The 57671-nt window shown below is 57.0% G+C and carries 46 protein-coding genes (1 of these 46 running past the window's edge); 21 read left to right on the top strand and 25 right to left on the bottom strand.

Annotated features, from left to right (window positions below; genetic code table 11):
* From BLP93_RS07835 to xerD, 4 genes are all read right to left on the bottom strand, one after another.
* A protein-coding gene (locus BLP93_RS07835) for an amino acid ABC transporter permease (RefSeq protein WP_092119626.1) crosses the window boundary here: on the bottom strand, window positions 1–716 show its 5' portion. The gene continues 112 nt to the left of window position 1, outside the view; only the first 716 of its 828 coding nucleotides appear in the window; its start codon is at window positions 714–716; the stop codon falls past the left edge of the window.
* A gap of 91 nt (window positions 717–807) precedes the next feature.
* Complete coding sequence (locus BLP93_RS07830) at window positions 808–1551, bottom strand: basic amino acid ABC transporter substrate-binding protein (protein ID WP_092119623.1); 744 nt, start codon at window positions 1549–1551, stop codon at window positions 808–810.
* 336 nt (window positions 1552–1887) lie between these two features.
* Window positions 1888–4581: a CBS domain-containing protein gene (locus BLP93_RS07825; protein WP_092119620.1), complete on the bottom strand. Its 2694-nt coding sequence runs from the start codon at window positions 4579–4581 to the stop codon at window positions 1888–1890.
* 81 nt (window positions 4582–4662) lie between these two features.
* Window positions 4663–5613, bottom strand: a complete 951-nt coding sequence (gene xerD, locus BLP93_RS07820) for a site-specific tyrosine recombinase XerD (RefSeq protein ID WP_244148685.1) — start codon at window positions 5611–5613, stop codon at window positions 4663–4665.
* A 219-nt stretch (window positions 5614–5832) separates the two neighbouring features.
* On the opposite strand from xerD, the gene BLP93_RS07815 reads away from it, so the two are divergent.
* From BLP93_RS07815 to BLP93_RS07805, 3 genes are all read left to right on the top strand, one after another.
* Window positions 5833–6999 carry an LL-diaminopimelate aminotransferase gene (locus BLP93_RS07815; protein WP_092119618.1) on the top strand — a complete coding sequence of 389 codons (1167 nt, stop codon included), beginning with the start codon at window positions 5833–5835 and terminating at the stop codon, window positions 6997–6999.
* Window positions 7000–7119: 120 nt separating this feature from the next.
* On the top strand, window positions 7120–7647 hold the full coding sequence (gene folK / locus BLP93_RS07810; RefSeq protein WP_244148684.1) for a 2-amino-4-hydroxy-6-hydroxymethyldihydropteridine diphosphokinase: 528 nt from the start codon (window positions 7120–7122) through the stop codon (window positions 7645–7647).
* Window positions 7648–7741: 94 nt separating this feature from the next.
* Window positions 7742–7999 carry a transcriptional regulator gene (locus tag BLP93_RS07805; protein ID WP_092119615.1) on the top strand — a complete coding sequence of 86 codons (258 nt, stop codon included), beginning with the start codon at window positions 7742–7744 and terminating at the stop codon, window positions 7997–7999.
* 315 nt (window positions 8000–8314) lie between these two features.
* Here BLP93_RS07805 and BLP93_RS07800 read toward each other — a convergent pair whose 3' ends face one another.
* A complete protein-coding gene (locus BLP93_RS07800) occupies window positions 8315–9208 on the bottom strand; it encodes a lysophospholipid acyltransferase family protein (RefSeq protein WP_092119612.1) in 894 nt (297 codons plus the stop codon).
* 445 nt (window positions 9209–9653) lie between these two features.
* On the opposite strand from BLP93_RS07800, the gene BLP93_RS07790 reads away from it, so the two are divergent.
* The 5 genes from BLP93_RS07790 (at window position 9654) to BLP93_RS07770 (ending at window position 15348) form a co-directional block, all read left to right on the top strand.
* A complete protein-coding gene (locus BLP93_RS07790; protein ID WP_092119606.1) occupies window positions 9654–11408 on the top strand; it encodes a hypothetical protein in 1755 nt (584 codons plus the stop codon).
* Window positions 11408–12484, top strand: a complete 1077-nt coding sequence (gene gcvT, locus BLP93_RS07785; RefSeq protein WP_092119603.1) for a glycine cleavage system aminomethyltransferase GcvT — start codon at window positions 11408–11410, stop codon at window positions 12482–12484. Before BLP93_RS07790 ends, gcvT begins: the two co-directional genes overlap by 1 nt.
* Before the next feature lie 15 nt (window positions 12485–12499).
* Entirely contained in the window at window positions 12500–13213 is a 714-nt protein-coding gene (locus BLP93_RS07780) for a 16S rRNA (uracil(1498)-N(3))-methyltransferase (RefSeq protein WP_244148683.1), read from the top strand.
* A 135-nt stretch (window positions 13214–13348) separates the two neighbouring features.
* The gene (locus BLP93_RS07775) at window positions 13349–14134 is read left to right on the top strand and encodes a hypothetical protein (protein WP_092119598.1); all 786 of its coding nucleotides are present in this window, start codon (window positions 13349–13351) and stop codon (window positions 14132–14134) included.
* Entirely contained in the window at window positions 14131–15348 is a 1218-nt protein-coding gene (locus tag BLP93_RS07770) for a replication-associated recombination protein A (RefSeq protein ID WP_092119595.1), read from the top strand. The genes BLP93_RS07775 and BLP93_RS07770 overlap by 4 nt, the downstream gene beginning before the upstream one ends.
* Window positions 15349–15390: 42 nt before the next feature.
* On the opposite strand, the gene BLP93_RS07765 is transcribed toward BLP93_RS07770, so the two are convergent.
* A complete protein-coding gene (locus BLP93_RS07765) occupies window positions 15391–16923 on the bottom strand; it encodes an SDR family oxidoreductase (RefSeq protein WP_092119593.1) in 1533 nt (510 codons plus the stop codon).
* A gap of 359 nt (window positions 16924–17282) precedes the next feature.
* Between BLP93_RS07765 and BLP93_RS07760 the strand changes: the two genes are divergently transcribed.
* Window positions 17283–18032 (top strand): MotA/TolQ/ExbB proton channel family protein, encoded by a 750-nt coding sequence (locus tag BLP93_RS07760; protein WP_092119590.1) that lies wholly within the window; start codon window positions 17283–17285, stop codon window positions 18030–18032.
* 161 nt (window positions 18033–18193) lie between these two features.
* Here the strand turns inward: BLP93_RS07760 and BLP93_RS07755 are convergent, their stop codons facing one another.
* The 5 genes from BLP93_RS07755 to BLP93_RS07740 all read right to left on the bottom strand — a co-directional run bounded on the left by BLP93_RS07755 (window position 18194) and on the right by BLP93_RS07740 (window position 23472).
* Complete coding sequence (locus tag BLP93_RS07755) at window positions 18194–18622, bottom strand: acyl-CoA thioesterase (RefSeq protein WP_092119587.1); 429 nt, start codon at window positions 18620–18622, stop codon at window positions 18194–18196.
* 259 nt (window positions 18623–18881) lie between these two features.
* Window positions 18882–19010 carry a hypothetical protein gene (locus tag BLP93_RS17545; protein WP_279615054.1) on the bottom strand — a complete coding sequence of 43 codons (129 nt, stop codon included), beginning with the start codon at window positions 19008–19010 and terminating at the stop codon, window positions 18882–18884.
* Window positions 19011–19016: 6 nt separating this feature from the next.
* On the bottom strand, window positions 19017–19958 hold the full coding sequence (locus tag BLP93_RS07750; protein ID WP_208596591.1) for a UDP-glucose 4-epimerase family protein: 942 nt from the start codon (window positions 19956–19958) through the stop codon (window positions 19017–19019).
* A gap of 23 nt (window positions 19959–19981) precedes the next feature.
* Entirely contained in the window at window positions 19982–21844 is a 1863-nt protein-coding gene (locus tag BLP93_RS07745) for a RiPP maturation radical SAM C-methyltransferase (RefSeq protein WP_092119581.1), read from the bottom strand.
* A gap of 71 nt (window positions 21845–21915) precedes the next feature.
* Entirely contained in the window at window positions 21916–23472 is a 1557-nt protein-coding gene (locus BLP93_RS07740; protein WP_092119578.1) for a leucyl aminopeptidase, read from the bottom strand.
* Between the two features lie 564 nt (window positions 23473–24036).
* Between BLP93_RS07740 and BLP93_RS07735 the strand changes: the two genes are divergently transcribed.
* From BLP93_RS07735 to BLP93_RS07720, 4 genes are all read left to right on the top strand, one after another.
* Window positions 24037–25041, top strand: a complete 1005-nt coding sequence (locus tag BLP93_RS07735; protein WP_092119575.1) for a hydrogenase small subunit — start codon at window positions 24037–24039, stop codon at window positions 25039–25041.
* A 2-nt stretch (window positions 25042–25043) separates the two neighbouring features.
* Complete coding sequence (locus tag BLP93_RS07730) at window positions 25044–26744, top strand: nickel-dependent hydrogenase large subunit (protein WP_092119573.1); 1701 nt, start codon at window positions 25044–25046, stop codon at window positions 26742–26744.
* A 176-nt stretch (window positions 26745–26920) separates the two neighbouring features.
* Window positions 26921–27454: a hypothetical protein gene (locus BLP93_RS07725; protein WP_139162950.1), complete on the top strand. Its 534-nt coding sequence runs from the start codon at window positions 26921–26923 to the stop codon at window positions 27452–27454.
* Between the two features lie 9 nt (window positions 27455–27463).
* Window positions 27464–27934: an HAD family hydrolase gene (locus tag BLP93_RS07720; RefSeq protein WP_092119567.1), complete on the top strand. Its 471-nt coding sequence runs from the start codon at window positions 27464–27466 to the stop codon at window positions 27932–27934.
* A gap of 55 nt (window positions 27935–27989) precedes the next feature.
* Here the strand turns inward: BLP93_RS07720 and BLP93_RS07715 are convergent, their stop codons facing one another.
* Entirely contained in the window at window positions 27990–29693 is a 1704-nt protein-coding gene (locus tag BLP93_RS07715) for a potassium channel family protein (protein WP_092119565.1), read from the bottom strand.
* 328 nt (window positions 29694–30021) lie between these two features.
* Between BLP93_RS07715 and ahbC the strand changes: the two genes are divergently transcribed.
* The 4 genes from ahbC to ahbA all read left to right on the top strand — a co-directional run bounded on the left by ahbC (window position 30022) and on the right by ahbA (window position 34034).
* A complete protein-coding gene (gene ahbC / locus BLP93_RS07710) occupies window positions 30022–31215 on the top strand; it encodes a 12,18-didecarboxysiroheme deacetylase (RefSeq protein WP_092119562.1) in 1194 nt (397 codons plus the stop codon).
* A 74-nt stretch (window positions 31216–31289) separates the two neighbouring features.
* Window positions 31290–32261 carry a porphobilinogen synthase gene (hemB, locus tag BLP93_RS07705; protein WP_092119559.1) on the top strand — a complete coding sequence of 324 codons (972 nt, stop codon included), beginning with the start codon at window positions 31290–31292 and terminating at the stop codon, window positions 32259–32261.
* Between the two features lie 69 nt (window positions 32262–32330).
* On the top strand, window positions 32331–33569 hold the full coding sequence (gene ahbD / locus BLP93_RS07700; RefSeq protein WP_092119556.1) for a heme b synthase: 1239 nt from the start codon (window positions 32331–32333) through the stop codon (window positions 33567–33569).
* Window positions 33570–33572: 3 nt separating this feature from the next.
* The gene (gene ahbA, locus BLP93_RS07695) at window positions 33573–34034 is read left to right on the top strand and encodes a siroheme decarboxylase subunit alpha (protein ID WP_092119553.1); all 462 of its coding nucleotides are present in this window, start codon (window positions 33573–33575) and stop codon (window positions 34032–34034) included.
* Between the two features lie 120 nt (window positions 34035–34154).
* On the opposite strand, the gene BLP93_RS07690 is transcribed toward ahbA, so the two are convergent.
* The 8 genes from BLP93_RS07690 to BLP93_RS07655 form a co-directional block, all read right to left on the bottom strand.
* Window positions 34155–34394: a hypothetical protein gene (locus BLP93_RS07690; protein ID WP_092119550.1), complete on the bottom strand. Its 240-nt coding sequence runs from the start codon at window positions 34392–34394 to the stop codon at window positions 34155–34157.
* Window positions 34395–34410: 16 nt separating this feature from the next.
* Complete coding sequence (locus BLP93_RS07685) at window positions 34411–35259, bottom strand: DUF3108 domain-containing protein (RefSeq protein WP_092119547.1); 849 nt, start codon at window positions 35257–35259, stop codon at window positions 34411–34413.
* Entirely contained in the window at window positions 35256–36458 is a 1203-nt protein-coding gene (locus tag BLP93_RS07680) for a DNA polymerase IV (protein WP_092119544.1), read from the bottom strand. Before BLP93_RS07680 ends, BLP93_RS07685 begins: the two co-directional genes overlap by 4 nt.
* 272 nt (window positions 36459–36730) lie before the next feature.
* On the bottom strand, window positions 36731–37165 hold the full coding sequence (locus BLP93_RS07675; protein WP_161946238.1) for an ATP-binding protein: 435 nt from the start codon (window positions 37163–37165) through the stop codon (window positions 36731–36733).
* Window positions 37152–37484 (bottom strand): STAS domain-containing protein, encoded by a 333-nt coding sequence (locus BLP93_RS07670; RefSeq protein ID WP_092119932.1) that lies wholly within the window; start codon window positions 37482–37484, stop codon window positions 37152–37154. Before BLP93_RS07670 ends, BLP93_RS07675 begins: the two co-directional genes overlap by 14 nt.
* A 64-nt stretch (window positions 37485–37548) precedes the next feature.
* Complete coding sequence (locus tag BLP93_RS07665; protein WP_092119539.1) at window positions 37549–38298, bottom strand: DUF4412 domain-containing protein; 750 nt, start codon at window positions 38296–38298, stop codon at window positions 37549–37551.
* 271 nt (window positions 38299–38569) lie between these two features.
* Window positions 38570–39802 carry an EAL and HDOD domain-containing protein gene (locus tag BLP93_RS07660; protein WP_161946237.1) on the bottom strand — a complete coding sequence of 411 codons (1233 nt, stop codon included), beginning with the start codon at window positions 39800–39802 and terminating at the stop codon, window positions 38570–38572.
* Between the two features lie 89 nt (window positions 39803–39891).
* Entirely contained in the window at window positions 39892–42462 is a 2571-nt protein-coding gene (locus BLP93_RS07655; protein WP_092119532.1) for a diguanylate cyclase, read from the bottom strand.
* 625 nt (window positions 42463–43087) lie between these two features.
* Here BLP93_RS07655 and glgX point away from each other — a divergent pair.
* Window positions 43088–45259 (top strand): glycogen debranching protein GlgX, encoded by a 2172-nt coding sequence (gene glgX / locus BLP93_RS07650; protein ID WP_092119529.1) that lies wholly within the window; start codon window positions 43088–43090, stop codon window positions 45257–45259.
* Between the two features lie 7 nt (window positions 45260–45266).
* A complete protein-coding gene (gene treY / locus BLP93_RS07645; protein WP_092119929.1) occupies window positions 45267–48176 on the top strand; it encodes a malto-oligosyltrehalose synthase in 2910 nt (969 codons plus the stop codon).
* 246 nt (window positions 48177–48422) lie between these two features.
* Here the strand turns inward: treY and BLP93_RS07640 are convergent, their stop codons facing one another.
* The 4 genes from BLP93_RS07640 to BLP93_RS07625 all read right to left on the bottom strand — a co-directional run bounded on the left by BLP93_RS07640 (window position 48423) and on the right by BLP93_RS07625 (window position 54512).
* Window positions 48423–49001: a cysteine hydrolase family protein gene (locus tag BLP93_RS07640; protein ID WP_279615053.1), complete on the bottom strand. Its 579-nt coding sequence runs from the start codon at window positions 48999–49001 to the stop codon at window positions 48423–48425.
* A 9-nt stretch (window positions 49002–49010) separates the two neighbouring features.
* Window positions 49011–49313, bottom strand: coding sequence for a Dabb family protein (locus tag BLP93_RS07635; RefSeq protein ID WP_092119526.1), 303 nt, complete (start codon window positions 49311–49313; stop codon window positions 49011–49013).
* 145 nt (window positions 49314–49458) lie between these two features.
* Window positions 49459–54051 carry a glutamate synthase-related protein gene (locus BLP93_RS07630; RefSeq protein ID WP_244148681.1) on the bottom strand — a complete coding sequence of 1531 codons (4593 nt, stop codon included), beginning with the start codon at window positions 54049–54051 and terminating at the stop codon, window positions 49459–49461.
* 62 nt (window positions 54052–54113) lie between these two features.
* Entirely contained in the window at window positions 54114–54512 is a 399-nt protein-coding gene (locus tag BLP93_RS07625; protein WP_092119520.1) for a hypothetical protein, read from the bottom strand.
* A 406-nt stretch (window positions 54513–54918) separates the two neighbouring features.
* Between BLP93_RS07625 and htpX the strand changes: the two genes are divergently transcribed.
* Together htpX and BLP93_RS07615 are read left to right on the top strand one after the other, a co-directional pair.
* Complete coding sequence (gene htpX / locus BLP93_RS07620) at window positions 54919–55809, top strand: protease HtpX (protein WP_092119517.1); 891 nt, start codon at window positions 54919–54921, stop codon at window positions 55807–55809.
* 217 nt (window positions 55810–56026) lie between these two features.
* On the top strand, window positions 56027–56890 hold the full coding sequence (locus tag BLP93_RS07615) for a ribonuclease H-like domain-containing protein (RefSeq protein ID WP_092119514.1): 864 nt from the start codon (window positions 56027–56029) through the stop codon (window positions 56888–56890).
* A gap of 455 nt (window positions 56891–57345) precedes the next feature.
* Here the strand turns inward: BLP93_RS07615 and BLP93_RS07610 are convergent.
* On the bottom strand, window positions 57346–57671 hold a 326-nt coding region (locus BLP93_RS07610), incomplete at its 5' end, for an ATP-binding protein (RefSeq protein ID WP_161946236.1).

The following is a 57671-nucleotide window of genomic DNA, read 5'->3' as shown; positions in this document are numbered from 1 at the left end:
TTGAAAGTCACGCTGGCGAATTCCCTTCCGCGTCGCAGGATGTCCGAAACAGCCAGAATGGAAACCAGGGAACTGTCCTTGAGCAACGCGATAAATTCGTTGCCCACCGGCGGGAGAATGGTCCGCCAAGCCTGGGGCAGAATGACGTAGAACATGGTCTGGGTGCGATTGAATCCCAGGGACCGGGCGGCTTCGCTCTGGCCATGGTCGATGGATTCAATCCCGGCCCGGAAAACTTCGCCCATGTATGCGCCGTAGCAGATCCCCATGGCAATGACCGCGGCCACCAGGGGCGGCATGTTCCTTAAAAAAATGAAGAGGAAGTTGGTTTCCGGCAGATTGGCGAAAACTTGTCCCAGTGCAAAATAAATGTAGAACAACTGGACCAGCAGCGGAATGCCCCGAACCACTTCCACATAGGTGGAGGCGATCAGGTTGATGGTCCTGTTCTTGGAAATGCGCCCCAGCCCCGTGAAAAGCCCGATCACGAGAGCGAGGAGTATGGAGAGGATGGTGACCTGAAAGGTGACGAGGATGCCGTCTGGAAGAAACTTGATGATCCTTAAATATGGATCGGGACGGGAAAGACACAAGTAAACGATGATGCTCAGCGCTCCGATGAGGGAAATCCACCATGCGTTGAAAAGGCCTTTGTCACGCTTGCGTGGAATGGCGGCCCCATCCCCAACCTCAATCACTACATTCTTGTCGGCCATCGTGCACCCTTGGATTATGGATGACAGACTCCGGCCTCTCGTCAGCCGGGGAAAGGCCGGGGTCTGTTACGTCGGTCAGTCGGGAACGAAGCTATTCCCCGCCGAACCATTTCTTGAAGATTTCATCGTATTCGCTGCTGGCCTTGACCTGGGCCAGGGCGTTGTTGATCAGCGTCAAGGCTTCCTCGTCGCCTTTCTTCACGGCAAAGCCGAGATATTCGGGTTCATCCGGCTCGATCAGGAAGGCCAACTTCAGACTCTTGGACAGCTCCGGATGGGTCAAGGCGTAATCAGCGGCGACCGCGTCGTCGGCAATGGCGGCGTCGATCCGGCCGTTGGCCAGGTCGATGACGGCCAGTCCGATTTCATCGTAGCTCTTGGCGTTGTTTCCGGCAATGCGCATGGCGGCAAAGTATCCGGTGGTGCCGATCTGGGCGCCCACGGTCTTACCGGCCAGATCTTCCTCCGATTTGATGGGAGAATCTTGCTGGACCACGACGCCTTGCTTGACCTCAAAATAGGGGTCGGAGAAGTCCATGGCTTTCCTGCGCTCTTCGGTGATGGACACGGAAGAGGAAATGGCATCGTACCGGCCCATGGCCAGACCGGCAAAAATCCCGTCCCAGGCGGTATTCTGGATCTTCACGTCAAATCCCCCCACCCGGGCCATGGCATTGACCAGGTCGGGACCAAAGCCGACGCACTCACCGGCCTCGCTCATCATTTCCATGGGGGGCCATGTGCAGTCGGAAGCAAACACAAGGGTCCGCTGGGCCCAGGCCGTGGAACTCATGGCCACGAGAATCAAGGCCGTCATCAACAGTCGTTTCACCATTCTTAAAAACCTCCGTTTGTTGCTGAATAAAAATCATTGAACAAGAAAACAACACCTTCCACACCATGTGCCTGTAAATTGTTGCCCTTTCCAGGTCAAGAACCTGGGCAAAAGGAACGCAAAAGGACATTTTGTTCTCGGTCTTATCTCTCGCAATCGAAATCGCAATCGATATCGAAATCGCAATCGATATCGGAATCGCAATCGAAATCCTAATAATTGTTCCTCATCACAGCATCACTATCACATGATAAGTCTCTCGATTTCGATTTCGATACCGATTGCAAGAGCATCAAGTCTGAGGTGATATCGTAAATGTTGTAAATCAAGAAAAAATTATCCCGACTTGGGCGACACCTCCTGAACCTGGTCAGCGGCTTCGCGGGCCTTGATCCGCGCCACCAGTTCGCCGGCCAGGATCAGTTGGCTGTTCCGGTCAACGGCTTTGCCGTCGATCATGGCCGCATGCAGAGTGCGCAGCACCTCGGAATAGACGGGACCGGGGGAAAGTCTCATGGCTTTAAGGTCCTTCCCGGTCACGGAAACCTTCTGGGTTTTGAGTTGCGTCAGGAACAGGGAAATGTGTCGCCGCATCTCCTCCTTCTGACTGCGGGCCATCAAATAAAGGATGGACTCCAGGGGTAGGGGATCGAGGATGAAAAACAATTCGCTCAGGGAGCCGGCCCGTCCCTGCCATTGATGCAGTTGTTGAATCGTCTCGGCCAGTCCTTCGCGCACGGCCAGGAAATAGCGTTCATCCTTATCCGAAAAGTTCAAGCGACGCATGAGGATTTGGAACTGGGCATCATCTAGGCTCGAAGCCAATCCCAGCATAAATACCTTCCATGACAGAACATTCGGCTCAAGATAAAGCAGGCGATACCAGTTCAGGACGCGTTCCACTTCGCTCAGGATGCTTTCCAGTTGATCGGATAGCTTCAGGAGGGGATGCAGAACCTGTAGGAGATTAAAGGAGTCCATGCGCCGAAAACAGGCAAGCACCTCCTTTTCCTCCATTATCAGATACAGTTCATGAAAAAGGCGTCCTCCGGACAGTTTCTGAAACAGGTTCAGATTCAGGGCGTTCTTGATCAATCGTTCGGTCTGGCGGTCCATACGGAAATTAAAGCGCTGTTCGAACCGGATGGCTCGCAGGATGCGGGTCGGATCCTCCACAAAGCTCAGGGAGTGCAGCACGCGGATGTTGCGCTCCTTGATGTCCTTCTGGGCGGAAAAGAAGTCCACCAGGTTCCCGAACTGGTCCGGGCTCAGGCGCACGGCCAGGGCGTTGATGCTGAAGTCGCGCCGGTACAGGTCCATCTTGATGGAGGAAAGCTCCACCGTGGGCAGGGCGGTGGGGTACTGGTAGTATTCCAGCCGGGCCGTGGCCACGTCCACCTTCTGGCCGTCCGGAAGGATGACCACGGCGGTCTGGAATTTTTTGTGCATCCGGATGCGCCCCCCCAGCTTGCGGCTGAGTACCTGGGCGAATTCGATGCCGTCGCCTTCCACCACCAGATCGATGTCCAGGTTCGGCCGGTCCAGCAGGATGTCCCGGACGAAACCGCCCACGGCGTAAACGCTGACCCCCATTTCTCGGCCCAGGGCCCCCGCCTGCTCCAGGAGGCGGAATATGTCCGCCGCCAGCCGCGACCTGAGCATGTTCTTGATGTTGCGCTCGTTTCTGCGTTCCGGGAGCAGAAATTCCGGTATCCGGGCCGATTCCTGGATGAAGATCGTGATCAGATCGGTGCGGGTGATCACCGCGATGACCTGTCCGTTTTGAGCCACCGGAACAAGGCGCTGCTTCAAGCCCAGGATGATCTCCATGACCGCGTAGAGATCGTCCTCCGGCGAAACCATGGCCACATCCCGCTGCATGTATTCTTCCACCACAAGCTGCCCCAATCCATGGCCGACGGCGCGGTCCGACAGTTGGTGCTCCAGAATGCCGACGCAGGCCCCGTCTTCGCGAACCACCGGAATGGCCTTCAATCCGTAGCGGGTCATGATCTCCGTGGCCTGGATCAGGGTCGTGCCTTCAGGAACGGTGACCGCGGGCTTGGACATGAAGTCGCGAACCAGGATTTGCGGATTGATATGCGAGTAGAGCAGGGCGAACAGCTCTTCCTTGATCTCGGACAGCGTGCGATCCTTGATGGTGGCCGAGGCGGCGTAGACGTGCCCGCCGCCGCCGAAAAAGCCGCAGATCCGTCCCGTGTCCACTTCCGGACGGCGGCTGCGGGCGATCAGATGCACCCGGTCGTTCATGCGGGCCAGAGCGAAAAGTACGCGGATGTTCTGCATGTCCACGAGCTTGTGCACGAGAACGGCAAAGTCGCCCACGTATTCATCGATGCTGACTTCGGTGATCACCACCTCAATGCCGTTGATGTCGTGAATGGTGGCCGACCCCAGCATGGTGTGCAGAAGATGGACTTGCTCAGCGCTCAGGTCCCGGGTGATGAGATCGGAAACCGTGTTCAGATCCATGCCCTGGGCCAGCAGCCAGGATGCGGCGTCAAAGTCGTGGGTGGTCGTCGAGGAAAAGGTGAAGGCGCCGGTATCCTCGTAGATGCCCAGCCCCATGATCGTCGCCTCGTCCGGGCTTACGGAAATGGAGCGGTCTCGGATTTCCCGAACCAGGATGGCCGTGGTCGAGCCCCAGGGCAGGACTACGTTTTTGTCAGCGGGCAAATCCTCATCCGAGTCGGGATGATGGTCGTAAGCATGAATGACGAGGCCGGGCTGATCCAGGACGGCGCGCACATGATCCAGGCGCGAACGCTGGCGCGTGTCCACCACCACCAGCAGTTCCACGGCGGAAGCGTCGATCTCCTTCATGGACTGGAAGTTGAAAAGGTAGGTCGCGCTCTGGATGAAGAAATTGCGAAGGTTCTTTTCCTGGCTGCCGGGAAAGACCAGCGCCGCGTCCGGATATAGTTTTCCCGCGGCCACCATGGCCGCTAACGCGTCGAAATCCGCGTTGTTGTGGGCCGTGATCAGGGTCTTAGGCGTGGATAAGGGCATTGGGGGTGCTGTTGCTGGAGGCTGAAAAGGCTTCATTGGTTGAGGAGTAAGGCGATTGGATGCCGCCGGTGTTGCATATGGTCACGAATGATCCTTTTCCGGCGGTTCATCGGCGTTTGCGCTTTCCTGGCCACCGCGAGGATGATGTTGAAAGTGCTGGCTTTTCAGGCGCGATGATTGGACATGGGTGTAGATCTCCGTGGCCAGGATGTCGGCGTGACCGAGCAGAATCTGCACGGTGCGCAAGTCAGCCCCGCCTTCCAGCAGATGCGTGGCAAATGAATGGCGCAGGGTATGCGGGGATATGGGCTGCCGGATGCCGGCTTTGCGCGCGTATGTCTTGATCAGTTTCCAGACGCCTTGCCTTGTCAGACCTTTGCCTGAACGGTTCAGAAAAAGGAAGTCCGATTTCGGAAGAAAGGCCGGACGCCAGGACTGGATGTAAATTTCGAGCAGGTTTCGAGCCGTATCGTGCATCGGCGTGACCCGTTCCTTGCGCCCCTTGCCGAAAACCCGCAGCAGGCCGGTCTGCAGATCCACGTCCAGAGGGCGCAGGGTGATCAGCTCGGAGACACGCAAGCCGGAAGCGTAGAGCAGCTCAAGCATGGTCCGATCCCGGAAGCCCAGCTTGTCGTGGACGTTGGGCCGGGCCAGCAATTCGGTTACTTCCTCTCGATTAAGCACGTCCGGAAGGTGTCGGGGCAGCTTGGGGTTTTCCAGCTTCTCCAGCGGATTGTCGTGCATCAACCGCTCTCGGACCAGGAAGGCGAACAGGCCGCGCAACGTGGCCAGATGCCTGGCCAGTGAACGGTTCTGCAAGCCGGACTGCCGGAGATGCAGCAGATAGAGCAGGGCGCTCTGAGAAGAGAATTCCTCCAAGGCGATGTTTTCGCGGATCAGGAACCGTTGCAACGACTCAAGATCCATGGTGTAGGCGGCCACGCTGTTTTCCGCAAGGCCTTTTTCCACGAGGATGTACTCCAGAAAGCGGTCCATCCAGGGGTGCAGGGCAAAGGCGTCAGGTCGCGACATGATTTTCGGATTCGGTCATGCAACTCGTCGTCCGCGATCCATCCGGCCGTGATTTCTCGGCCTTGGGACACAGGATTTGACTTACACGGCAAGTCTTTTTAATCAGCATGTTGGCGTTGAGCTGCATTGATTTGCTCACGGGGAAGATTTCATGTTCTCCTCAGCCCCAGTGGCAAGGAGTTCGTTTCATTACGTTTAGCATTCAAGGAGTCCACACACATGCCGAATTTCAAGCCGGCTCAGCGTTTAGCGCAATTGCCGCCCTATCTGTTCGCGGAAATCGATCGAGTCAAGAACGAAGTCAAGGCGAAGGGCGTCGATATTATTGATCTTGGAGTAGGGGACCCGGACCTGCCGACTCCGGACTTCATCATTGAGTCCATGAACAAGGCCATTACCAAGGGCGAAAATCATCGGTACCCTTCCTATTCCGGAATGAACACCTTCCGGGAATGCGTGGCGAAATGGTATGATACCCGATTCGGCGTTCGTCTCGATCCCAAGGCCCAGGTGCTCAGCCTGATCGGTTCAAAAGAGGGACTGGCCCATTTTCCCCTGGCTTATGTGGATCCCGGGGATCTGGTCATCACCAGCACCCCCAATTATCCGGTTTATCCCATCGCCACAATGTTCGCAGGCGGGGAGATCTATTTCGCGCCTTTGACCGAGGACAATGATTTTCTGCCCGATCTGGAGGCCATTTCTCCGGATATCTGGAAAAAGGCAAAGATCTTCTTCCTGAACTATCCGAACAATCCCACATCCGCCATGGCGCCTCGAAGCTTCTACGAGCAGTTGATCGCCAAGGCGAAGGAATACAACACCATCCTGGTGCATGATGCCGCCTACTCGGAAATGTACTACAATTCCGCCAACAAGCCGTTGAGCATCCTGGAAATTCCCGGAGCCATGGACGTGGCCATCGAGTTCCACTCCCTGTCCAAAACCTACAACATGACCGGATGGCGTGTCGGCATGGCCGTGGGCAACGCAGAGTTGGTCCAGGGTCTGGGAAAAATCAAGAGCAACATCGATTCCGGAATTTTTCAGGCTGTTCAGGAAGCCGGGATCACCGCCCTGGAAAAGGGCGAATCCTTTGCGCAGGAAATGCGGGACATCTACAAAGGCCGAAGGGATGTCGCCGTTGCGGAATTGTGCAAGATCGGCCTGGATTGCCGTTCGCCCGAAGCCACGTTCTACATCTGGACCAAGGTGCCCAAGGGCTTGGATTCCGCTGGCTTTGTCACCAAGGTGCTCCAGGAAACCGGAGTCGTGGTCACGCCGGGCAATGGGTTCGGCGCGCCTGGAGAAGGGTACTTCCGCATCGCCCTCACCGTGGGCGAGGATCGGTTGCGCGAGGCACTGGGCCGGATCGCCAAGCTGTAAGGACGGGGTAGAGGCCGAAACTTGCTCAATCACAGAAAGAAGGGGGGATGATTCCCTTCCTGTCGCCACATTCCGGGCAGGCATCACGCCTGCCCGTTTTTCATGAAAAAGGTTTTGCCCATGGCCGACGACCTTTGGATGCAGTCCCACCCCGGATACATCAGCCTCGGATCAAACCAAGGCGATCCGGAAGCCAATCTTCAACGGGCGCGAATTGCCTTGGCAAACCTGCCCGAGGTCCGGCTCGGACCATGTTCACCCATTTACAAAACCGAACCCCAGAATATCCGAGACCAGCCCTGGTTTGCCAATCAAATTTTACGGCTTGATTGCGGTCCGGCATGGACTGCTGTAGAATTGCTGGAGACGATGCTGGAAATCGAGAAACAGATGGGCAGGGTCCGGAAAAAGGACAAAGGTCCCAGAATTATTGATCTGGACCTGCTCCTTTTTGGAGATCAACGCCACAATTCACCGGTCCTGACCCTGCCGCATCCGCGGATCATGGAAAGAGCCTTCATTCTCGTCCCCCTCCAAGACATCGCACCGACCCTGACCTTCCCCAACGGCACTCCCATCCAAGCCGCCCTGAACGCCATTACGTTCCAGGTACGAGGAAACTTGATATATCAGTCATCGAATGACTGAGGGCGATCATGAAGAGGTTTTTCATCGATCATTATTACCAAATTACCAAAACCCGAATCGGAACTTGAACGATCACGGGGTATAAGGAGAGCGTATGCTCAAGTTTTTGATATTTATCGCAGCCATTTTCATCCTGTACAAGCTCCTTACCGGAGATCTCAAAAAAAAGAAGGAAGTCAAGGATAAAGAACACGAAAACCTGGCCGCGACCGGAGTGATGACCAAGGATCCCGTATGCGGCACCTATGTGCCGGTGGGCAGTGACATCCGGATCAAGGAAGGTGACAACGTCCATTGTTTTTGCAGTTATGAGTGCAGGGATTCCTATCTGAAGAAACTGGAAGCAAAATAACCGATCCCCGATCGCGTTTTGCAGTCCAGGCCATTGACGCACAGAGCCGGATGCAAAATGATCTGCACTCGACAGTGAACTCAAGTTTTCAAAAGCCGCCCGGAATGCAGGGCGGCTTTTTTTTTCGAAAGAGGAGCATTCATGCGTGAATGTTCCGGAATACGGGCTGTAGCGGTCCCGTGGATGCCATTTTTCTTGAATGAATAATTAATTAAGAGTATTATATATTAGCCTCATAATGTAAATTATGTAAACTTTTATCAAGAGGCGGTTTTTTACATGAAGATTCCTGCCCAAACTTCATCAGGCGACATACTACCCTGCCAATTCCTCCCCCGGTCGGGTTTTCCAGCGACGATGCATCCAGAACCATTGTTCAGGGTACTGGAGCACGACCCGCTCAACAGCCTTGGTATAAAATGATGCCAGCGTGTGTATCTTTTCGTGTCGATCTCCCGGAAGTTGTCCGGCATCCAGCGGTTCTTGGTAAATAAGCCGGTACCTGTCCGGATCTTCCCGTAATAAAAATACAGGCATTACCAATGCCTTACCACGCAATGCCAACAAGGCCGGACCGACGTTGACCGCGGCCATCCGACCCAGAAAAGGGAGGAAAACCGCTTCTTCGCGCCGGCAGTTATGGTCCACGAGAAAGGCGCTGGTTCCAGGCTTTCTGAGATTGCGCAAGACCTTTTGCACGGCCTGTTCATGCTCTACGATGTGAACGGTGGAATGGCCGCGCAATCGTTTGATCAAAGCGTACAAATCCCTGTCGTGCGTGGCTTTGACGACTACCTGGCAATGCTGTTGCGGCGCCAGGAGGTGCAACAGACCCGCGAGCATCTCCCACCCTCCCATATGAGCAGACGTTATCACGCATGCCCTGTCCCGCAAAAGGTTGAACGTGCGTTGCATGTGCGCCGGGTCATCCACAAGCAGCCGATCCCGGACAAACCTCCAGTCCACCTTCCGACTCAGAAATATTTCCAAAAATGAGCGTCCATTATGCTGGAAACTTGAGCGGGCCAAGGCAGTAGCCTGAGGGGCATCCAGGCCAAGCCGTTCGCTAATGGCGGCCACGGCCAGCTTCCGTCTCGACGGCACTACGTTCCAAATCAACTTTCCAATGCCGACCCCCAGGGTTTGAACACGAGGAAAATCCGCATTTTGACCTAAAGCAGCCAGGGTTTCATACAAAATTCTGCGCATATATATCAAAGCTCATGTAACACTTTAAATGCTACGGGTATCTGTGCATGCTCAATTACACTTGGCGTTGCCTCTTTCCCCTTGAACGCCGCCCCCAATGCGGCACGTCTTGCATGGTCGGCCAAAAGTTGGTTTGGCATGACCAACGAAGTATTGGGTACATCTCGAATCATCCAGGCAAATAACCCAATCATCTTCTGATCCGCGCCTTTGCTTGTAACCGCTAACAGCCTGTTGATAAAGTACTGTTTCGCAGGCTTTCCAACACCCTATTCAGAAGTTTTTCATGACGGACATGGGAACCCATGCATGACAGATGTTTTTAGCAACTCCAAGAAAAAAGGTGTTGTTTTTTCTTCGAAAATTAGATAGTTACAACGCAATTATCCGAGCGTGGAGCGACTGTAGTATGATCCGTACGACATGTAATGAATCCGACTGATCCATGAGCATTACCTGGGAACAAGCTTTTTCACAGGTCAAGGACATGATCTGGCAGGATCCCTGGGCTCTCAAGGAAATGCCGGAGCTGTCCTCGCTGCCTGAGCTGCGCCGGTTTTTGGACATGGTGCATATCAAGTACTGCCTGATCAAGCCCTACTTTGAAACGGCGAACTATCCGCTTGTCGAAGCGCGGGAACTTTTGCCCTCCTTCGACCTGGACATCTTCGAGTACCGGCACTTGCCCGGATTCAGCCTTGTGGCCCTGGCACGGCCCCTCTCCTACTTTCAGGAAATTTTCCAGTTCGACATCCTGCACTCGCCTTTCGAGTATCTGGATCAGGAAGATTCCTCCATTTGTCCACTGGAAACCCACATTCTGCACCAGAACCAGCTGGCCTTCCAGAATCGACTGCCCAGACAGATGCATGATGAGTTTCAGTATTACTTTTCCGAACGGGACCTGACCGCACTGGAGCATTATCCCCGCGTGCTCTCATTCCTGCTGCACATGGAACGCGGACACGTTTTTTCCACCATCCCCTCGGGGCCTTTTGTCTTTTCAGGAGTCAACGCCTCTTTTCCTTCTGATCTGGATACGGAACTCAAGCGCTTCGGCCTGCGGATCGGCATGTTCAAGGTGGGCAGCAACCGCTGTTATGAGTTGAACAGAAATTTTGTCTATCAATTCCTGATGGAACTTTACGGCTTTTCCATCGTTTCCGAGCGTCGAACCTCATCCGCCCTGTTCGCCCGCCGTCTGTACAAGCTGAGCGAGGAATTCCTGGTCCGCGTGCTGGGTCAATCGGATCGCACCATCACCACCTTGTACAAGAACTCCCATGCCAATCCTTATCCGCAAGTAGAGAAAATCGCCCTGGTGCGCATCGATTCGGACCAGCTCGACCTGATCGACCATCTCAGCCGTCTAGGCGCTTTCGTCGACTCGCAAAACAACGTCGTGGTCCTGCGGGTGACTTATCGCCAGCATCGCTACGACAAGAACAACGTCCGGCAGGACCGGGCGCTTTCGGTTCTTCGGCAGGAAATCATCCACCCCCTGACCGGCGAAGTCTGTTGTGAAGCCAATGTGATCAAGGATATTTCGAACATGCTTCTCAAGCTCAACGACATCGTCAAGGGGGAATACATCGGGTCGATTCGTTTCAAAAAATCGGAGGTTGTCAGCAACACCGACACTCATGAAAAACGACTCAAATTCCTTTATGCTTGGCTTTCCAAGCATCAACGCAGAATCATCGGCTACGGCGACGAATTCTATTCCGGCGTGGTCAAGGTTCTGGACGGGTACATCTTTCAGCCTGAACACCTGGACACGTTCAAAAGCCATCCAAGGCTGTACAACGATGTCTGGTCCAAATATTCCTATATTCGCCAAGCACGCAAGGTGCGGATACTCGAAGACCTGACCCGTCGCTCCCGCAAGGGAACGCCTCTTTCCTGGCTGGACATGCTCCAGCAAATGAATGAACTTCTCAATGACTTCAAGTTCGAGATTCATCCATATTTTGACGGCTTGATGGAACGGGTCATCGACCAATGCGAGAAGGTTCTGCGCAATTCCTATCTCAACAAACGATATGTCCAACTTGATGACGACCGGCCCGGCAGGTACGGACTAAAGGTAAAGACCCAGTACCGACGACTGGTGGGATTGGTGGACGAGCTGAAAGACATCCGCAAACAACGGCCGGAGTTCCGACAAGCGAATTCAGTCCAAAGTGAGAAAGACAAGTGATGCACCAAACACCGCTTCATGCATGGCACGTCGCGCACAAGGCGAGGATGGTCCCTTTTGCCGGATGGGAAATGCCCGTTCAGTACGAGGGCATTCTGATCGAGCACGAACAGACACGGACCAGGGCGTCGTTGTTCGACATCAGCCACATGGGGGAGTTCCTCGTTTCCGGCAAGAACACTCCTGAAGCCCTGGAGCGCGTCGTGACCCATAACCTGCAAACACTGAAACAGGGCAAATCCAGATACGGCTTCCTGCTCAATCATGCCGGCGGCGTCCTGGACGACCTGATCATCTACCGCCTGGATCAGGAAACATTCATGCTCGTGGTCAATGCGGCCCGAATCGACCATGATCGGGAATGGATCGCCGGCAGGTTGCCGGGCACCGTGGCTCTGGAGGACATTTCAGCAGGGACCGCGAAAATTGATCTGCAGGGTCCTCTTTCCGTGGACGTGCTGAGCGGCGTTCTTCCGGAAAACTGGCGGGACTTGGCCTACTTTTCGTTTCGCCGGACCACCTTCCGGAATGAACCGATCCTGGTCAGCCGAACAGGCTACACTGGTGAACTGGGTTACGAAATTTACCTGCCGCACACTTTGGCCCAGGCTTTTTGGGAAGCCTGCCTGCAAGACGACATGGTTCGTCCGGCCGGTCTGGGCGCCAGGGACACTTTGCGCCTGGAAATGGGGCTGCCCCTGTACGGCCAGGATCTGGACGAGAACCATACTCCGGCCGAGGCCGGCTACGAGGCCCTGCTCACCTCCCCTGCTCCCTACGTCGGCAAGGACCGTCAATCCGCGGTCCGAGAGCGACTGACTCCGCTTCTTGTTCCCGGTCGGCGCAGCGCGCGCCACGATGACGAAGTTTTTACAACGGACGGGCGCAAGGCAGGTCGAATCACCAGCGGCAGCTTTGCTCCGTCCCTCGGCCACGGCATTGCCCTGGCCTACATCGGCCAGGAGTTCGAGCGGGAGGAGCACTTCAGCGTTCGGACCGGCAAGACGGAGCTCAGCGCACGCCTGTCCGCCCTGCCCTTTTACAAGAACGGCACGGCCCGGATCAAACTCCAATAATCCGGCTTGACGTCATTGAAATCCCTATACCTGCCCCCGGATCAATGGCGGGAGCCCTTTGTTCTGGAAGGTTCCGAAGCCCACCACCTGCTCAAGGTGCTCCGCGCGCGCCCCGGCGACACGATCCGCGCGATTGATGGGTGCGGTCGTAGCGGCATCTTTGCGATTCAACGCCTGGAACGCAAAGCGGCCTATCTTGACCTGATCTCTGAGCAAACCAGGCCTCCCCGGGAACGGGAAATCATTCTGGCCCTGGGTTGGAACAAGACCGCACGGCGCGGCTGGCTTTTGGAAAAGGCGGTGGAACTTGAAGCGTCGGGAATTGTTTTCTGGCAGGCCGAGCGGAGCCAGGGGCGGGCGCCGGACATTCCCAAGGAATCCTGGTCAGCCCAGCTCGTGGCCGCGGCCAAGCAATGCGGCAACGCCCGTCTGCCCTTTCTGGGCATTGCATCCGGAGGGGCAACGGAACTGGTGCGGCAATTCGGATCAAGCCCGGGAAAACTGCTGCTTTGGGAACATGTCGCCAGGGAACGCCTTTTCAATCCCGGCCTGCTTCCGGCCACTGGACGGACCATCATCGTTCTCGGGCCGGAAGGCGGATTGACGGATGAAGAGGCCCATGTTTTCATCCAGGCCGGTTTTGATCCGCTTTCACTTGGGCGGTCCGTTTTGCGTTGGGAAACAGCCGCCCTGCTCTGCCTGGGGCTGTGCTACTGGGCGAATCAGTAGCGCGGATTTCTCGCTGGAGCTATGGGTTCTGAGCCTCATAACGCTCTGGAATGCACAGGTTCATGACTTGTTCACAACGCGGCGCTCAACGGAAAGCGGAACGTTCATGTCGTTTTCATATACAAAGGTAGAATCATGTATTGTCCAAAATGCAAATACACCAGCTTCGACCACCTCTCCACCTGCCCGAACTGCCGGTACGATTGGCAGCAGATCCGCTCGACATTGAACCTGACGTGGCTGCAGTCCTCCGGCTTTGAATGGTTTCCCGGTCCCGGGGACCCTTCTTCAGACAAACCTGTACCATCCGCCTCCCTCGACAGTCTTGAAGCGCCGACGGTTCCTCGGACAGACTCCCCAACCGAACTCAGACTTGACCTGCCCGAGCATCCGGACATGGTGGAACTGGAGTCGGACTTGTCCGCGGACGGCCTTCCCTATCTTGACCCTGAGTCCGTGCCGCAGACCGGTCCCCCCACGTCCGAAGCCGAATCGGACATCGCGAACGATGACTTGTACCTGCCCGTGGACCTGAATGCGGATGCAATATTTGCGGAGCATGCCGCTGAATTTTCAGAAGACAAGTCGGAGGAATCCGCTTCACGGGAATCAGTGGAAGCAGAGATGCCAATCTGGGAAATCGAGTTGCCCGAGGACATTCTCTCCGGTGATGTCACCTCAAACTCCAGTCGGCAGGATCCTCAAACCGATTCCACCGATACGTCCCCGGATACCTTAGAAGTTCTGAACCACGAAGACATCGTCTATGACTTTGACGAACTTGACGCCATTCTTCCGGACCTGGAGATTGAAGTCGATCAAGACTCGCCCCGCGACGACCATTCCAGGGACCAGGACGCTGATGACCCCAGTCGGGCAGCACCAGACTCTCCCGGCAGCAGCCCCGACAAACTGCCATGACGTATCGTCAGCCATTGGCCGCGGCCATTCGGCCCACCATTCTCGATGACTTTGTCGGTCAGGACCATCTTCGCGACCGACTGCAGGCCCTGTTTCAGGCCAAAAGAATGCCGAGCCTGCTGCTGTTCGGCCCCCCGGGCTGCGGCAAATCTACCTTGGCCCTGCTCTTGGCGACATCGCGCGACCAGGCGTATCTGCGCCTGAGCGCGCCGGAAGTAGGGCTGGCGAATCTGCGCAAAAAGCTGGAAAACGTGGAAATTCTAGTCCTGGATGAATTACACCGCTTCTCCAAGGCCCAGCAGGATTTCTTTTTGCCCATCCTGGAAAGCGGAGAAATCACCCTCTTGGCAACGACCACGGAAAATCCCTCTTTCAGCGTAACCAAGCAACTGCTTTCCCGGATGCACGTCCTGCGCCTGCGTCCACTCGGACGTCGGGAGTTGGCCGTGCTGGCCAAACGCGGAGCCCAAAGCCTTGGGGTCGACATTCCTGACGCCAGCCTGGAGATTCTGGCCGGTTTGTCCAACGGTGATGCCAGAACGCTGTTCAATCTGTTGGAGTTGACGGCGGAACTGCCGCCGGAAAAATGGCCGGCGGACAAGCTGCGTCAGGCCCTGCCGGAAGTGGTGATGCGCGGAGACCGGGACGGCGATTCCCATTATGAACTCGCCTCGGCACTGATCAAGTCCATCCGGGGCAGCGATCCGGATGCGGCATTGTACTACCTCGCCTGTCTTCTGGAAGGCGGCGAAGATCCCCGCTTCATTTGTCGCCGCCTGATTCTGTCCGCGTCCGAGGATGTCGGGCTGGCCGATCCCCAGGCCCTGTCCCTGACCGTCTCCTGCCAGCAGGCCGTGGAGTTCGTGGGCATGCCTGAAGGTTTCATTCCCCTGGCCGAGACCGTGGTCTATCTGGCCCTGGCTCCCAAGAGCAACGCCACCTACGCGGCCTATCTGGTCGCCCAGAAGGAAATCCGCACCCACGGCGCCCATCCCGTGCCCATGCACCTGCGCAACGCCTCCACGGCCTTGCAGAAGGAATGGGGGTACGGTCGCGGCTACAAGTATCCGCATGCCTATCCGGACGGATGGGTGGAACAGGACTATCTGCCTCCGGAAGTTCAGCTCCGATTCTACGAACCGAAACTCCAGGGCCAGGAGCCGCGCCTCAACGCCTGGCTGGCCAAATTCCGCAAAAAGCGCAAGCCTGGTTGAGGGAGAATGCCTTGCGGCATTTGCGGTACACCGCCATCATCACTATCTGGGCAAGGCGCAGCTTGTCGTGGGTTTCTCGTCCATGAGTTTTGCGGGGCCTGCCGGACGACCCGTTTGGTGAGCGATTTTACGAAGCATGCCTTTGAAGATAAGGACATGCAGAGGGTATGTTCCATACCAGTAGGCCAGTCCCCATAGCCCATGGGGCAAAAAACGCGAGCGCTGGATGAGTTCTGTCCGTTCTCCGGCAGTTCCTGCCGGACGCAGTTCAATGTCCAGAAGCGCTTCACCGGGAACTTTCATTTCCGCCAGCAGACGCAGCCGGCGTTCCGGCTCCAGTTGCAGCACCCGCCAGAAATCCAGGGCGTCGCCGACCCGGAGTTCAGTGGGATGGCGTCTGCCCCGGCGCAGCCCCACGCCGCCGACCATCCGGTCCATGAATCCGCGCAGGCGCCACAGGTAGTCGCCGTAATACCAGCCGGTCTCTCCACCCAGCGCGCAGACCACGGGCCAAACTTCTTCGGGACTGGCAGCGATATCGATGTGATAGGAAAGGCCGTGCAACGTTCCGCCGGCATACGGCGCGTCCCCGCAGTCCAGCCATTCCGGAGGCGGCTTAAATCCGGCGTCGCTCCAGCAGGTTTCCACGTCCAGCTGTTGCACCTTTTGCAAAGCGACGTTGATGGCCTGCCTGCATGTCAGAAGTTCCTGGGGAATGATCTCCCGGATGCGATTTTCGGAACAGACCACGCGGTTGCGCAGCCCCAGGACAAGGGGCTTGGCCAGGGCCGTGGGTATCGGCGTAACAAAGTTGATCCACAAGGATGAAAGGTACGGGGTCAGCCAGGGTACCGGAATCAGGATTCGTCTGGGCAGGCCGGCAACCTGGGCGTAGAGCTCGAACATCTGCTTGTAGGTCAGGATGTCCGGACCTCCGATGTCGTAGGTTTGTCCGGTCGTGCGTGGATGATCCAGGCAACCCGCGAGATATTCGATGACATTGGAGACCGCGATGGGCTGACATTCGGTATGCACCCAGCGCGGCGTGATCATCACCGGCAGACGTTCGGTCAGAAAGCGGAGAATCTCGAAGGATGCGCTACCCGCGCCGATGATCTGGGCCGCGCGGAAGAAGGTTACCGGAACCCGGCCCTGGCTGAGGACATTGGCCACTTCAAGCCGGGAACGCAGATGCTTGCTCAATTCCTTGTCGTCCTTGTCGCCCAGCCCGCCCAGATAGATGATCCGTTCCAGCCCCTGGCGTTCCGCGGCTCGCGCCATGTTCGCCGCGGCCGTCCTGTCCTTGTCGGCATAATCCAGGGTTCCCGGCTGCATGGAATGCACGAGATAATAGGCCGCTGTGCAATCCTGCATGGCCTGTTCCAGGGAAGCCTGATCCAGGACGTCGCTCTTGACCAGACGAACCAGCTCATGACCGGCCCAGGGTCGACAACTCAGCTTGTCCAGTGAACGAGCCGTGGCCGTGACGGCATGCCCCCGTTCCAGAAGATTCTTGATTAGTCGACCACCGATATACCCCGTTGCTCCGGTGACCAGTACACGCTGCTTCGTCATCACGACCTCCCTTGTTCAAGGGTAAAATTGTCGTACTACTCAGCTTGAGAACTGGAGCGTTACCATTCAAAAGCTTACGGCAAGATGTGGATTCCCGCCTTCGCCGGGATGACTTGTTTCTAAAGCCGTCTCCGGGTCAGTCATGCCCGCGAAGGCAGGTATCCAGTCCGCTTTTACTCGAATGAGCTGAGCAGTTACAAATTGTCACTATTTCAACGATCCGTCGTATTGAGCTGCAATCAATTCGTGATTGATTTCCATAAGCTTGACCGGTAAGTTCGCCGCAAAGTCCAGCGCGGACATGCACATGCTGACTCCACCTGATGGTACACCTTATCCCCTTTTGAGAGTCCCCACCAATGCCCGGCACGAATTACCTGCAGATATTTCTCAACGCATCACTCATTATTCAGGTAATGTACATCCTTCTGGCGGCCATGTCCGTGATCTGCTGGGGGTTGGCGTTTGCCAAATTGATGCAGTTCCGGCGGTTGCTCAAGATTGTTGCCGAAGATACGGAGTCACTGCAAGAGGCCAAGGAGCTCCAGACCGCATTTCTGAATCTGACCCCCACTCCCGGCGCCGTCACCCGAAAGGTCGCGCAAGCCGGGTATGACGAGTACCAGGAACTGCGGGGTCTGAGTCTGCCGCAAGGGGAACGGACGCAAATCATCCTGGACAACTTGCGGCACACGCTCCGGGATGAGGTGGGACGTCAGGCGGGAAAATCTTTCAGGCCTACCGCGTTTCTGGGCGTCTGCGCCAATGCGGCACCCTTGATGGGCCTGTTCGGGACGGTATGGGGCATATTCCACTCGTTCCAGGGCTTCGGAAACATGAGTCGCGCCGCCAACCTGATGGTCGTGGGGCAGGGGCTGGGCGAAGCTTTGGGTACGACAATTGTCGGCTTGCTGGTGGCCATTCCGGCGACCCTCTTCTACAACTACTTTCTGAGCCGTCTGGGAGAACTGCAACGCAACCTAACCTACTTTGCCCAACTGCTTCTGAAACTCATCAAAGCCGACCTCCATCAACAGCAGGTTCGAGAGCTCCAGGCACGGCGCACGGCGACCACACTCGTGAAAAGCCGCCCGGCTGGAGACTCCTAACCGCCTCCACTCTCACAGCCTGTATCCTCCCGAACATCAATACGTCATGCAAATTCAGACAAAGTTTTTCTGAAGATCTTTCCAATTACATCATGCCTGCGATGGCGGGCATCCAGGCAATGCTTGCCACATTTCTTTTGAATAGTTACCGCAAGCCAAGCCTACTGCCGTGCAATTGCTCCCAAAAAATGTTTTTTGAGGATGGCGTCCACTTCCTTGGGAATTTCGGGTTTGCCCTGCTGGTTCAGAGCGGTCGCGGTTATCTTGGCCTTGAGGATCAGCTTGTCGTCCGAGAGGCGATGTATCTCTTGGTAAAACACCATGCGCAGCCGTGTTTCCTTGATCAGGTTCAGGCCGACGACAAAGGCATCGCCGCTGGTCAGGGCGCTTTTATAGTCAATTTCCGCCCGAACCACGACAAAATAGATGCCCATCAAGGTGTAGCTTTTGAAGTCAATGCCCACCTTTTTCATGCACTCGTGCCGGGCGTGTTCCAGATAATTCTGGTACACGGCATTGTTCACGATCCCTTGCATGTCGCATTCGTAATCCCGCACGGCCATTTCCAGCGTGAAATCGTATGGTTTCATTATGTTTCCTTGTCAAATTGCAACTATTCAGCATGATTAAAAAACAACTTGGATACCGACTTTCGCCGGTAAGACTGAAAATGATCCTTAAGCTAAGTCATTCCGGCAAAGCCGGAATCCAGTGCTGACGATAGACCAGGATGTGCTGAATAGTTACGTTAGATTTCCGTTTATCTCGAGGAAAAAGTAATTGTTCCGTTATGCTGCCGAGGGTGGTCAGGCCTCCGGCCGGGATACTGGCGAATGATGCAGGGAGCGTTCACTGAAATCGTCCAGAATGCAGATCCGGATGCGTGAGGACGCCCAGACAGGCGGTCAACCCGGCACTGACGCCGAAAGCGATCAGCAGAAGCAGGGCAAGATGGAGATGTTCGGCGGCCGGGAACATGCTGGATTAGTTCGAACAGGAATCCATGTACCACCGAACCATGTCATTCAGTCCGTCGTGCAGGCTTTTGGAGGGGGACCAGCCCATTTCGCGCTGGATCTTGCCCGCATCCACCTCCAGGGAACCGGTCAGGCGGCGGAATTCCGATTTGCGTTTGATGACCTTGGCTGCCAGTTCCATCAAGGGCACCGGCACGGCGAACTGGCGAACCTGACGGCCCATGGCCTTGGCTAAAGTGCGGACAAGTTCCGGAGAAGAAATCGATTCCGAATCCGAAACGAGATAGGTTCCGGTTGCGGGATGGGCAACGCACAGGCATAGAGCGGAACATAAATTGTCCACCCCGATCAGGCTGCGCTTGTTCACCACCGCCCCCAGGGGAAATGGGCGATTCTGTTGAATGCCCTGCAGCAGGCGCAAGAGATTGCCCTTCACCCCGGGGCCGTGCACGAGAGGCGGACGCAACACCGTCGTTTCCAGCCCGGTCTCTGCGGCCACCTCGGCCAGGGCCTGTTCGGCCTCCCATTTGGTGATCCCATAGGGGTCCTCCGGGTTGGACGGATCGTCTTCGGTAAAGGGTCGGCCATGGGTTTCTTCGCCGTTGACCTTGACCGAACTGACGAAAACGAGGCGGCGAACTCCACGTTTCGCGGCCTGTCGGGCCAGGTTCTCCGTGCCTTCCAAGTTGACGCGGCGATAGGCGCTGAACGCCTGGGCCCGGTCCCCGGTCATGTGAGCCCGCCCCGCCAGGTGCACGACGATTTCCATCTCCGGCAAAGCCTCAGACCAATCGGTTTGTCCGTCGATCTCGCCCACCGCGACCTGATCGGTCCCGCCCTCGGCGCGAACGGCCTCCCGTACCACATGGCCCTGCGCACGCAGCGCGGGACAAAGAGCCCGTCCCACGAATCCGTTGGCGCCGGTAACAAGTATTTTAAAAGTATCCAAAGCAATCCTCAACGTGAATGATATTACGGCACTTCGAACAAAGGGCTTTCTGCCCCGCGTTCCAAAGGCACGGCCAGACTGAGAAATCGATCACCTTCCTCGAACATCAGGCGCTTGTCCAGCATCATGCGCAGAAAATTTTCCAGCTTGTCCGCCGGCAACCGGGGAAACCGGGCCTGGATTTGCTCCCGGGATCGACTGGTGCGGCAGAACAGATAGACCTGGCGCGAGGCCTGGGGCAGGCGGTGAACCGCGCTTGTGCCATGGGCCTTTCTCTGGGTGATGATCAGGAAGTCCCTGCCGTCCTGATATCCCAGAACCGGTTCCGGATCAGGTCCGCGCATCAGCATGTCGTACTCCCTGCTCCATTGCTGCACCCTGGCCGCCACGGGCGCCCACATCCTGCGCTGCGCTCCCCGACTTCCGGAGTAGCCCTGGATCATCAGCCGCATGCCCTCGATCACGGACGCCGGGAACAGGGCGCTCCAGCGCGGATCATTGCCCGTCAGCCGGATGCCGTATTGATCGGGCCGTTGAAACACCGGGCTCTCCAGGCCCAGCCAGAAGGAAACCGGCTTCAGGGGGCGAAAATGCGCGGCATATTCCAGATTGTCCAGGGTCTCCCGGATCTCCTCAGCGGTGCTGCCGGGAAAACTCATCAAAAGATTGCCGCCGTGATGCATGCCCAGAGCTTCGCAATGGCGCATCATCTCGATATTGTCCAGTGCGCTGGAGCCCTTGTTCATCCTGGCCAGCAGCCTGCTGCTCAGCGCCTCGACGCCCACCTGCAGCTCCCGCATCCCGACCCGGCGCATGGCCGCCAGCATGTTCGCGGGCGTATCCGCGCGGATCTCTCCGAACAGCCGGTACTGCTTTCCGCTGTCGGCCAGGGAGACGAACAGCTCCCCTGCTCCCTTGCGCGGCAGCAGATTGTCCATGAAGGAGAAGGCCAGCACCTTGTGCCGGTCGCTCAGGTGTTCGATCTCCGCGACGATTTTTCCCGCCGACTTGGCGCGATATCCCCGCCACTGCAGATTCAGGTTGCAGAAAGCGCAGCCCCGTGCCGACGAGTCATCAACGGTTTTTTGCCACCAGCAGCCCCTGGAGGCTTCCACCGGCAGCACGGGGAAGAAACGCTTCTCCCGCGCCAGGCTTTGGAGCAACGCGAAATATTCGTCGAAATCCGGCGCGGGCAGGCTGTCCAGATCCTGAATCTGACAAACCTGGTGATGTTCAAGGGGACTTTCGTCCGGTGCCGCACCGTTGCGGCACACGGCATCCGCCAAATCGGCCAGAGCCGTCTCGCCCTCTCCGCGGATCAAGTGATTGATTTCCGGAAACAGACCGGTCAGGGTTTCAAAAGATTCCCCGGAAAAGGTGGAGCCGCCCACCACCACGGTCAGGGCCGGAAAACGCGCCTTGATGCGACGGATCAGGTACAGGGAAGCGGTCAACTGACAAAGGGAGACGCTGAACCCGGCCAGACCATGGTCACCCCAGCAAATGCCGTCGATGAAGCGATCACAGGCATCTTCCAGAGCAGAGGTCAATAACGGCAGTCCAGCCTGGCGCACCACCCTACTCTGCCGGCTTTCCCGCGCGAAAAGCTGCTCGATGCGGGGAGCCTGCTCCGGAAACAGCAGCGCCGCGGCAACGCATTCCGCGATCCAGGTCCGCTCCGAAACGGCTTGATACAAAGGATAACCGATATGCGCCGCGGCCTGGAGATGAAAATGCTCGGCCCGAACGGGCAGGTCCGGAAAGCATTGCCGCAGATGGGCTTTGAGCGCCCCGAGCTGGATGGAAGGCCTGTTGTACAGCGCCCAGGGCGCGGAGACGAGAATCAGGGGCCGCATGACCGCGACCTTAGCTTTCACCTCCTTCATGTTGCAAGCATCTTGCGGTCCTCACCAAAAATTCTAGCGATGCAAGGCAAACGGAATTTCACCGGACAAAGTTAACTCCGCTCTCCATCGTCGATAAAATTCTCGGGCCACTCCTGAACCAGTTCCAGCAGCGTTCGCACGCCGAAGCCGGTGCCGCCGGAAATGCCCAAGTCTGTTTTCTTCTTTGAATAGGCCGGACCGGCAATGTCCACGTGAATCCAAGGCGTGTTCTTCGGAACGAAGCGCTGCAGGAACATGGCCGCATGGATGGCGCCGCCCTCCCGGCTGCCGACGTTCTTCAGATCCGCCACTTCACTCTTGAGTTCCTCCTGATATCCTTCCCATAACGGCATGGGCCAGCAGGGTTCGCCGACCCGCTCTCCGATTTCGCGGATCAGGGCGGAGAGAGACTTCTGGGGGGTGAATGCTCCGGCGATCTGCGGTCCCAGGGCCACGACCATGGCGCCGGTCAGAGTGGCCAAGTCCACAATGCCGTGCGGATCGTATTTTCCGGCATAGCTCAACACATCACACAGCAGCAGCCGCCCCTCGGCATCCGTGTTCACGATCTCCACGCTCTTGCCGGAAAAGGTCTTGACCACCTCTCCGGGTTTGATGGCCCGTGAACCAGTGAGGTTTTCCGTACATGGAATGATCCCCACCACGCGCCGCCGGGACTTCAATTGCCCGTAGGCCTCAAAAAAACCGATCACCGCGGCGGCCCCGGCCATATCGCCCTTCATCTCCTCCATGCCCTGGCTGGGTTTGAGGGAAATGCCGCCGGTGTCGAAAGTGATGCCCTTGCCGATGACCACCAGGGGCTTGTCCGCTTCCGCGGCTTCAGTCCGGCTTTGGCTTTCTGCTCCCTGGTCCGGATGCGTATCCAGGATGATCAACCGGGCTTGTTCCCGTCTGGCCTGAAAAACAGCCGCAAAAGCACCCATGCCCAGGGCCTCGATTTCATCCGCCTCGAGCACCTCGATCCCGAAATCATGGCGCTTTGCCGTTTCCCGGGCCGCTGTCGCCAGATACTCCGGCGTAGCCAGATTGGAAGGCATGTTCACTAGGTCGCGGGTCAGACGCAGCCCCATCCCGACAGCCCTGGCCTTGTCCATGGATCCGCGAAGATTCGCTTCTGATTCGGCCGCTGCAATGAGTCGAAATTCCGTGGGATTCTTTTTCGGGCCGTTGTCATTGGTCTTCAGCCTTTCGAATTTGTAGGCTGCCGTTTCGACGGCACATATCGCCTCTTCCACAGCCAGGGTCGCTTCCAGCCCTGTGTCGGCCAGAACGGCAACATCCAGGCCAAGACACTTTAATTCCAGATCCGCGGCGCAGCCCATGGCCGCGGCAACGGCCTGACGCAGTTCCCGAACCATGAATACATCACGCTTGCCCAATCCCACCAGAATCACCATCGGACTTTCGGTGCCCGTCGGAGAAAAAAAATAACGCACGGATTTCTTGCGCCCGGAAAAACCGATCAACAATGGATTCTCAGCCAGCCACGCGCCCTTTTCGCCCAACCAGGTCTTGAACGCGGGCATCATCTCGCCTTCCTTTTCAAAAGCAAAAAAAACAAGCGCCTCACAATTGTGGACGCCTTGTACGTGCAATGTAATTTCCATTTCGTCTCCTCGTCGTATTCGGTCAATATTGTAGTCAAACAAATAATATTCGCTGAAAGATATCCCAATAGCAATCCCCTGCCCCGAACACGGTTACGCCCCCCCAACTGCCCGGAACACTGCGGGGACCTCTGATTGGTGCGGTGTTCGGTCCGGTTCTACAGAAATCCTCTATCAAGGTCATGGGAATGCATTCATTTAATCTATTTGACATTTCAGCGTGAAATAAGTTTAACCAGAAACAATATTTACGCAGAAAATGGCACAAGTGGAGTATTACGCGAAATCATCTTGTCACTTGTTACAAATTTAACAAGTCCAAACTTATGGCCTCATATTTCAAATCATTGAAGTCCTCAAAAAGATAACCTTGCCATCAGGGCGGGACCACTCCCAACCTGGATCAATTGTTGGAAGGATGTCCCATCTCGAGTCGTACTGCTGGATCATTTAGGCGAATGCCTCGCAGTGTTCGTAAACTCATATATTTGCTCCAAGAGATCGTCATTTATCAATACAGGAATTGGAGTGAGACTCGATCAACTCTTTAGACGGAGGTAAATTATGAAAATCAGTGTCGGCTTGGCAAAGGAAGGAGCCGTTGAACGGCTCGAAAACCGCGGCGTGAATCGGCGAGATTTCATGAAGTTTTGCGCTACTGTCGCTGCGGTCATGGGCATGGAGGCCTCGTTTGCCAAGCAGGTGGCGGCGGCGCTCACCAATCCTCGCAGGCCATCCGTGGTCTACTTCCATTTTGCGGAATGCACCGGTTGCTCCATGGCCGTGGTTCGTACGGTCAACCCCTATATCGACGAACTGCTCCTGGACACCATCTCGATGGATTATCATGAAACATTGATGGCCGCGGCCGGCGACGCAGCGGAAGACGCCCTGCATCAGGCCGTAACCTCGCCCCATGGATTCATCGCCGTAGTCGAAGGCGCCATCCCCACCAAGGACAATGGAGTCTATGGCATGGTCGGCGGACATACCATGCTGGAGATGGCCGAGAAATATCTGCCCAAGGCCAAGGCCGTGATCGCCATCGGCGCATGCGCGAACTTCGGCGGCATCCAGGCGGCTCACCCCAATCCCACTGAGTCCATGGGCGTAAACGAACTGATGAAACACCTCAACCTGCCGGTGCAGGCAATCAACGTGGCCGGCTGTCCGCCCAACCCTTACAACTTCGTCGGCACTGTGGTCCATTTGCTGACCGAAGGCATGCCGGCGCTGGATTCCCTGAACCGTCCGCGAATGTTCTTCGGCGAATCCGTTCACGAACTGTGCGAACGTCTGGACCACTTCTACAACTACGAGTTCGCCATGTCCTTTGATTCCGAAGAGGCGCGAAACGGTTGGTGTCTGTACGAAGTAGGCTGCAAGGGTCCGGATACGTACAACAACTGCCCCAAGATCAAATTCAACGAGACGAACTGGCCCGTGGAAGCCGGTCACCCGTGCATCGGTTGCAGCGAGCCGAAGTTCTGGGATCAATTGAGCCCATTCTATGAGCCGACTTTTAGCTTCGTCTCTGATAATTCAAACAACAAAAGAGGGAGGTCATAAATATGTCAGGCTGTAAGCCACAAGCCGCGCCGGTTGTTGCGGCAACACCCCAAAGCACCTATTCCGGACCCATTGTCGTTGATCCCTTGACCCGAATCGAGGGACATTTGCGTCTGGAAGTGGAAGTCGACAACGGCAAGGTCGTGAATGCCCGTTCCAGCTCCCAGTTGTACCGCGGACTGGAAACCATCCTTAAAGGACGCGACCCTCGAGACGCGCAGCACTTCACGCAGCGCGCCTGCGGCGTCTGCACCTACACCCATGCCCTGGCATCCGTCCGCTGCCTGGATGATGCCGTGGGCGTGGAAATCCCGGACAATGCCAGGCTCATCCGGAATCTGGTGCTCGCATCCCAGTTCATGGTCGACCATCTCATCCATTTCTATGTCCTGCATGCCCTGGACTGGGTGGATGTGACCAGTGCCTTGCAAGCTGATCCGATCCAGGCCGCCAAGATCGCCAACAACATCTCCCCCCGCCCCACTTCCGCCGACGACCTCAAGGCCGTGCAGACCAGACTGGCGGCTTTCGTCGAACAGGGACAACTCGGAATCTTCACCAATGCCGACTTCCTGGGCGGCCACCCGGCCTACTATCTCCCGCCCGAGGTGAATCTCATCGGCACGGCCCATTATCTGGAAGCATTGGGTTTTCAGATCAAGGCTTCCCGCGCCATGGCCGTATTCGGCGGGAAGGTACCGCACACCCAGTTCACCATCAGCGGCGGCGTGACCTGTTACGATGCCCTGCGGCCGGAACGCCTTGAGGAATACCGCGGCCTGTACCGGGAGACCCGCCAGTTCATCGAACAGGTCTATATCCCGGACTTGTTGGCCATTGCCTCCTATTACAAGGACTGGGCCGGCATCGGCGGATGCACGAACTACCTGAGCTTTGGTGAGTTCCCGAAGAACGAACGGGATCTGGAAAGTCGTTGGCTGCCTCCGGGGGTGATCATGAACCGCGACCTGGCCAACGTTCAGAAGGTTGATCCGAACGCCATCTATGAACATGTGGCCGCCAGCTGGTACGAAGGCACGCAGGCACGCCATCCGTACGACGGCGTAACCGAACCCAAGTATACCAGTCTGGACGACAAGCAGCGCTATTCCTGGTCGAAAGCACCCCGTTACATGGACGAACCCATGGAAGTCGGCCCCCTGGCCTCCGTGCTTGTGGCTTACGCCAAGGGACATCCGGAGACAAAGGCCGCCGTGGACATGGTCCTCAACCATCTCGGCGTGGGCCCCGAGGCTCTGCATTCCACCCTGGGTCGGACCGCGGCCCGCGGCATCAAGGCTCTGACCGTTGCCCAGAAGAACGAAGACTGGCTGGATGAACTGGTGGAAAATGTGAAGAGCGGCAACACCAAGCTCGTCGTAGATCATGAAATGCCGGATGAAGCTGAAGGCGTCGGTTTTGCGGATGTTTCCCGCGGCGCCCTGAGCCACTGGATCAAGATCAAGGGCGGCAAGATCGAGAACTTCCAACTGGTGGTGCCATCCACCTGGAACCTGGGACCGCGTTGCGACAAGGGCAAGCTCGGACCGGTGGAAGAGGCGCTGATCGACACGCCCATCGCCGACCCGAAGCGCCCCGTGGAACTCTTGCGCACCGTGCACTCCTTCGATCCCTGCATCGCCTGCGGCGTGCACGTCATCGACTCCAGGACCAACCAGGTTCATGAGTTCAAGATCCTGTAGGCACTACCACGTCATGAGCCGTGTTCCGGAATTCGACCCGGCATATCACGTATGAAAGCGGAGGGATCTCATCGATCCCTCCGTCCTCTAATATCGCTTATCGTCTGGATGACCGACCTAGACATCGTTTATATTGATTGTGAACCATTTGTGTTCTTGTAGTGGAGGGTATGAGCATGGCGGCCATTGTGTACGATCCGGTACAGTTTCACAAGAAAATGAACAAAATGCGCAAGGCCGGAGGTAGGGCCGGCATTGCCGTGCGTCAGGCCGAGGCCGTCATCCAGGAATTGGCGGACAGCGATCAAATGGATCAGAGACTGTGCAGCAAACTGACCCAATACGGGGACGCCAGGATCCAAAACTGCTTCAAGTTCAATCTGGTCAGCGGATACCGGCTGGTGCTGACAAAAAAGGAAGGCTTGTTCGTCATCCTGTTTCTGGGTACGCACAACGAAACGGATCACTGGATCAGAAACAATGCCGGGATCCGGCCGGATCTCGCCGCGGGGGAGGTTGTTCCGGCCTTGGAGCCGGCCGCGGAACGGCTTTCGGAATCGTCAATATGCGAAAATCATGAGAAACCGGATTTCATGCATGACATCGACAAGCCGCTGCACGAATTTATCGACCAGAAAACTCTCCAGGAAATTTTTCGAGGCATTTGCAATCAGCCGAGAAAATCATTGAACCTTGAACAATGCCTTTAAGAAAACATCATGCTGAGCATAGACATCCCCGGCTGGAAAACACTCCACCTTGACCACCTGTTTCTGGACTACAACGGAACCCTGGCCCTGGACGGAAAAGTTCTGCCCGGAGTCCGGGAACGGTTGCAGGAACTGGCCGTATCCCTGGAAATCCATGTCCTCACGGCGGACACCTTCGGCAGCGTGCGGGAAGAGTTGGGGGAAACGCCTTGTGATTTGCTGATCATTCCGGACATGGATCAGGCCAAGGCAAAGGCGGATTATCTGGAATCGTTCAAACCGTCCGGCAGCGTGGCCGTGGGCAACGGGCGCAATGACGCCTTGATGCTGCAAAAGGCCGCCTTGGGCATCGCCCTGCTCCAGGACGAAGGATCGGCCACGCAGACCCTGAACGCGGCGGATGTTGTGTGCCGTTCCATCCTCGACGCCCTGGATCTTCTCCGCAAACCTCTCCGCCTGACGGCGACATTGCGCGACTAGAAGCGACTCCTGCACCGGGTTGGTACTGGTTGACGAGCCGGGGTTCGCATTGTGGTCAATCCTTTTTCTTGTTGTACAAATCCATGAAACAGAGTTCCGACTCCGCATCGCCGATCAATATCAGTTCGGAGTCTTTCGCGATGGAGCTGCCTGGAGCGGGATTGACGTCCAGCTTGCCCTGTCGGCCGATGGCGATCACGTTGCAGCCGGTTTCTTGACGGATCCGGCTTTGCTCCAGCGTCTTTCCGGTCAATTGCCTGGGAACCGGGGTCTTGAAGATGTTCAATCCCTCGGAAACCATCAATGTATTGTCCTGAAGCAGGTAGTTGGTGATGCTGGTTCTTCCGAGGGAGGCATAGGACATCACCAGGTCGGCGCCTGCACGGTGCAGTTTGGAAATGTTGCGATCCAGCGTGGCCCGGGTGATGATCTGGATATCCGGCCGCAGACGACGACAGTAGATGGTCAGATAAATGTTCATGTCGTCGTCGTGGGTGGTCACGATGACTGAGGGGGCCGTATCGATGCCCGCCTTGCGCAGGGTATCCAGGTCCGCCGCACTGCCATGGATGTACTCTTCCGAACCGCTTCGCACGGCGCGGATATTCTTCTCCACGATCCGGTAGTTCACGTCCCGCGATTTCAGAGTATCCGCGGCGGCCCGCCCGACCCTGCCTCCGCCGAGAATCAGCACCTGGGCCTCGCTTTTCCAGTTTCCTCCGAATATTTCGTCATACACGGCCAGCTGTTGTTCCGAACCGGCCAGCACAAGCACTGTGGAAGATGTAATCAGGGTATCCGGGGTCGGCACCTTGAAACGGCCGCGTTCCCATACTCCGGCAACGGTGATTCCGGTCAGTTCCCGCAGTCGGCTCTCCAGAATGGTTTTTCCTTCCAGGGAACTGCGCATGGCCGGAACTTCGGCAATCAGCAGTTCATCGAACCTGCCGATGATGTTCGCCTGCATGCTCACGCCAAGCACTCTGCGCGCCAGGGATTGACCAAGCATTTTGGTGAACTGATAGACTTGCGAACTGCCAGCCAGTTGCAGGATGTCCACGGAATCCTCGTCCGAGGCGTTGGTCACGATGGGAGTTTCACAGAACTCGCGCAGGGTGTAGACGATATTGGTGTTGATTTTGTCCTCGCTGTTGTTCACAACGACCAGAGCGGCCTTGTCAACCTGAATCCGTTTGTAGGTTTCGCCGTCGTCCAGGTCGCCGTGGACGACCTTGTAACCCTGATCTTGCAGAGCCATTGCAAGTGGTTGATCTCCGACGACCAGAAAAGAATCCCGCTGATGCTGCTTGAGCTTGTGCGGCAGGCTCAGGCAAACGGCATCCGTGCCGACGATGATCACGTGATCTTCCGTCTCCTTGGGCAGTGAACGAATTGTGCGCGATTTGGCGTAGGATTCCAGCCACGGCGCATAGAAAAACTGAATAAAGGTGAACGGAAGCATCACCAGAAGAAACACAACCCCGGAGAGCAGGACCGTCACCGAAAAGAGCATCCCCAGATCAGTATGAAAAACGATGTCCCCAAAGCCCAGCGTGGACATCGTTACCAGGGTCCAGTAGACGCCGGTCACCCAGGAGTAGTTTCGACCTTCATAATGCACCATGATCACATGAAAAAGGATCGTGTAGGTTGTCACCAGCAAAATGAGAACCAGCAGGAACTTTACCAGAACCCGCAAATCTCTTTTCGCCGGCTTCGTGTTCAGCAAGGTGAGCAGTTGAGAGGGGAGATATTTCATCCGGGGTAAACCATCCAGGGAGTATGTTTGGGGTTCGAGATGTTACAAATCAGAAAGCGACTATTTCACTCGAGGCCGACTTGGGTTTATTTTATGCAGCCTCACACTCATTCGGAGCATTGAACCGTTGCGCGGACTATCGCCGCAGTTGCATATAAAATATTCGATCTCATGTCCGGAATGCGACAGCGAAATTTCTCAACTCCCCCAAACCTTGTCAAGGCGACGACTCGAGCTTATCTCCAGCAAGATTTGAGCTTTGCCTTCCGGAAAAATTTGACATACATATACCTCCTTTTTGCACTCAATTTATGAACATGAGGAAAACATGATCGGCATATCCAAACTTTACTGCGGTACCATCGAACCCTCCGACGCCCTGCGCTACGGTCGGCATTCCGGCAAGCTGCCGTCGCATCTACTCCAGTTTTCCCAGGACAAGAAACCGGTCGTGGTCTGGAACATGACCAGGCGTTGCAACCTCAAGTGCGTGCACTGCTATGCCAAGGCGGTGGACCCGGACGGAGTGGATGAAATCTCCACGGCCCAGGCCAAGACCATGATTGACGACCTGGCGGCCTTTGGTTCGCCGGTCATGCTTTTCTCCGGCGGCGAACCTCTGGTCCGCAAGGATCTGGTCGAACTGGCCCATTATGCCGTATCCAAGGACATGCGCGCCGTCATCTCCACCAACGGCACCCTGATCACGAAGCAAAAGGCCCGCGAACTCAAGGAAGTCGGCCTTTCCTATGTTGGTATTTCGCTGGACGGCGGCGAAGCGGTGCACGACAGCTTTCGGGCCGTGCCGGGCTCCTTCAAGAAGGCCCTGGAAGGCATTGCCAACTGTCAGGCCGAGGGCCTCAAGGTCGGACTACGCTTCACCATCAACAAGCGCAACGTGGATGAAGTTCCGGTGCTGTTCGATCTGGTCCGCGACCTGGAAATTCCCCGGATCTGCTTCTACCATCTGGTCTATTCCGGACGCGGCTCGGACCTGATCAACGAGGACCTGGATCACGAGCAGACCCGCGCCGTGGTCAACCAGATCATTGACCAGACCAAAGCCATGTTCGACGCCGGCTTGCCCAAGGAAGTCCTCACCGTGGACAATCATGCCGACGGCCCCTTGATCTATCTGCGCCTGCTCCAGGAAGACCCCAAGCGGGCCGAAGAGGTCCGGGAACTGCTTTCCTTCAACGAAGGCAACAACTCCGGGCGAGGCATCGGCTGCATTTCCTGGGACGGTCAGGTTCATGCGGACCAGTTCTGGCGCAACCACACCTTCGGCAACGTCCTGGAGCGCCCCTTTTCGGAAATCTGGATGGACCCGAACATTGAACTCCTGGCCAAACTCAAGGACAAGAAGGCCCACGTCACCGGACGCTGCGGCGAATGTCGCTTCCTGAGCGTCTGCGGCGGCAACTTCCGCGCCCGCTCCGAAGCTTTCCACGGCGACATCTGGGCCCCGGACCCGGCCTGCTACCTCACGGACGAGGAAATCTCAGGCCCTGCGATCGCGTGAGCCGGAACCGCAAGAACGCAATCCTTGCTGTTTGTCCCGAGATGAAACCCACGATCCCAACAACCGAGCATACAATGACCTTCCACCGTGGACGCCGCCTGCGGCGCACCGCAACATTGCGCGGTCTTGTCCGAGAGACGGCCGTCTCCCGTCATGATCTGATCCAGCCGTATTTTGTCGTGGATATTGACGACTCGAATTTCGTCAAGCCCATCGGCGCAATGCCCGGACAGAACCAGCTTGGCCTGAACAAGCTGGTGGAGCGCGTCGGGCGGGCCGTGGACCTGGGGCTTGCGGCCTGCATACTTTTCGGCATCCCCAAGACCAAGGACGCTACGGGCTCTCAGGGGTGGGCGGAAAACGGCATTGTCCAGCGGGCCGTTTCCGCGCTGAAACGTTCCTATCCGGACCTGTGCGTGATCACGGATGTCTGCCTTTGCGAATACACCGACCACGGACACTGCGGCCTGATCTCCGGGGAAGAGGTGCTCAACGATCCGACTCTGGACCTGCTGGCCAAGGTCGCCTTGTCCCATGCCCGGGCCGGAGCGGACATCGTTGCCCCATCGGACATGATGGACGGCCGGGTGGGAGCCATTCGCGACGCTCTGGACGGCCAGGGATTCACGCATCTGCCGATCATGAGCTATGCCGTGAAATACGCATCCGGCTTCTACGGCCCCTTTCGGGAGGCCGCGGAGAGCCCGCCCCAGTTCGGCGACCGCAAGACCTACCAGATGGATCCGGCCAACCGCCGCGAAGCCTTCCGGGAAGCCCAGGCCGATCTTGACGAGGGGGCCGACATGCTGATGGTCAAGCCGGCTCTGCCCTACCTGGACATTCTCCGTGACCTGCGCGAAACCACCGACGTTCCGCTGGCCGCCTACCAGGTCAGCGGCGAGTACGCCATGATCAAGGCCGCGGCCCTGAACGGCTGGATCGATGAGAAGACCGTGGTCCTGGAAACCCTGACCGGCATCAAACGCGCCGGCGCGGATCTGATCCTGACCTACTTCACCGAGAACGTGCTGGAATGGCTGGAGTGAGCGGCATCCCGCGCCCGCCGGTCCTTCCCGCGCAGTTTCGTTAACCTTCATTTTTTCTACCCGTACATTATGCACCCAGAATCCAAAGCTCCCCAGTCCGGACCGCCACATCATCATGAACGATCACTGGACGGTTCTCAAACAACTCAGGGATCAGGCCATCCCACGGAACGCCCTTCAGGACATCCGGGCAACCTGCCCATTGGCCATCCCCATGGCCATCCCGGTGCGCCTAAGACCTTGGACGACGGCTCTCCCCTCTGCCGCCTGATTGCCTGGGAGGTGACACGCTCCTGCAACCTGGCCTGCAAGCATTGCCGGGCCGAGGCGCACATGGAGCCTTACCCGGGGGAGTTCTCCACCGAGGAAGCCAAGGCGCTGATCGATACCTTTCCCGAAGTGGGCGACCCGATCATTATTTTCACCGGCGGCGAGCCTCTACTGAGGAAGGATATTTTCGAGCTGGTGCGCTATGCCGACGCCAAGGGTCTGCGCTGCGTTATGGCGCCCAACGGAACCCTGGTCACCGCGGAAACGGCGCGCCTGATGAAGGATTCCGGCATCCAGCGGGCCAGCATCTCCCTGGACGGCCCGGACGCCGCCAGCCATGACGCATTCCGCGGCGTGGAAGGCGCATTCGACGCGGCCATGCGGGGCATCGAGCATTTGAAGTCCGTGGATCTGCCCTTCCAGATCAACACCACCGTGACCCGGAACAACCTGGGCCAGTTCAAGGAGATCTTCCACCTCGCCGAAAAGCTGGGTGCCGTTGCCTGGCACATCTTTTTGCTCGTTCCAACGGGCCGGGGCGCGAATCTGGGCCGGGAAGTGATCACCGGTGAGGAATACGAGGAGGTCCTGAACTGGTTTTACGATTTCCGCAAGACCACCAAGATGCAGCTCAAGGCCACCTGCGCCCCGCATTACCTGCGCATCCTGCGCCAACGGGCCAAGGAGGAAGGCATACCGGTGACCATGGACAATTTCGGCCTGGACGCGGTCAGCCGGGGCTGTCTCGGCGGAACGGGATTCTGCTTCATCTCCCATACCGGCCAGGTCCAGCCCTGCGGCTATCTGGAATTGGATTGCGGACAGGTACGGAACACGCCGTTTCCGGAAATCTGGAAGAAATCGAAGCAGTTTTTGGAATTTCGCGATCAGAAAAGCTATCAGGGCAAGTGCGGGGTCTGTGAATACCACAAGGTCTGCGCGGGCTGCCGGGCTCGGGCCATGACCATGAACGGTCACTATCTTGCCGAAGAACCCTTGTGCACCTACCAGCCCCAAAAATTAAGGAAAGCGGATTAAGCCATGGACGCCGTCGACAAGAAAATTCTGGACCTGATTCAGACCGATTTTCCCATTGATTCCCGCCCCTACGCCCGGATCGGCGAACGCTTCGGATTGACGGAGGCCGAGGCCTTGGCCAGGGTCCGGGCATTGAAAGGCAAGGGCATCATCCGCCGCATCGGAGCAAATTTCCAGTCCCGCAAGCTGGGCTGGACCAGCACCCTCTGCGCGGCCCGGGTTCCGGAGGACAAGCTGGATCTCTTCACCGCCGAGGTCAACCGCCATCCCGGCGTGACCCACAACTATCTGCGCCAGCACATGTACAACGTCTGGTTCACGATGATCGCGCCCAGCGTGGAAAAGGTCCGCGAGACCCTGGCAGAGATCACGGCCAAAACCGGGATCAAAATCCTGAATCTGCCGGCCGTGAAGACCTTCAAGATCAAGGTGGACTTTCCCATGTCCCGCAAGGACCAGGAATAGCACCTCGCTCAAGATTTAAAACCCGCCATGGGACCGCCGCACCCCGGTGCGGCACGAAACCAGGGCAAGAAGAAATTTACCGATCATAAAAAATCGGTTGACTGTTCCGGGAGTCCAGGATCACTTCCGCGGATTTACGGCGTTCCCATTCTCCGGCTGCTGGGCCAGACAGTCCAGGATCTCCACAGTTGCGTCCAGTAGCTCTGGAGGGATGTCATCGAAGTCTTCCGACCAATTCTCCTGGCTTTCCTTCGGCCGCAGCCCGTCCGTTCCCTCCTCGTCCGCCTGCCCTGCATGCAAAGTACGTCCTTTGTCAGGATCGACAGCGGGCCTGATCCCGGAATACCCTTTCAACGTCATATTCCATCTCTCCAAATCAAGTTTCAAGATCGAGTTCGGCCGTGAAGTAGCCGACGACAACCTTGCTGCGCACCCGCACCGGTAACCGTGATTCATCGGCAGTTACCCAGATTTGCAGCGCGGCATCCGGACTCTTCTGAAAAACTCCGCCCAGGTCCTTCAGGTCCGGCTCCACGATGAAACAATCAAAAACCCGCCCTTCGATGCTGATTTCCTCCCTGGCAACCACTTTCGCCACTCCATGAACCAGTTTCTTGCCGTCTGAAACCGGAACGCTCAGCTCCGCGCCCACATGCAACGGCCGCGAGCGGAAGACATAAAAAATCGACAGCGGATCAAATGTTCCATTCACCAGCTCAGCGCCATCCCTGGTCCGGCCGTTCTCGGTGACTTGAGCCACCCCACGGGTCCAGTTGAAGTGCACGTCCACATTGCGACGTCGCGACCGTTCTTCCTCGCGCTTGTTGAAATTAAGGGAGCGGCTCATGTCGATATCCGTGAAGGAGTCGATGTGGTTGCGGTAGCGGTAGAAATAGTCGGCAAACGAATTGGTTCTGGTGGTCATCACGAAATGATGCGCCAGTCGTCCGTCCAGCTCCACCATGGGATGCACTTCCAGGGTGGCATGGGCCGCCGGAATGACGCCCCAGCGTACGTTGTACCGCAGAACTTCTCCGGGCGAGAAAGAGAATTCAATATGCTCCTCGCCTTGCGCCGCGTCGGATTCCATCCGGAACAGGCCAAGTCCCGCCAGGCAGACCACAACGAACAGGACAAAGGACCAGAATGGTCGCATGGAAATCCGTCGCTGTATTACCGAAATTACCGTATTGCGCAACAAAGTGCTCTTGACGTGATTGATCATGACTTTCTCCGAAAATCAAAAATTCGCCCGCGAACCATGGCATTCTGCCCGAACTTGTCCCGTATGGCGTCCAAGGTCCGATCCAGGGTTTCGTCCACTCGGGCTTTTGGAGCCTGAAACAGAGGAAGCTGGCATGGACCGTTGGAAAAGTTGGAAACGCTTACCCCGATCAGACGGACCTTGCGTACCAATTCCTCGCTTTCCAGCAGGGATGCCGCGGTCTCGAAAATCACCCGTGTGGCATTGGTCGCCTCGCCAAGGGTTCTGGCGCGGGTGATCGACTTGAAATCATTGTACTTGAGCTTCAGGGTCACAGTCCGTCCCTTGTGGTTGTCTCGGCGCAAGCGCCGCCCTACGCGCTCGGCTTGGTCCAGAAGCCAGCGCTTTAGCTCCTCCCGGTCGTCGGTATCCTCGGCAAATGTGTTTTCTGCCCCCTCGCTCTTTGCCTCATACTCGCGGACCACTCTTCGAGGATCAATCCCCCGGGCACGGTCGAACAGCTGTTCGCCCCACTTCCCGAAGCGCTGTCGCCAAAACTCCTCGGAAAACCGTTGCGCATCCCCGGCTGTACGTATCCGGAAGACCGCAAGTTTCTCCACGGCCCGCGGCCCCACGCCGGGAATTTTGGAAATCGGCAGCTCACTCAGAAACGCCTGGACCTGATCCGGCCGGATGATGAACAACCCGTCCGGCTTGTCCTGGTCCGAGGCGATCTTGGCCAGGAACTTGACCGGAGCCATACCCACGGAACACCGCAACCCGGTGGCCTCCAACACCGCCAGCTTCAGAGCCGTTCCAAGCTGCTCGGGAGGACCGAAGATCCGCTCCTGACCACTGACATCCAAATAGGCCTCATCCACGGAAGCCTGTTCCACCAGCGGCGAAAACCGCTCCAGAACCGCCATCACATCACGGGACGCTTCGCCATAGCGCCGCATGCGGCCCGGCACGAAGACGCCGTGCGGACAGAGACGTTTGGCCTTGAACATGGGCATGGCGGAATGCACGCCGTAACGCCGGGCTTCGTAACTGCACGCCGAAACCACCCCCCGCTCAGAACCGCCGACAATCACGGGCTTTCCACGTAATTCCGGAAAATCCAGCTGTTCCACGGAAGCAAAAAATGCATCCATGTCCACGTGCAGGATCAAAGCGGAATGAGTGGGTAGAAAAATGTTAGAAGGAGTCTGCAAGGGCATTCAGGAATTCGCAACACGGATGGTGAATGAGCCACGTCTCTAAAACGCGTACTCCAATATAATAGGTCCTTCTCCTCGCCGCTGCAACCACATGTCTGAAGGCAGTCCAACCACTCATGTTACGCAACGCGTTCTCAAAAAAAGTCCAGCTCAGGCAGCCGGAACTTCCCCGAAAACGACAAATACCGATCCAATCTCATCAATGTTTGGCAAGCCAAAAAAGAAGGCGACCCTGGTGGGTCGCCTTCATCTCCTGGAATCAGGAACAGTGATTATGGATCAAAGACAAGCTCAAGAATATTTGAGTCCCCCTCTCGTTGATAATGCTGGGAACGACTCATTTTTTTCATCAGCAGAATACCCAGTCCGCCCTCTTCGCGGTCGTCAATATCCAGGGTCACATCCGGCGGAGGTGCGGAAAGCGGATCAAAAGGGCGTCCCTGGTCCGTGTAGCGCACCAGGAATCCCTGGCCGTCCTCCTGCTGACCGCAAGCCAATTCCACAAGCCCCTGGCGTTCAGGTGGGTAGGCGTTCTTGAATATGTTCAAGAGCACTTCTTCCTGAACCATGACGATCTTCAGGTAGGCGGAAGGAGGCAGTCCCGCCGATTCCGCACGCTCCTGGACAAACTCCTGGAAAGTATCCAGGGAGGAATATTCGGCCGGCAATGAGAGACGGTCAAATCCAGGAGGGTTATTTTGCCGCAAGCGCCGCCTCCACGGAATCATGCACCGGAAAGATGGAGGCGAAACCGGAGATATCAAATACTTCTTTGACCATGGCGCTCATCCCGCCAAAGGTCAACGAACCTCCCTGGGCCTTAAGCTTCTTGCCCACGCCCAGAATAATCCGCAACCCCGCGCTGCTGATGTACTCCAGACCGGAAAAATCAACGATCAAGTCAACATTTCCCTTTTCCACCCAGCGCATGCATTCCTGCTCAAAAGTCGGTGCGGTCACGGCGTCCATGCGTCCGGTGGCCTTGATGGTTACAACTTTTCCAACACTCTTGCTCTCAAAATCCATGAATCCTTTCCTCCCAAAGATGAATGTTTCTTCCGGCAGCAGGCCCAACGAAAGTCTGAAGCCCTTACATACCCATGAAATCCTGGCGGGTATACCCTTCCGGTATGTCGAAGCTTCCGGCAGGCGGCGTCATTTTTTTATGTTCCAGAAGTTCTTCCCTGGAAACGATGGTCGCGCCCATGACCGTAGCCTTGCTGACGGTCAGTACCGAAACCCCCTTAATTTTCTCCATTTCCTTGATCAGGTCGTCGAACCCCTGCTGCCCGGCCATCATGGCATGCCCGATCTTGTGATACACGCTCATGTCCACATCGATGTCCTCGGTGGCGCATATCTCGGAAACAGTATTGCCCATGGGCATCTTCATGTTTAATTCATAGACCCGGCAGTTCCAGTCATTGACGGTCTTCGTGGCGCCGGTATCCCTGACGCTGGCATTGATCTTCATCATGGCTCCCATCATTTCCGCCATCATCTGAGCCATCTGCTGATCGCCGCCCTGGTCGCCCATCATGCCCGTCATGGCCTGGGAGAGGTCCATAGGCACCTCGGCATAAGCCCTCTTATCATGATCCAGCATGTACATGACCTGCTTGTCCCCGCGCAGGATCACCGAAGAACTCGTGCCGGAATTCATCCGCGCCTTGTTGCCGCTCAGCCACGTCTCGACGATTTCCTCCGTGGCGGGCTGCTTCTGCCCCATGACCTCATAGGCCTCGTTCACGTGCCGGATCTTCAAGTAGTCGTCCGCCCATGACTGCGTCGCCACAGACAATAAAAACACCATCACGATCAAACACATTGCCTTTCGCATTGTCTACTCCATGTCTCGGGTTGTCCTGCCAAGTGATCATTTCCATATCATCCCCATTCATGAAAAACACACTACTTCTCTATGAAGCAGACTGGAAAATGTCCAGATGCCCGCACCAGATTCCCCAGACGACTCCCACAGAAGGACAAGCGAATCGAAAGCAAAGTTGAGCGTTTTGTGCCGTTTCGTAACCTCCAATCCGGCAAAAAAACAACACCCTTAATAATAAGAAAAGTTGCAGCATACTGTGATCTCAGACCTTCGTGTTCATTCAGGAAACGTCCAGAAACTGCTTGGCCCAAAGGGCGGATTCGTTCAGGATCTTGGCGGTCTGCTCGGTTCCGAGATTCATACCTTTCAGCAATGCCTCGGCCTTGTCCCAGTTGCCGCGTTCGCAGGCCTCTGCCAGATCCAGCCAGGCTTGCAGTTCCGCGTCCCGTCCCAGCAGTGCGGCTTTCAGGCAGGGGCCCAAGGACAGCCTTGCCAGTATATCATTCATGGGCAGACCAAGAATGACGTCCAGGAAGGAGAACAGGCCGAGAAGAAACATCCCCTCGCTGGAGAGCCGGGATGGTGTTCCGGCATCCTGTAAGGCTTCCAACAGCTTCGCTCGCTGCAAGGAAAGAAAGAGCAACTCCCCAGACAGGGGATTTGTCTTCATTTCGGCCATGATCAAGACCCGCAGCCAGGCGGTGACCTTGCGTTGCCCCAGGAGGTTCATGGCCTGGTTGATGGAGGTGATCTCGTTCGGCAGGCCGAACCCGGGAGAATTGATGTAGCGCAGCAGTCGGTAGCTCAAGGCCACATCGTGCTGGACGATTTTGGCGACCTGTATCAGTTCCAGATCCGGCGCGCTCAATTCCTTGAGCAACTGCAGCTTGGAAATCTGGTTGGCCGAAAGTTTCTTGCCGCTGACCAGTTCTGGACGACTGAAAAAATACCCTTGAAAAAGGTCGAAACCGAGCTCCCGACATTGATCATACATGGCCAGATCTTCGACTTTTTCGGCCAGCAGCCGGCAGTTTTCGATCCGTCGCAGGTTGCCGACAACAGCCTTTAATTGTTCGTAATTCAGGTAGAGTACGTCTACCTTGACCAGATCAGCCAACTGCAACAGGGCCTCGAAGCCGGATTGGCCGACAAAATCGTCCAGGGCCAGAACGTAGCCCTCGGCCTTGAGTTGGGCGCAGATCCTCAATATTTCCGGAGTCGGCTGGACCGTTTCCAGAATTTCCACGATAGCCACGTCGGACGGCAATGCACGCGGCGCACCCTGCACCAGCATCCTGCCCGGATAGTTGATCAGGACTTTCTGGGAAGGGGCAAGAAGATCCTCAACCAGACCGAATCCATCCGCGATCACGCGGGAGGTTGCTTCGTCGGCGTCGTCAATTCTGGCCGTGGAGCACTGGGCGCTATGCCGGAAAAGCAATTCATAGCCCCAGATGTCCATGTCCCGATCAAAAACCGGCTGCCGGGCAACATAAATGGGCTCAGGGATCATATCCTGCTCCACCGGGTTGCCTCGATAACTTCCAAGCTGCGTCCTTGGGGCATGTTCTTTGCCGTCTACTGGGCATTGTACATATTTTTTCATTTGTCGTGTTGTCCCAATGAATACACCTCAACCCTGTCCCGACCATTGTCCTTGGCCCGGTAGAGAGCGGCATCCGCTCTGGCCAACAAAGAGTCCGGGGTGGAATCCTCCGGTTGCATCACGCCAAGGCCGATGCTCACCGTGAAGGATGCGGTTCCGGCATGCGTCCAAACAACTGTTTCGCGGACCTTCCGCAGCAGACGCTCGGCAATCACCAGGGCGCTGGACACTTTCGTTTCCGGCAGGAGCACGGCGAACTCCTCCCCGCCCAGGCGTCCGGGCAGGTCCGTTTCGCGGACCGTTTCCTGAAGCAACATGGCAAAATATCGCAGTACTTCGTCACCCCCGGCATGGCCATGGGTATCATTGATTGTCTTGAAGTGATCCAGGTCCAGCATCAACAGGGAAGCATGCTTGCCGTATCGCCTGTAACGTCCCAGCTCTGTCTCCAGGGTCTGCATGAATGCACGTCGGTTGCACAAGCCGGTGAGTGAATCCGTGGTCGCCAACCGATTCAGCTTCTCCTCGTCGGCCTTACGCCGGGTGATGTCTCTGGCAACGGCGTAGATTGTGCCGTTTCGAGGGAAGGCTCTCCATTCGATCCAACTGTACGATCCGTCTTTCCGGCGATAGCGGTTCTCGAAATTAAGGACCTGTTCTTGGGCGTCCAATCGTGAAACGGCCGCCACTGTGTCCTCCATATCGTCCGGATGGACAAAATCGAAGAAATTTCGTCCTTCAAGCTCGGTGAGAGAATAGCCAAGAACTTTCTCCCATTCAGGATTCAAGCGGATAAACTCACCCTTCGTATTCGCAATGCACAGCAGGTCCAGACTGGTCGTGAAGTAGCGCTCGAGTTCCTCGCTTTTTTCCTTCAAGGCCTGCTCGGCAGCCTTGCGATCCGTGATGTCGGTGTGGGAGCCGGCCATGCGAAAGGGAAGATTCTTTTCATCCCGGAAGGCAGTACCACGAGACAAGATCCATCGATAGCCCCCTTCCCTGTGCAGCATGCGGAATTCTATTTCGAACATTTCCACCTCGCCTTTGAGATAACGTTTCAGGTAGTCATCAAGGCGCGGCACGTCCTCAGGATGGAGACGAGAATAAAACACATTGAATTCACTGCTCAATTCTTTGTCCTCGTATCCCAACTGCTCCTTCCAACGCGGCGAGAGAAACAACGAGTTATCGCGCAGGTTCCAATCCCAAATGCCGTCGTTGGAGCCAAGCACCGCCAGTTCGAACTGCTCACGGGTGCGGCGAAGCTCCTCCTCGGCCCGCTTGCGTTCGCGCAGTTCAAGCTCAAGCCCCTCCAATGTATTTGAAAGCTGGTGCGCCATCCGGTTGAAAGACCGGGTCAGTCCGCGAAACTCGATGACCGGAGAATAATCTTCGATCTTTTTTATACTTTCGCCGGCGGCTACCCTGTCCGCAGCCATGTTCAGCAGACTGACCGGCTTGACGATCCACTTGGTCAGGAAGACTCCTGCCGCAAGCACCAAAGCCAGGGCAAACGTCACATGAAGATGAATCATGCGACTGTCGGCCATGATCGCGGCCATGAAATCATCTTCCGGCACGACGACGAGGATCAGCCAATCAATACCCAGGTCGTCACGCAAAGGCGCAGTCTGTAGGAGCATTTGTCGGCCGTTCACGGTAAAGGTGAGACTGGTCTCCTTTTCAACTTCGGAAAAATTTCCAAACCGTGATGCCAGTGTTGCCGAGGCATTGCGAACCACCGGGTCGCTGCTTTCCGTCCCATGGACCCGGCTTCTTGCAGCCGGGTCGCCGCTGTCGATGATGAGGAGTTCCGTGGTGGATGTGGCGATCAGCAAACCGTCGCGATCCAGGATGAATGCCTGACCGGTCTCGCCGATGCGCATGCCCTGAAGAAAATGCGATATATTTGAGAGGAAAACGTCCACGGAAACAACTCCCAGCAGACCGCCCTGGCCGTCATATGCCGGAAGACTCGCGGCCAAGGCCAGCTCCTTGCCGGTGAACAGTATGTAGACATCGCTCCAAACCGGTCCGTTCCTTTCCAAGGCCCGGACATACCAGGGCCGGTTACGTGAGTCGAAGTTGGAAAGAACAGCCAGTTGCTCGGCGTGATTGCCTTGCGCGTCCACGAGGGTTTTACGAAAGGTACCCGCCGTAAATCCCTCGGTATCGATGAGGTACCGGAGATCCCCAGGCGATTCCCGGCCACTATTCACAAGTCCGCCGTGGATATTGCCGAAATAAACGCTCGAGACCGAGGGGAACATCCCAATCTGCTCCGCAAAACGCTTTCCGAGGGTGAGCTGGTCGTTGGCAGCGATCAGCTGACGTGTCAGAGCCTGGGCATTGGCCTGGTTGATCCGGTGAGGCAAATGCAGAAATTCCAACAGGTGTGTTTCAATACGATCCGTAATTTCCGTGCGCAGCTGCAGTGCAACGTTGCCGATGGACTGGCGACTGCTGGAATATGACAGATACCCTGCCAATGCGACGGATATCGTCACTATTGCATAAAGAGCGATCAGTGCGGATTTCAGTGAAATCCCTCGGGAAAACATATTCATGGGCGAGATGGTTCGGGAGTATCAACAATAAGAGCGACAGAACTCATTCATGTTCCATTTAGATGGTCGGCGTCAACAGGCTGTCCATCATGGCTTACGCCATCCTCTCCCCCTCTACGTGAGCGGTTCACTTTTCTAGGTACGCTCCTGTCAGCTATCCCCCTTTTTCTTCTTGGGAATAATAACAGGTTTCGTAATAATTCCAGTGAATGATATCCTGCAACTGCAAATCAAGAACGGACGTAAATCAAACGCGATGGTCGGGAACGACTGCCATGATTCCTTCTTGAACCGGGTTTGCCGGATTGCAAAAGTCCAGCTTTCTCAATAGGCTGATAAATTATTTTCAAATTGCTCAGCAGATTTTGCAGATGGCCTCACCGTCCGGGTATCCCCTTGCACGGCAAGCTTGTATTCAGGATCTAGAAATCAAATCCAGGCCTCTGGATTCCTTGCTCCACGGAAGGACTTGTGATGATGATTTCGAATGATTTCGTCCTGTCCGCAAATCCTGTCTTCACGCAGACGAGATCTGCACTTCATCCCGTGACACGATCCAGCTGAGTATTACAATATTTTACATTAACGAGCAGGCTTCCGTTCTCTCGCAAGCTAGGAGCAAAAGATGATAAAAGACGACTTGAGCAAAGACAGCGAGCCCTTGAAGAACGGTCCACGAGTTTGGCCCGGTTCTCCAATCCCTCTGGGAGCCACTTGGGATGGGTCGGGCGTCAATTTCGCCTTGTTTTCCGCCCATGCCGAGAAAGTCGAACTTTGTCTATTCGAGAACGACGGCATCACCGAAAACACCCGAATCTCCATGCCGGAATACACCGATGAGGTCTGGCATTGCTACCTGCCGGACGCTCGTCCCGGGCAACTCTATGGTTACCGCGTCCACGGTCCCTACAAGCCGCGGGAAGGTCACCGTTTCAATCCCAACAAACTCCTGCTGGATCCCTATGCCAAGATCCTGGTCGGCGGTCTGAAATGGCACGACGCCCTCTTCGGATATACCGTCGGCCATAAGGACGAAGATTTGTCCTTTGACAAACGTGATTCCGCACCGTTCATGCCCAAATGCCAGGTTGTGGATCCGGCGTTCACCTGGGGTAAGCCCATGGCATCCAGACACTGGCACGAAAGCGTGATCTACGAGATGCACGTGGCCGGTTACACCATGCTCCATCCCGATGTGCCGGAAGATTTCCGCGGGACCTTCGAGGGATTGGCCTCCCGGCCAGTCATTGACCATCTCACACAGCTCGGAATCACGGCCATCGAACTGTTGCCCATTCATGCCTTCCTGCAGGATCGGCACCTCATCGACCGGGGCTTGAGCAACTACTGGGGCTACAACTCCCTGGGATACTTCGCTCCCCACCCTAACTATCTCCGACCCAAACACGATCTGTCCTCCTTCAAAAGCTTCGTGCAGATAATGCATGACGCGGGCATCGAGGTCATTCTGGACGTGGTCTACAACCATACCGCCGAAGGAAATCATCTCGGCCCGACCTTATCCTTCAGGGGGATCGACAACTATTCCTACTACTACCTGATGAACGATGAACCACGGTTCTACAATGATTTCACGGGTACGGGGAACACGCTGGAACTGCGCCATCCCAAGGTGTTGTCCATGGTCATGGACTCGCTTCGCTATTGGGTTCAGATAATGGGGGTGGACGGATTCCGATTCGACCTGGCCACGACCCTGGCTCGGGTGGAAGGGCCGTACAACGAGCACTCCAGCTTTCTGGACGCCGTGGCCCAGGACCCGGTGCTGGGGCAGGTCAAGTTGATCGCCGAACCTTGGGATACGGGCCTTGGCGGCTATCAGGTGGGCAATTTTCCTCCTGGCTGGGCTGAATGGAATGATCAATACCGCGACACCATGCGCCGGTTCTGGAAGGGCGACGAAGGTCAGCTTCCCGCTTTTGCCGACCGGATTTCCGCTTCCGCGGACATATTCAAACGGCGTGGTCGACGCACCTGGGCCAGCGTGAATTTCATCACGGCCCACGACGGGTTCACCCTGCACGACTTGGTCAGCTACAATCACAAACACAACGAACAGAACGGGGAGAACAACCGGGACGGAACGGACAACAACAATTCCTGGAACTGCGGCATGGAGGGTGCGACAAGCGACCCGGAGATCCTGGCTCTGCGCCGCCGTCAAATGCGCAATTTTCTGGCCACGCTGATTCTTTCCCAGGGCATGCCCATGCTGACCGCGGGAGATGAATTTGCCCGAACTCAGCTTGGCAACAACAACGCCTACTGCCAGGACAATGAACTGTCCTGGATCGACTGGAACGGCATCGACGAGTCGGGAAGGATGCAGATCGCCTTTGTCAGCCGCCTGCTCAGCCTGCGCCATGAACACATCGTCTTTCACCGCAACCGGTTTTTCAAGGGGGAGATCATTCCCGGCACCGCGGTCAAGGACGTCATCTGGCTGCGTCCCGACGGCCGGGAGATGAGCACCGACGACTGGGGCAATCCTCATGCCCGGGCCTTGGCTTTGCGATTGAGCGGCGAAGCCGGTCTGGTGCACTTGAGCGAACGCGGTGAACAGGAACCGGACGACACCTTCCTGCTGCTGGTGAATGCCGACCATGAGCGCGAGATTTTCCAGCTTTCCACGGGAGATCCCGGTGTATGGGAACCCCTGGTGGATACCATGAACGAAGACGGCCGACCCGAAAACGGCCCCCACCTTCCGGGCGCCAGGATCAGCGTGGGCGGGCGCTCCCTGCAGTTGCTCCGACTGATGTTGGAAGATGCATGAAGCGGGCATGACCATGAACCCAATCTACCAACCCACCGCATTCTACCGTTTGCAGTTCCATGCCGGCTTCACCTTTGCCGACGCCCTGGCCATTGCCCCGTACCTGCGAGACATGGGCGTCAGCCATGTCTATACATCGCCCATTCTGGCAGCCAGACCGGGATCGACGCATGGCTACGACATCGTGGACCACCAGGCCCTGAACCCGGAGCTTGGCGGACGCGAGGGATTCGATGCCCTGAGCACAGCCCTGCGGGATGCCGGGATGGGGCTGGTCATGGACATTGTCCCGAACCATATGGGCATCGGGCGCAGCGACAACCTGTGGTGGCTGGACGTGCTGGAATGGGGACGCAGCAGCCGGTACGCCCACTTTTTCGATATTGAATGGTTTCCCGAAACACATGGGATCCACGACAAGGTCCTGCTTCCGATCCTTGGGGATCTCTACGGCGCCGTTCTGGAACGCGGGGAATTGCGCCTGCGTTTCGACGCCCCTGCCGGGTCCTACAGCGTCTGGTACTACGAGCATCGCTTTCCGATCTGTCCGTCCACCTACCACCGCATTTTAGCCCCTTGTCTGGAAACCGCCGCGGATGCGGCGAACAATCAAGATGTGCGGGCCGCCTTCACCGAGTCCAAACGCCTGCGCAGCAAGCCCCGCTCCAACACCCGGCGCAAGGCGCTGCGCACGCGCGGAACGACTTTCAAACAGACCCTGGCCGCACTGGCCCGCGATATCCCGGAACTGCACACGGCTCTTGAAGGAGCCGAAACGCTTTTCGCTCCGAACTCACCGGACGGACGCGGACTGGAACGGCTGCACAAGCTCCTGGAACGCCAGCACTACCGTCCGGCTTTCTGGCGCGTGGCCGGACGGGAAATCAACTACCGCCGTTTTTTTCAGATCAACGACCTCGCCGGACTGCGTGTTGAAGAACCGGAGGTTTTCGATGCCGCCCACGCCTTGATCCGGGATCTGGTGGCCGGGGGGCAGGTCCACGGGCTGCGCATCGATCATATCGACGGCCTCTACGATCCGTCCGGATACCTGGACCGGCTCCAGAAACTGCTCAAGCCGCATGCGGAAACATTGGGCTTCCCAGCGGGTCGTTTTCCGGTCTACGTGGAGAAAATTCTGGAGGAGCATGAAACCTTGCGCGCCCAGTGGCCGGTGCATGGCACCACGGGTTATGACGCCCTGAGCGAGATCCACTCCGTGCAACTGGATCCCGAAGGCACGGCTCAGCTGAAAACCATCTACGAAGCCCGGGAAGGCGCGGGCGCCGCGGACGGGCATGGTGAAGGGGCACGGGCCAAGCGTCAGATTATGGACCAGGAGTTGGCCTCGGAACTGGAGGTTCTGGCCACGGAAACGACCCGGCTGCTCAAGCGCGACCTTGCCTCCAGGGATTTTTCCCGCGGAGAAATCCGACAGGCTCTGCGCGAAATAGTCTCCCGCTTTCCAATCTACCGCACCTATGTCGGTTCCAGAGGCCCCTCCCCCGAAGACGCCCGGGACCTGGACTGGGCCCTGGGTCTGGCCCGGCGCGCCCGTGCCGTGAGCCATCCCCTGCTGTTCGACGTGCTGGAAGCCCTGCTCAAAACGAACTGGAAACCGCGCGCCGACGGCCGGCCCAATGCGGAATGTCTCCGTCTGGCCCGCAAATTCCAGCAATTCACCGGTCCGGCCATGGCCAAGGGCATGGAAGACACGACGTTCTACCGGGTCCTCCCCCTGGTCTCCATGAACGAAGTGGGGATGGGGCCGAACCGACGAATCAGCTCCGTGGGCGATTTTCACCAGCAGATGATTCGTCGTGCCGCGAAATGGCCCAAGTCCATGGTCACCACCGCCACCCATGACACCAAACGCAGCGAGGACGTCCGGGCGCGGATCGCGGTTCTGTCCGAAATGCCCGCTGCGTGGGCCGAACATGTGGACCGCTGGCAAATCCTGAACCGCCGAGCCCGACAGGAATCCGGAGGAGCGACGCAGCCCGCCGGCCGGGATGAATACCTGTTCTACCAGACTCTGGTCGGAGTATGGCCGCTGAACCGCACGGGAACCGAACTTCCGGCCCCCGAAATCCTCTCCGCCCTGCGCGAACGCTTGCAGGCCTACATGATCAAGGCTGCCCGGGAAGCCAAGACGTATACATCCTGGATCGATCAGGACGAAAGCTATGAAAACGCCCTGAACGGATTCGTGGCCCAGGTGCTGGACAGTCCGGCGTCCGCGCCGTTTCTGCGGGATGTCCATGAGTTCGCCCAGACTTTGGACGTACCCGGAGCGTGCAATGCTCTGACCCAGATGATCCTGCGCCTGACCATGCCGGGAGTTCCGGACAATTATCAAGGCACTGAACTCTGGGATGATTCCCTGGTGGATCCGGACAATCGACGTCCGGTGGATTACCGGACCAGGCTGGAAAATCTCGCCGAATTCAGAGCGGAGCAAGAAACCGAAGACCTTCTAAAATTCGTCGCTGCCCTTGGCGCATCCTGGCAAGACGGTCGACTGAAACATTATCTGCTCCGGCAACTGCTCCACCTGCGCCGCTCCCACCCCGACCTGTTCTTACGCGGAAAGTATATTCCCATTGAGGTCTCCGGTCCTCATGAACGCCATGTTCTGGCTTTTGCCCGAGTCCATGAGCGTCAGGCCCTGATCGTCGCCCTGCCCCGCCTGTCCGCAGGACTTTGCGCTCCAGGAGCCGGTTTTCCCACGGGCGGGATATGGGCGGAAACAGCTCTCCGACCCGTCAGCGCCCTGCCAAAAAAAGGCAAAGGCCTGCTTTGGCGCAATGTGTTCACCATGCATGCGGGCAAACCGATGGAAGCCACCCCTACCTGCGCGGAAATCTTCGCCCACCTCCCGTTCGCCGTGCTGATCTCCGAACCGACCCGTAAATAAACCCATCCATCAGCGAATTCAGACACATCGCAATCGAAATCCAAATCGAAATCCAAATCGAATCGCCATCGCAATCGTATAACTGACAAGTCAGCACATTCCGTGCACGACCTCACATTTGAACCTGGATTCCCGCCTTCGCGGGAATAACTTGTTGCAATCAGCGTCGCTGCCCGGAGAAAGAGACGGGATCGATTTCGATTGCGATTTCGATGGCGATTTTGATTTCGATATGCGGATAGTTGATTATTGGAAACGAGGCAGCAGGTTTTGCAGTGGGATGCAGATCATGCCCATGTTCCGCATGTCTTCGACGTTGTTTTTCGCTATCTGCTTGGTTTGGGCTGAACAGGCGTCCGTGATCACCACCACCCGGTAATCCCGGGCCAGGGCGTCCACGGCCGTGGCCCGGATACAGTTCGGGTATTGTGTTCCGGCAATGACCAGGGTCGTGATCCGCAACCTGCGCAGCAGCAGATCCAGTTCCGTGCCCAGAAACGCGCTGAACCGCTGCTTGGTCAGGACATAGTCTCCCGGTTCCGGCGTCAATTCCTCGACAATGCGCGCGCCCGGCGTGCCCGCGACACAGATCCCGCCGGATTCACGAAACAGTTCGCGGCGCGTGTATTCCACGTCTGAACCGTCGGCGCGGTGTTCGCGGACCGCATGCACCACGGGCCACGAATGGCGGCGGGCATGATCAAGGAGCCCGCGGATCGAGGGTATTGTCTCCCTGGCCCCTGCCACCGTGGCCGGGGCCCCGGGGAGAACAAAGTCGTTTTGCATGTCCACCACGATCAGGGCGGGATTGATGAGGGTCTGCACGATGCGCCCCTAGATTTCGTAATCCACCACGCCACGATTCGAAACCACTTTCTTCACGAATTCCACGCAACGCAAGTGCTCAGGGTGTTTTTGATAGCCCTCCAGGGCCTCGCGGGACTCCAGCTCGGAGTAGAGCACCACATGCCATTCCGGCGAAGCCTGAAAAACATCCAGCCCCACCTCCAGGTGCTTCAGCCCCGGAATCTTCCCGTTGAGCCCCTCGAGCATCTGCTTGATTTTCTTCCCGTTCTCCACAGCCACGGCCCCCTCGGCCTCATCCTTCAGCGTCCACATGACAATGTGTTTGATCATTTCATCACTCCAGGTCTGAGGTTGGTGTTCAGCAATTTACTTGCGCACAGTTCGATTCCTTGATTCTAAACAGCATCAACAGATACCAAAATTTACGCAAGTGGCACCTGCTTGTATCGATAATGAATATCATTCATGTCCATTCCTACTCAGCCTTGGTCGGCTTTTTTTCAACAGGAATGATGGACACGAAGCGAGTTTCGGCTTCAGCCATCAGTCGTTCAACCTCCAGGGCTTCTTCTTCCTGAAAAGTTGATCGCAATTCAGTCACATACCTGCCCAGCAATTCTCGGATGTCCCCCAGGGCTTTTTCATCCGCGGGACGGACCGTCACGTCAGCTCCGCGGGCCATTCGGCGATATAGCGACGTCTCTTCGAAACCGAACTCCGGGTACAGGCATTGATAGATCACGCCGCCGGTCATCCCCGAACAGATCCATGGCCCCGGATCGCCCAGGACCACTACCCGCCCCCCGGTCATGTACTCGAAGGCAAAGCCTTTCAGGTGAGCCCGGACAGCCAGATTGCCCTCTTCGTCGCGAACTCGCGCGGTGATTCGCGCCCCGAACACGGCGTCCGCCCCGGACATCCGGATGCAGGCCCGGGAGTCGGCATAGTTCTGGACCATGAGCATCCCGCCAATGGCCCCGTAGGCAAAGCTCTTGCCCGTGGAGCCGTCCACGCGACGACCCAGCAGGTTGGCGCCCTTGAACACCCCGCACGCGCCGCCGAAGCTTCCCTTGGCCGTGCCGTCCTGGGCTCCGCCGTCCACCATCACCTCGATGCCCGGGATGTTGAAGGCACACAGGCCGTTGCCCGGCACCGAGGAGTCCAGCCGCAGCCGGGCTTTGCGCTCGCCGGCATCGCCGAATTGCCGGACAACGGCACCGGCAAGATAGGTGCCCATGGCCCGGTCCACGCTGCGCACGTACTGATCCGTATACCGCACCTCGCGGGTCTGTTCCTCGTCAAATTCGGACAGAGAGATATGCGCAACGAGCTTAGTCAGATAGTTCAGGGGCTTGCGGACGATCCGCAACGCGCCTGCCGGACCGCACGATCCGTCCATGGCCGGTTTGGCCAGGATATCATCCAGGGCCACGGCCTCCTTGTGGGAGATCTGGGTCAGCAGGTCCGTCCGCCCGACCACGTCCCGCAGGCGGGCTACGCCGAGATCCGCCAGGATCGCGCGCATCTCCTCGCCGATGCAGGCCAGCAGCCGGACCAGGTTGTCCGTCTCCGCGGCCACGTCCATGGGCGAGAAGCCCTTGACGCCCCTGGCCAGGGCATCCTCCCTGGTCCGCAACTGGGTGGAAATGCCGCGAGGGCAGGCGTCCAGGTGGCAGCGCCGGCAGCTGATGCAGCCAACGCCCATCAAGGCCACCGTGCCCAAGCCCACCCGTTCCGCACCGAGGAATATCATTTTCAAGGCATCTGCTCCGCTGCGCAGCCCGCCGTCGGCCCACAGTTCGACATTACTGCGCAAGCCCGACTCCACCAGGGCCCGGTGCGCGTAGGCAACGCCGATCTCCGCGGGCAAGCCGACATATTTCTTGCTGTGCTCCCGGGCCGCCCCCGTACCTCCGTCGAAACCGGAAACGGCGACAATGTCCGCCCCGGCCTTTGCGACGCCCACGGCAATGGTGCCGACACCGCTGGTCACCGGAATCTTTACGGAAATCCGGGCTGTAGGGTTGGCCGTTTTCAGTTCGGTGATGATCTGCTCCAGGTCCTCGATGGAATAGATGTCGTGATGGTTGGAAGGCGAAATCAGAGGAATCCCAGGCTTGCAGTGCCTGGCCTCCGCCACCATGGCCGTCACCTTCTGCCCGGGCAGATGCCCTCCCTCGCCGGGCTTGGCGCCCTGTCCGACCTTGATTTCCAAAAAATCAGCGGAATTCAGGAAAGCCATGTGCACGCCGAACCGCCCCGATGCGATCTGCTGACCGCGGTTATGGCGGTACTTGCCGAGCATGTCCGGAATTTCTCCGCCTTCGCCGTTCATACAGATGATGTTCAGGATTTTCGCCGCCTCGGCATAAGCCCGGAAGGAGCTTTCGCCCTGAGAACCGAAGCTCATGGCCGGAATGAACAACGGCATGGCGTGATTGCCGATACTGATGTCCACCTCCCGCATGACAAGGGGATGCGCGTGCTCCGCGGGACGGACAAAACCCAGGACATGGCGCAAGGCCACGGGATTCTCCCGTTCTAGAGCGGTCAGTTCCTGGGCCATCTCCCGGAAGCCGACCACGCCGGTGGCGGTCCGGCGCAAGATCTTTCCGACCATGGCATTTCTGGGCGGAGTGCTCCAGAGCGGAGCCGGCACCTGATCCGTGGCCTTGGCCAGACGGATGTGAGCCGTCTCCGCCATGCGGGCCATGGACAGACCCGTATCCGCGGAACGGCAGAAGTTTTGACACTTGAACAGCGCGGCCAGATCGTCGGCCAACCCGATGGAGGAGAAAATCCTGCCGTAACCGCACAGTTCATGGATGCCCATGGTGGACATCACCTTTTCCATGCCTTTTTGGAGGACGTCCATGGTGGTTCGGATCACCGTTTCGGCCGGACGGGATTCGGTGGCGTGCAGCCTGGCCATGCGCCAGATCAGGTAGGGATTGATCGCATCCGCGCCCAGGCCGATCAGGAACATAACATCGTGCAGATTGCGCACCGCGGCGCTGCGCACGATGAGTGAGCAACGCCGCCGCAGGCGATGCTCCTCCAGGAAGTTGCCCATCACGGCCAGGGCCAGACCCGGATCGAGAAAGACCCGACCATCGGAAAAACTCCGCGAATCATCCAGGATCAGCAGGACTGCCCCGTTGTTGATGGCCGTGTGGGCCTCGTCGCATAGATCGTCAAGACGCGATGGGAGGTCGCCCCGCGGATCAAAGGTGGCGTCCAGGATGGCCACCCGCCCGGGATCACGGCCTTGGGCCGTAAAAAACGAGAGCACCGCATCCATGGTTTGCGTGCCGAATTCCGCGGCCAGTGTCGAAAGAGCCGAGCCGCAAACCTGACTGTCCAGACATCCGCCAAGCAACAGCGGTGTCCGCAGTTCCAGCCCTACGGCGCCGGAACGCTCCCGGCTGCCCATTTCCGGACGATCACCAAGGATGCAGCGGGTTGTGAAGTGGTCCGCTTCCCGCTCCCGGTCGATGGCCGGATTGGTAACCACGGCCACGTTTTCCTTGAAATACTCGGATATGTTCGGCAGGCCCTCACCGCTGAGGCAGGCCAGCGGACCCTGGTAGCCCATGGAACCGATGACCGCTCCGCCGATGGTTGCGGTCTTCTTGCGCATATCCACGTCGTACTTGTGCCAGCCAAAGGCCGCCAGAACATTATCCCGGGTCATTTCCGTAGGCGTCATGCGCGGCAGACCATCGTCAAACAGATCCTCCAAGCGGACCAACTCTCCCTTCTGCTCAGGTATATCGCGGTAGTACGCCCGCACACGCTCCTGAAGCGCGCTTCGGCCCTGCATCAAGCGAACCAGGCGACGCTGATAGGCCCGGTAGTTGAAGACCACGGCCCTGCGTCCTGAAACGGACAGGATCGCCATTTTTTCGCCCGGAGCCAGGGGGATGGGATCTGAAGCCGTATCCTCCAGATCCACGACGCCCTTTTCCGATGACAGATAATAGTTGTAGTCGCTTTCTCCGAACCAAAGCGGACGCAATCCCAGAGCGTCCACGCTGCCGATGCAGACGTCGCCATGCCGGGCGACAATGGCGGCCGGTCCCTGGGCCGAAGGCGGAAACAGCCAGCGGTAGGTTTCATAAACCTTGCGCAAGTCTTCGGGATACTGCTCCACCTCGCTGTGCACCGCCGGGAACAGCATGGCAAAGGCTTCGATAAGTTCGAACCCAAAGCGATGGATCAGGCCTTCGATGCACCGGTTCAGATCCTGGGAATCGCTGCCGCCAAGTACCGGATCGATCCCCAGGTTTCGGGACGCGCCTCGCAGTCGTTCGATGGTGTTGATTTCACCGTTGTGGGCCAGAATGGAGAAAGGTTGCGTCCGTTCCACCGTGGGCAGGGTGTTGGTGGAATACCTGCTGTGTCCCAGACAAATTTTGGAGCGGGTAGCTGGATCGCGCAGCTCCGGATAGACTCTCTGCAGCAGATCCGGACCACCCCGAACCTTGTAGACCACAGTGTCCTGAGACAATGAGGCCACATGCAGGTCAGGCTCCATGGCTTCCAGCTCCTGCACGACTTTGAACAGAAGTTGGCCGGTGGTGATGCGCACTTCCTGTTTCACAAGACCGGCCACCTGCCAGAACAGCGGCGTTTCGGCCCTGGCCATGGGACCCAGTTCCGCGTCGTTGGTTTTACCTCGCAACTCCAAAAGCAGATCCAGACCGCGCAAGGCAAAGATATGGCGGATCTTATCGCATATTTCTTCTGCTCGCTCGCGGATTCGGTGCGGCAAGAGGAAATGGCCGACGAAAAAACCGCTGGATTCGGCCAGGTGCGGCGACAATCCGGCTTCGTGCAGCCTGTGGCTCCAAAGCTCACGCGGAATGTCGGTCATGATTCCGCAACCGTCCCCTTCGTCATTAATGTCGCCGGAACGATGCGCCATTTTTTTCAAGGCCTCGATGGTTCGGACCACGTTGGCGTGGGTCATCCGGCCGCGTTTGTCAACGAAAGCGATAATGGCGCACGCATCGCGCTCTTCACAAAGAGCCGCGTCAGGTCTTGAAAGTTGGACGGGATGGGACACGGAACCTCCGTTATTGGTCATGGTTGCGATCTGGTGAAGAAGGGAACAGTCGGCACAACTTCCTACGGACAGTTGAAAACGCAAACCTGTTCCGCATGCACTCTGCCGCCGCAGTTCTGATAGCAGTGTCGATATCTTTCTGAACAATGATCATGATCCGCGCTGCAAAAAGCCAGTTGTGAACATTCAGAGGAGTTGGGCTCTCGACCCTGCCGGCGGATGTTTTCCTTGCAGCGTTCCTCATCGAGCCTGGCGCGATTTATACAATTTTCTTCTTTCATCTGCTCAAGCTGCTCGCACTGCATATTGATATTCTCACATTGAAACACACAGGTTTGCCCTTGAGGATTACCGGGCGGAACATAAGAATATCGAGTATCATAGATCGGTCCGCACCCTCCGGTCGTGACGGTCAAAAATGCTGATGCGACCAGAATCAAAGTCATTCGCTTCAAGGACATGCCAAGTTCTCCTGTTATGATGTTGCTGGACAATCGACTACCGGACAAAAACAGAGGTATTCTGCTGTTGCTGATCTGTTCGCGAACCTCTTTCCGATGCCCAACGGTTCATATCTGCTCCATGCGTGAGCTGCAATATCGGGCCAACTTTTTTTAGGTGGCAGTGCCGAAAACCTGGAGAACGGATATCAGACGGGAAGGAACGGAGCATGGCTAACCCAGAACAAGTGGGATCAAGCATCGCATGTACCGCTGGTCCAGGGTTCACTCATCCCGGCCTCATCCCCCGTCATGCAGCCTGAAACGTACAATCTTGCCTCATGATCAAAGATTGTTTATATGATTCGATTGAGTCGTTCGGCCTTTTGCATATCACAGCTTTCTTTTTCTGGAGGGATATCGAAACATGAAAAGAATTGCACTTTTTCTGATTACAAACATTGCCGTCATTCTTGTCCTCAGTGTCGTTTTGTCTCTGTTGGGATTCACCGGCATTCTCGACGAAACCGGCGTCGGCCTTGATTACGGCAGCCTGTTGCTGTTTGCCGCTGTATTCGGTTTTGGAGGTTCATTCATCTCCCTGGCCATGTCCAAGTGGATGGCGAAACGGATGACCGGAGCCCAGGTCATCACCACGCCGCGCAACCAGGCTGAAGCATGGCTGGTGGAAACCGTGAAGTCCCAGGCCGCCCGGGCCGGCATCGGCATGCCTGAAGTCGCCATATTCGATCAGGACACTCCCAACGCCTTTGCCACCGGCATGACCAAGAACAGCTCACTGGTCGCGGTCAGCACGGGCTTGATGCGGACCATGAACAAGGACGAGGTCGAGGCTGTCCTGGCTCATGAAGTCAGCCACATCGCCAATGGCGACATGGTCACCCTGACCCTGATCCAGGGCGTGGTCAACACCTTCGTCATCTTCATTTCCCGCGTCGTGGGCTACTTTGTGGACCGCGTGATTCTCAAGAACGAGGAAGGGTTGGGAATCGGCTTTTTCGTCACCAGCATCGTGGCCCAAATCGTTTTCGGCATCCTGGCCAGCACCATTGTGTTCTGGTTCAGCCGGCAACGTGAATTCCGGGCGGACGCCGGCGGCGCCAAGCTGGCCGGACGTGAAAAGATGATCTCGGCTTTGGAAAAGCTGCGCAAGAGCATGACGGAACCTTTGCCGGAACAGATGAGCTCCTTCGGAATCAGCGGCAAGACCGGCGACCACGGTTTGAAAATGCTGTTCATGACCCACCCGCCCCTGGAACACCGCATTGCCGCTTTGCAGGGCAAAAGCATCCAATAGTTCCGGCGGTTCAGCAAAGTGACCAAGTCCGCCATTCGGCTGTCCGAATGGCGGTTTTTTTTTTTGCACCCTCGTCGCAAAATCAAGACAAACGGGTCCACGGCTGAACAGTACATTGGCAAAAAAAGTTGCGGCAGCGGCGATTACGGAATAACAAGCCGGTACGCGAGGCAGGCCCCCGTCCCCATAAACTTCATCCCCGTCCAGGACTCAGGTAATGCTCATCAATACATTCTGCCACATCCCGCGCATCGGTAATATCAAGGAGCGAAAAATCTGGGAGGCCGGAATTCCGACCTGGAAGGATGCCCTGAGCAACGGTCAAAAATATCCGAAACTGCTCTCCAAGACTGCCCTGCAAACATTGGAAGAATCCACCGAACGCTTACATTACGGCGAGGCGGACTGGTTCGCCCAATGCCTGCCCAAAACGGAAACTTGGCGGCTTTGCTCCCACTTCGGCGACAAGGCGGCCTTCGTAGATATCGAAACCACAAATGATGACGGAGAGATCCGGATCACGACCATCGCCCTCTATGACGGCAAGCGGCTGCGCACCTATGTCCAGGGCCGCAATCTGGAGTCATTCTGCGATGATATCCAGGAATATTCCCTGCTGGTCACCTTCAATGGACGGTGCTTCGATGGTCCGATTATCGAACGCGAACTCCAGGCGCAACTGCCCAAAGCCCATGTGGATCTTCGCTTTGTATTGCGTTCCGTCGGGATAACCGGGGGGCTGAAGGCCTGTGAACGTCGTCTGGGGTTGAGTCGGGATGAACTGGAAGGATTGGACGGATATTTTGCCGTGCTGCTCTGGCACGAATACCAGACCACCGGTGATGAACGGGCCCTGGAAACGTTATTGGCCTATAACGCCGCGGATGTTCTCTCCATGCCCGTTCTGCTGGCACACGCCTATGAGGCCAAACTCATGGAAACGCCGTTCCATGGAACACCCGTAACCTGCCCGAAAATAGCGGAAAATCCCCATCACCCCCATGAAGAGATCATTCAGCGCATCCGCAAGCGCTTTGGCCTGCGCTTTCTCTCCCAATGGGGGGATCACAGCAAGGGGTAATACCTGGGATTGCCGCACCCCAGTTCGGCAATCCCAGGGAAAAATGTGTCGCCCAGGGTACAATTTAACATGCAGCAAATATACTGATTAGATACTTTTCTTGTAACTACCCAGCCTCACAGCAGGAAAAGGTTACTTTCAAAAACTTGAGGCAAGCATGACCTGGATTCCCGCCTTCGCGGGAATGACTTGTTGTTTAAAGCCGTCTCTCCGGGCAGTCATACCCGCGAAGGCGGGTATCCAGTCCGCTTTTACTCGGATGAGCTGAGTAGTTGTGCGCCAGGCGAAGTCCTGGCGATTCCAGTGGGATGCAAAGTTCCCACCGTGGTAATTGCCTGTTCACCACGAAGTCCAGGCTCGGCGAGCAGGGGTGACCCGAGACGCCAAGCGAGCCGGAAGAAGGCCGAAAGGCCGAGACTGTCAAGCGACATCAGAAACTGACCCCTTGGCGACAGTTAGAATTGACCCCCCTGGGTTTGGGTTGACGGTGCCGCAGTCATCACCGTTTTCATGCCGGAACGTCGTTTCTCTCGTAGCCGATAGCTCTCACCGCGGATGGTGACCACATGGCTGTGGTGCAGTACCCGGTCGAGTATGGCTGTCGCCACCACGGCATCGCCGAAAACCTCTCCCCATTCGCCGACGCTGCGGTTGCTGGTCAGCAACAAGCTGCCACGCTCGTAGCGACGTGATGCCAGTTGAAAGAACAAGTGAGCAGCATTGGTCTCGAACGGAAGGTAGCCGATTTCGTCAATGATCAGCAGTTTTGGTTTGCCATAAT

The organism is Desulfonatronum thiosulfatophilum, from assembly GCF_900104215.1.
Classification (GTDB): domain Bacteria; phylum Desulfobacterota; class Desulfovibrionia; order Desulfovibrionales; family Desulfonatronaceae; genus Desulfonatronum; species Desulfonatronum thiosulfatophilum.
Note: the sequence above shows the minus strand (reverse complement) of the source record. Positions and strands in the feature narration are given on the sequence as shown.

Excerpts from the sequence above, each read along its gene's own strand:
- BLP93_RS07830 (WP_092119623.1), bottom strand. The coding sequence starts at position 1,551 with ATGGTGAAACGACTGTTGATGACGGCCTTGATTCTCGTGGCCATGAGT.
- BLP93_RS07825 (WP_092119620.1), bottom strand. The coding sequence starts at position 4,581 with ATGCCCTTATCCACGCCTAAGACCCTGATCACGGCCCACAACAACGCG.
- xerD (WP_244148685.1), bottom strand. The coding sequence starts at position 5,613 with ATGTCGCGACCTGACGCCTTTGCCCTGCACCCCTGGATGGACCGCTTT.
- BLP93_RS07815 (WP_092119618.1), top strand. The coding sequence starts at position 5,833 with ATGCCGAATTTCAAGCCGGCTCAGCGTTTAGCGCAATTGCCGCCCTAT.
- folK (WP_244148684.1), top strand. The coding sequence starts at position 7,120 with ATGGCCGACGACCTTTGGATGCAGTCCCACCCCGGATACATCAGCCTC.
- BLP93_RS07805 (WP_092119615.1), top strand. The coding sequence starts at position 7,742 with ATGCTCAAGTTTTTGATATTTATCGCAGCCATTTTCATCCTGTACAAG.
- BLP93_RS07800 (WP_092119612.1), bottom strand. The coding sequence starts at position 9,208 with ATGCGCAGAATTTTGTATGAAACCCTGGCTGCTTTAGGTCAAAATGCG.
- BLP93_RS07790 (WP_092119606.1), top strand. The coding sequence starts at position 9,654 with ATGAGCATTACCTGGGAACAAGCTTTTTCACAGGTCAAGGACATGATC.
- gcvT (WP_092119603.1), top strand. The coding sequence starts at position 11,408 with ATGCACCAAACACCGCTTCATGCATGGCACGTCGCGCACAAGGCGAGG.
- BLP93_RS07775 (WP_092119598.1), top strand. The coding sequence starts at position 13,349 with ATGTATTGTCCAAAATGCAAATACACCAGCTTCGACCACCTCTCCACC.
- BLP93_RS07770 (WP_092119595.1), top strand. The coding sequence starts at position 14,131 with ATGACGTATCGTCAGCCATTGGCCGCGGCCATTCGGCCCACCATTCTC.
- BLP93_RS07765 (WP_092119593.1), bottom strand. The coding sequence starts at position 16,923 with ATGACGAAGCAGCGTGTACTGGTCACCGGAGCAACGGGGTATATCGGT.
- BLP93_RS07760 (WP_092119590.1), top strand. The coding sequence starts at position 17,283 with ATGCCCGGCACGAATTACCTGCAGATATTTCTCAACGCATCACTCATT.
- BLP93_RS07755 (WP_092119587.1), bottom strand. The coding sequence starts at position 18,622 with ATGAAACCATACGATTTCACGCTGGAAATGGCCGTGCGGGATTACGAA.
- BLP93_RS17545 (WP_279615054.1), bottom strand. The coding sequence starts at position 19,010 with ATGTTCCCGGCCGCCGAACATCTCCATCTTGCCCTGCTTCTGCTGATC.
- BLP93_RS07745 (WP_092119581.1), bottom strand. The coding sequence starts at position 21,844 with ATGAAGGAGGTGAAAGCTAAGGTCGCGGTCATGCGGCCCCTGATTCTC.
- BLP93_RS07740 (WP_092119578.1), bottom strand. The coding sequence starts at position 23,472 with ATGGAAATTACATTGCACGTACAAGGCGTCCACAATTGTGAGGCGCTT.
- BLP93_RS07735 (WP_092119575.1), top strand. The coding sequence starts at position 24,037 with ATGAAAATCAGTGTCGGCTTGGCAAAGGAAGGAGCCGTTGAACGGCTC.
- BLP93_RS07730 (WP_092119573.1), top strand. The coding sequence starts at position 25,044 with ATGTCAGGCTGTAAGCCACAAGCCGCGCCGGTTGTTGCGGCAACACCC.
- BLP93_RS07725 (WP_139162950.1), top strand. The coding sequence starts at position 26,921 with ATGGCGGCCATTGTGTACGATCCGGTACAGTTTCACAAGAAAATGAAC.
- BLP93_RS07720 (WP_092119567.1), top strand. The coding sequence starts at position 27,464 with ATGCTGAGCATAGACATCCCCGGCTGGAAAACACTCCACCTTGACCAC.
- BLP93_RS07715 (WP_092119565.1), bottom strand. The coding sequence starts at position 29,693 with ATGAAATATCTCCCCTCTCAACTGCTCACCTTGCTGAACACGAAGCCG.
- ahbC (WP_092119562.1), top strand. The coding sequence starts at position 30,022 with ATGATCGGCATATCCAAACTTTACTGCGGTACCATCGAACCCTCCGAC.
- hemB (WP_092119559.1), top strand. The coding sequence starts at position 31,290 with ATGACCTTCCACCGTGGACGCCGCCTGCGGCGCACCGCAACATTGCGC.
- ahbD (WP_092119556.1), top strand. The coding sequence starts at position 32,331 with ATGCACCCAGAATCCAAAGCTCCCCAGTCCGGACCGCCACATCATCAT.
- ahbA (WP_092119553.1), top strand. The coding sequence starts at position 33,573 with ATGGACGCCGTCGACAAGAAAATTCTGGACCTGATTCAGACCGATTTT.
- BLP93_RS07690 (WP_092119550.1), bottom strand. The coding sequence starts at position 34,394 with ATGACGTTGAAAGGGTATTCCGGGATCAGGCCCGCTGTCGATCCTGAC.
- BLP93_RS07685 (WP_092119547.1), bottom strand. The coding sequence starts at position 35,259 with ATGATCAATCACGTCAAGAGCACTTTGTTGCGCAATACGGTAATTTCG.
- BLP93_RS07680 (WP_092119544.1), bottom strand. The coding sequence starts at position 36,458 with ATGCCCTTGCAGACTCCTTCTAACATTTTTCTACCCACTCATTCCGCT.
- BLP93_RS07670 (WP_092119932.1), bottom strand. The coding sequence starts at position 37,484 with ATGGATTTTGAGAGCAAGAGTGTTGGAAAAGTTGTAACCATCAAGGCC.
- BLP93_RS07665 (WP_092119539.1), bottom strand. The coding sequence starts at position 38,298 with ATGCGAAAGGCAATGTGTTTGATCGTGATGGTGTTTTTATTGTCTGTG.
- BLP93_RS07660 (WP_161946237.1), bottom strand. The coding sequence starts at position 39,802 with ATGATCCCTGAGCCCATTTATGTTGCCCGGCAGCCGGTTTTTGATCGG.
- BLP93_RS07655 (WP_092119532.1), bottom strand. The coding sequence starts at position 42,462 with ATGAATATGTTTTCCCGAGGGATTTCACTGAAATCCGCACTGATCGCT.
- glgX (WP_092119529.1), top strand. The coding sequence starts at position 43,088 with ATGATAAAAGACGACTTGAGCAAAGACAGCGAGCCCTTGAAGAACGGT.
- treY (WP_092119929.1), top strand. The coding sequence starts at position 45,267 with ATGACCATGAACCCAATCTACCAACCCACCGCATTCTACCGTTTGCAG.
- BLP93_RS07635 (WP_092119526.1), bottom strand. The coding sequence starts at position 49,313 with ATGATCAAACACATTGTCATGTGGACGCTGAAGGATGAGGCCGAGGGG.
- BLP93_RS07625 (WP_092119520.1), bottom strand. The coding sequence starts at position 54,512 with ATGTCCTTGAAGCGAATGACTTTGATTCTGGTCGCATCAGCATTTTTG.
- htpX (WP_092119517.1), top strand. The coding sequence starts at position 54,919 with ATGAAAAGAATTGCACTTTTTCTGATTACAAACATTGCCGTCATTCTT.
- BLP93_RS07615 (WP_092119514.1), top strand. The coding sequence starts at position 56,027 with ATGCTCATCAATACATTCTGCCACATCCCGCGCATCGGTAATATCAAG.